The sequence below is a fragment of the Alcanivorax sp. genome (assembly GCF_002726155.1).
Classification (GTDB): Bacteria; Pseudomonadota; Gammaproteobacteria; order Pseudomonadales; family Alcanivoracaceae; genus Alcanivorax.
Genome location: NZ_PBSH01000032.1, coordinates 1 through 57671 on the forward strand (window position 1 = coordinate 1; position 57671 = coordinate 57671).

General features: G+C 59.2%; 35 protein-coding genes and 1 tRNA gene (1 of these 36 running past the window's edge). 16 read left to right on the forward strand and 20 right to left on the reverse strand.

Annotated elements, in window-relative coordinates; genetic code table 11:
- The 5 genes from CL546_RS09920 to fhuF form a co-directional block, all read left to right on the forward strand.
- A partial coding sequence (locus CL546_RS09920) for a condensation domain-containing protein (protein WP_290494572.1) occupies positions 1 to 3253 on the forward strand: 3253 nt, incomplete at its 5' end.
- 100 nt (positions 3254 to 3353) lie between these two features.
- Complete coding sequence (locus CL546_RS09925) at positions 3354 to 5591, forward strand: TonB-dependent siderophore receptor (RefSeq protein ID WP_290494574.1); 2238 nt, start codon at positions 3354 to 3356, stop codon at positions 5589 to 5591.
- Positions 5581 to 6567 (forward strand): GNAT family N-acetyltransferase, encoded by a 987-nt coding sequence (locus tag CL546_RS09930; RefSeq protein WP_290494576.1) that lies wholly within the window; start codon positions 5581 to 5583, stop codon positions 6565 to 6567. Before CL546_RS09925 ends, CL546_RS09930 begins: the two co-directional genes overlap by 11 nt.
- Before the next feature lie 153 nt (positions 6568 to 6720).
- Positions 6721 to 8013: a lysine N(6)-hydroxylase/L-ornithine N(5)-oxygenase family protein gene (locus CL546_RS09935; protein ID WP_290494578.1), complete on the forward strand. Its 1293-nt coding sequence runs from the start codon at positions 6721 to 6723 to the stop codon at positions 8011 to 8013.
- Positions 8013 to 8747 carry a siderophore-iron reductase FhuF gene (fhuF, locus tag CL546_RS09940; RefSeq protein WP_290494580.1) on the forward strand — a complete coding sequence of 245 codons (735 nt, stop codon included), beginning with the start codon at positions 8013 to 8015 and terminating at the stop codon, positions 8745 to 8747. Before CL546_RS09935 ends, fhuF begins: the two co-directional genes overlap by 1 nt.
- Positions 8748 to 8751: 4 nt before the next feature.
- Here the strand turns inward: fhuF and CL546_RS09945 are convergent, their stop codons facing one another.
- Positions 8752 to 9444 carry a 4'-phosphopantetheinyl transferase family protein gene (locus CL546_RS09945; RefSeq protein WP_290494582.1) on the reverse strand — a complete coding sequence of 231 codons (693 nt, stop codon included), beginning with the start codon at positions 9442 to 9444 and terminating at the stop codon, positions 8752 to 8754.
- 169 nt (positions 9445 to 9613) lie between these two features.
- Between CL546_RS09945 and dbpA the strand changes: the two genes are divergently transcribed.
- The gene (gene dbpA / locus CL546_RS09950) at positions 9614 to 10993 is read left to right on the forward strand and encodes an ATP-dependent RNA helicase DbpA (RefSeq protein ID WP_290494584.1); all 1380 of its coding nucleotides are present in this window, start codon (positions 9614 to 9616) and stop codon (positions 10991 to 10993) included.
- Positions 10994 to 11292: 299 nt separating this feature from the next.
- Here the strand turns inward: dbpA and CL546_RS09955 are convergent.
- The 3 genes from CL546_RS09955 to dnaG all read right to left on the reverse strand — a co-directional run bounded on the left by CL546_RS09955 (position 11293) and on the right by dnaG (position 15508).
- Positions 11293 to 11369, reverse strand: a tRNA-Ile gene (locus tag CL546_RS09955).
- A 152-nt stretch (positions 11370 to 11521) separates the two neighbouring features.
- Complete coding sequence (gene rpoD, locus CL546_RS09960) at positions 11522 to 13423, reverse strand: RNA polymerase sigma factor RpoD (RefSeq protein ID WP_290494586.1); 1902 nt, start codon at positions 13421 to 13423, stop codon at positions 11522 to 11524.
- 135 nt (positions 13424 to 13558) lie between these two features.
- Positions 13559 to 15508: a DNA primase gene (gene dnaG, locus CL546_RS09965; protein ID WP_290494588.1), complete on the reverse strand. Its 1950-nt coding sequence runs from the start codon at positions 15506 to 15508 to the stop codon at positions 13559 to 13561.
- A 233-nt stretch (positions 15509 to 15741) separates the two neighbouring features.
- Between dnaG and CL546_RS09970 the strand changes: the two genes are divergently transcribed.
- The 6 genes from CL546_RS09970 to CL546_RS09995 all read left to right on the forward strand — a co-directional run bounded on the left by CL546_RS09970 (position 15742) and on the right by CL546_RS09995 (position 37384).
- Positions 15742 to 31155 carry a T1SS-143 repeat domain-containing protein gene (locus tag CL546_RS09970; protein ID WP_290494590.1) on the forward strand — a complete coding sequence of 5138 codons (15414 nt, stop codon included), beginning with the start codon at positions 15742 to 15744 and terminating at the stop codon, positions 31153 to 31155.
- Positions 31155 to 33374, forward strand: coding sequence for a type I secretion system permease/ATPase (locus tag CL546_RS09975; protein WP_290494592.1), 2220 nt, complete (start codon positions 31155 to 31157; stop codon positions 33372 to 33374). The genes CL546_RS09970 and CL546_RS09975 overlap by 1 nt, the downstream gene beginning before the upstream one ends.
- Entirely contained in the window at positions 33371 to 34672 is a 1302-nt protein-coding gene (locus CL546_RS09980; RefSeq protein WP_290494594.1) for an HlyD family type I secretion periplasmic adaptor subunit, read from the forward strand. Before CL546_RS09975 ends, CL546_RS09980 begins: the two co-directional genes overlap by 4 nt.
- A gap of 39 nt (positions 34673 to 34711) precedes the next feature.
- Positions 34712 to 36013: a TolC family outer membrane protein gene (locus CL546_RS09985; protein WP_290494595.1), complete on the forward strand. Its 1302-nt coding sequence runs from the start codon at positions 34712 to 34714 to the stop codon at positions 36011 to 36013.
- Positions 36013 to 36636 (forward strand): OmpA family protein, encoded by a 624-nt coding sequence (locus CL546_RS09990; RefSeq protein WP_290494596.1) that lies wholly within the window; start codon positions 36013 to 36015, stop codon positions 36634 to 36636. The genes CL546_RS09985 and CL546_RS09990 overlap by 1 nt, the downstream gene beginning before the upstream one ends.
- Positions 36637 to 36847: 211 nt before the next feature.
- Positions 36848 to 37384 (forward strand): hypothetical protein, encoded by a 537-nt coding sequence (locus tag CL546_RS09995; RefSeq protein ID WP_290494598.1) that lies wholly within the window; start codon positions 36848 to 36850, stop codon positions 37382 to 37384.
- A gap of 195 nt (positions 37385 to 37579) precedes the next feature.
- Here CL546_RS09995 and CL546_RS10000 read toward each other — a convergent pair whose 3' ends face one another.
- Positions 37580 to 38026 carry a GatB/YqeY domain-containing protein gene (locus tag CL546_RS10000; RefSeq protein WP_290494599.1) on the reverse strand — a complete coding sequence of 149 codons (447 nt, stop codon included), beginning with the start codon at positions 38024 to 38026 and terminating at the stop codon, positions 37580 to 37582.
- A 14-nt stretch (positions 38027 to 38040) separates the two neighbouring features.
- On the reverse strand, positions 38041 to 38256 hold the full coding sequence (gene rpsU, locus CL546_RS10005; protein WP_007148705.1) for a 30S ribosomal protein S21: 216 nt from the start codon (positions 38254 to 38256) through the stop codon (positions 38041 to 38043).
- Between the two features lie 158 nt (positions 38257 to 38414).
- Between rpsU and tsaD the strand changes: the two genes are divergently transcribed.
- Positions 38415 to 39440: a tRNA (adenosine(37)-N6)-threonylcarbamoyltransferase complex transferase subunit TsaD gene (gene tsaD / locus CL546_RS10010; protein WP_290494608.1), complete on the forward strand. Its 1026-nt coding sequence runs from the start codon at positions 38415 to 38417 to the stop codon at positions 39438 to 39440.
- 233 nt (positions 39441 to 39673) lie between these two features.
- Here tsaD and plsY read toward each other — a convergent pair whose 3' ends face one another.
- Positions 39674 to 40249 carry a glycerol-3-phosphate 1-O-acyltransferase PlsY gene (gene plsY / locus CL546_RS10015; RefSeq protein WP_290494610.1) on the reverse strand — a complete coding sequence of 192 codons (576 nt, stop codon included), beginning with the start codon at positions 40247 to 40249 and terminating at the stop codon, positions 39674 to 39676.
- Positions 40250 to 40479: 230 nt separating this feature from the next.
- Here plsY and folB point away from each other — a divergent pair, with 230 nt between their 5' ends.
- Complete coding sequence (folB, locus tag CL546_RS10020; protein ID WP_290494612.1) at positions 40480 to 40842, forward strand: dihydroneopterin aldolase; 363 nt, start codon at positions 40480 to 40482, stop codon at positions 40840 to 40842.
- Complete coding sequence (gene folK, locus CL546_RS10025; RefSeq protein ID WP_290494614.1) at positions 40835 to 41356, forward strand: 2-amino-4-hydroxy-6-hydroxymethyldihydropteridine diphosphokinase; 522 nt, start codon at positions 40835 to 40837, stop codon at positions 41354 to 41356. Before folB ends, folK begins: the two co-directional genes overlap by 8 nt.
- Before the next feature lie 173 nt (positions 41357 to 41529).
- Here the strand turns inward: folK and CL546_RS10030 are convergent, their stop codons facing one another.
- The 4 genes from CL546_RS10030 to CL546_RS10045 are packed head-to-tail and all read right to left on the reverse strand — an operon-like array spanning position 41530 to position 44885.
- Complete coding sequence (locus CL546_RS10030; protein WP_290494616.1) at positions 41530 to 42456, reverse strand: DUF4124 domain-containing protein; 927 nt, start codon at positions 42454 to 42456, stop codon at positions 41530 to 41532.
- Entirely contained in the window at positions 42444 to 42881 is a 438-nt protein-coding gene (locus tag CL546_RS10035; RefSeq protein ID WP_290494618.1) for a DUF4124 domain-containing protein, read from the reverse strand. Before CL546_RS10035 ends, CL546_RS10030 begins: the two co-directional genes overlap by 13 nt.
- Before the next feature lie 34 nt (positions 42882 to 42915).
- Complete coding sequence (locus CL546_RS10040) at positions 42916 to 43653, reverse strand: pteridine reductase (RefSeq protein WP_290494620.1); 738 nt, start codon at positions 43651 to 43653, stop codon at positions 42916 to 42918.
- Positions 43653 to 44885 (reverse strand): multifunctional CCA addition/repair protein, encoded by a 1233-nt coding sequence (locus CL546_RS10045; RefSeq protein ID WP_290494622.1) that lies wholly within the window; start codon positions 44883 to 44885, stop codon positions 43653 to 43655. Before CL546_RS10045 ends, CL546_RS10040 begins: the two co-directional genes overlap by 1 nt.
- Positions 44886 to 45242: 357 nt before the next feature.
- On the opposite strand from CL546_RS10045, the gene CL546_RS10050 reads away from it, so the two are divergent.
- A complete protein-coding gene (locus CL546_RS10050; protein ID WP_290494624.1) occupies positions 45243 to 46187 on the forward strand; it encodes a DMT family transporter in 945 nt (314 codons plus the stop codon).
- Between the two features lie 17 nt (positions 46188 to 46204).
- Here the strand turns inward: CL546_RS10050 and CL546_RS10055 are convergent, their stop codons facing one another.
- From CL546_RS10055 to CL546_RS10095, 9 genes are all read right to left on the reverse strand, one after another.
- Complete coding sequence (locus CL546_RS10055) at positions 46205 to 47710, reverse strand: SpoVR family protein (RefSeq protein WP_290494626.1); 1506 nt, start codon at positions 47708 to 47710, stop codon at positions 46205 to 46207.
- Positions 47711 to 47712: 2 nt separating this feature from the next.
- Positions 47713 to 48993 carry a YeaH/YhbH family protein gene (locus tag CL546_RS10060; protein WP_290494628.1) on the reverse strand — a complete coding sequence of 427 codons (1281 nt, stop codon included), beginning with the start codon at positions 48991 to 48993 and terminating at the stop codon, positions 47713 to 47715.
- Between the two features lie 181 nt (positions 48994 to 49174).
- A complete protein-coding gene (locus CL546_RS10065; protein WP_290494630.1) occupies positions 49175 to 51097 on the reverse strand; it encodes a PrkA family serine protein kinase in 1923 nt (640 codons plus the stop codon).
- 337 nt (positions 51098 to 51434) lie between these two features.
- Positions 51435 to 52241, reverse strand: a complete 807-nt coding sequence (locus CL546_RS10070) for a symmetrical bis(5'-nucleosyl)-tetraphosphatase (protein WP_290494632.1) — start codon at positions 52239 to 52241, stop codon at positions 51435 to 51437.
- A gap of 96 nt (positions 52242 to 52337) precedes the next feature.
- Complete coding sequence (apaG, locus tag CL546_RS10075) at positions 52338 to 52754, reverse strand: Co2+/Mg2+ efflux protein ApaG (RefSeq protein WP_155132586.1); 417 nt, start codon at positions 52752 to 52754, stop codon at positions 52338 to 52340.
- Entirely contained in the window at positions 52751 to 53563 is an 813-nt protein-coding gene (rsmA, locus tag CL546_RS10080; protein WP_290494635.1) for a 16S rRNA (adenine(1518)-N(6)/adenine(1519)-N(6))-dimethyltransferase RsmA, read from the reverse strand. The genes apaG and rsmA overlap by 4 nt, the downstream gene beginning before the upstream one ends.
- A gap of 69 nt (positions 53564 to 53632) precedes the next feature.
- Positions 53633 to 54628 (reverse strand): 4-hydroxythreonine-4-phosphate dehydrogenase PdxA, encoded by a 996-nt coding sequence (gene pdxA / locus CL546_RS10085; protein ID WP_290494636.1) that lies wholly within the window; start codon positions 54626 to 54628, stop codon positions 53633 to 53635.
- A gap of 56 nt (positions 54629 to 54684) precedes the next feature.
- Positions 54685 to 56013, reverse strand: a complete 1329-nt coding sequence (locus CL546_RS10090; protein ID WP_290494638.1) for a peptidylprolyl isomerase — start codon at positions 56011 to 56013, stop codon at positions 54685 to 54687.
- On the reverse strand, positions 56006 to 57671 hold the 3' portion of the coding sequence (locus CL546_RS10095) for an LPS-assembly protein LptD (protein ID WP_290494640.1). It continues 614 nt past the right edge of the window; 1666 of the gene's 2280 nt are visible here — the last part of the coding sequence; its start codon lies off the right edge, out of view; it ends in the stop codon at positions 56006 to 56008. Before CL546_RS10095 ends, CL546_RS10090 begins: the two co-directional genes overlap by 8 nt.

Sequence of the window (57671 nt, forward strand, 5' to 3'; positions counted from 1 at the left end):
GCGTTCCTGGACCTTGGGCGGCGAAGCCTTTACCCGGGAAACCTTCGAGCGCATGCAGAGCGTGCTAAAGCCTGAACGTATCCTTAATGGTTACGGCCCTACGGAAACCGTGGTCACGCCGATGCTATGGGCCGCCTACGAAGGCGACACCCTGACCAGCGCCTATGCCCCCATCGGTACCGCCGTGGGGCCGCGAAAACTGTATGTGTTGGATCAGGATCTTAACCGGGTGCCGGTTGGCGTCGCGGGGGAGCTGTATATCGGCAACGAAGTGGGCCTGGCCCGTGGCTACCATCAGCGCCCGGATCTGACGGCGGAGCGTTTCTTGCCTGACCCGTTCGGTGAGCCGGGCGAGCGCATGTACCGTACCGGGGACCTGGTGAAGTACCGAGACGATGGGGTGATGGAATACCTGGGCCGGGTGGATCAGCAGGTCAAAATTCGCGGTTTCCGCATTGAGCTGGGCGAAATTGAAAGCCAGCTGCTGGGCCATGAACAGATCCGTGAGGCCGCCGTGGTGGCGCAGCCATCGCCGACGGGGGATCGCTTGGTAGCCTACATCGTCGCACGCCCCTCTGTAGGAGCGGCGCTTGAGCCGCGAACCGAGCGTAGCGAGGCCCCATCGCTGAACGTTACCGCTATCCTCGATGACTTATCCCAATCCTTACCCGACTATATGGTGCCCAGCCAGTTGATCACGTTGGAAGCCATGCCGCTGACCCCGGCAGGAAAAGTCGATCGCAAGGCGTTGCCGGCCCCGCAGTGGCAAACCGCCAGCGAAGGGGATGCGCCACAGACGGACAATGAACAGACGCTGGCGGCGATTTGGCAACAACTTCTGGGGCGTGAAACCGTCAGCCGCGATGATAATTTCTTTGCGTTGGGCGGCGACTCCATTCTTGCCTTGCAGGTGGTCAGCCGTGCCCGCCAGCAAGGTCTGGCGCTAACCCCGAAAGAGCTGTTCGAGCAGCCGGTGTTGAAAGAGCTGGCGGTGCAGGCAGTGAGTGCCCAGGCGTCGGTGATTGCTCAACAGCCCTTGCAGGGCGCGCTACCCCTGTTGCCCATTCAGCAGCATTTCTTCTCCCTGAATCCGCCCAGCCCCAGTCACTGGAATCAGCACCTGTGGCTGGCGCTGGATGCTCCCATGGAACGGCCGGCGCTGGAGGCGACCCTGCAGGCCTTGTATCAACAGCATGACGCCCTGCGATTGCAATTTACCCGTGAGCAGAACGGGTGGGCGCAAACCTGTTTGCCGGCGGATCCACCGAGCCATGAATTATTGTGGTGGCGGCAGACTCCGGATGATGCGGCGGTATCCGCATTGTGTGAACAGACCCAGCAAAGCCTGAACATCGAAGCAGGGGAGCTGTTCCGTGTGCTTTACGTGCAAACGCCGCAGCAGCCGGATCGGTTGCTGCTGGTGATTCATCACCTGGCGGTGGATGGGGTGTCCTGGCGTATTCTGCTGGACGATTTGCTCAGTGCTTATGGGCAGGCACTGGCAGGCCAGGCGATAACCTTGCCGGAACGTACCCACAATCTGGGCGACTGGCATCAGGCATTGCTGCAATGGTTGCAGAAAAACGGCGATGAGCGCTTGCCGTTCTGGCAGGCCCAGCAACCGGACAAGACATCTGCTGCCTTGCCTGCTTACGCCGAAAAGCAAAGTGCTACCTTGTCGCTGGACAAGGAGGATACCCGCCGGCTGCTACAGGATGCGCCAACCAAGCTAGGCGTTAGCGTGCCGGCGCTCTTGCTGACTGCGCTCGCTCGCACCTTGAAGCCCTCATCTGTAGGAGCGGCGCTTGAGCCGCGAACCCGCTCACGAGAAAAGTCTCTGGATGCGATTCGCGGCTCAAGCGCCGCTCCTACAGGAAATTTGCCCCTGGTTATCAATCTGGAAGGGCACGGCCGGGAAACCCGCCTGGCGTCGGGCATGGACCTGAGCCGGACGCTGGGTTGGTTTACCAGCCTGTATCCGGTATCGCTGCCGTTCTCTGACGACCCGCGCCAGAACCTGTTTGCGGTATCGCAGCAATTACAGCAAACCGAACCGGATGGTGGTGTGGGCTATGGCGCGTTGCGTTTTCTTGCTGACAGTGCCCTGAACGACAGCCCGGATGCGCCGGTCACGTTCAACTACCTGGGGCAGTACCACGATGATGCCTTGATTCAGGGCTTTACGCCGTTGCGCGGCGGCGGCACGGCACAAGCAGGCGACAATCCCATGGCGTCTCCCCTGGCGATTAACGGTCAGGTGGTCGGCGGGCAGCTGGAGCTGGTCTGGGATTTTGCGTCCAGTGTGTATGACGAGCAGCAGATTGCCCATTGGTGTGGCCGTTACCGTCAGGCCTTGCAGGCATTGTTGGCTCTGGCGGATGCGCCCCGTGAAGCCTGCGCCGATCCGGCACTGGTGACGCGCCTGAACCGGACCGGGGATCTGCCTGTGCTGTGGTGCCCGCATCCGGTGACGGGACGCACCACCGGCTATCAGGCCCTGGCCGCCAGCCTGGAAGGGCAGTGGCAGGTACGGGGCCTGCAATCGCGCAGTTTCCTGGAGCCTGGCTGGTTTGATCCGTCACTGAATGAAATGGCCGAACGCTATTACCGCACGGTACGTCAGCAGCAGCCGGAAGGGCCGTACTACTTGCTGGGCTGGTCGCTGGGGGGCGCCTTGTCCATGGAACTGGCCCATCGGCTGGAGCAGGCCGGTGAAACCGTGGCCTTTGTGGGGCTGCTGGATACCTATGTGCCGGGCCACGAAGTGGCGGAAGACCAGTGGTCATCGCCGCAGGCGCAGCAGACGTTACGGGAACATCTGGGCATGCTGCTGACCTCGGCGTCGTCCATGGCGCTGGATGATTGCATTGCGCGTCTGCGTGACAGCAAACCGGCGCAGTGGCCGCAGAGATTTACGCAGTGGCTGGCCACACAGCCGATTGACCCGGCGCTGGCCGACAGTGCTGCGCAGTTATTGCATGCCTGGGCGGTGGAGCAACATTTGCGGGATCTGTGTTGGGGCTATCAGCTGCCAGCGTTGCAGGCCCCGGTACACAGTTGGTGGGCCAGTGAGCCGGCGGGCCGTGCCCGGACTCTTGAGAACGGGCTGGGCGAGTGCGTTGAATTCGCCCACAGCGAGGCCGTGGCGGCGGACCATTTGACGATTGTGCGTGAGCCCTCCTTCTTGCAGGGCCTGCCCGCCTTGCTCGGTCGCACAAAAACTCGCGACTCATTGACTGAAATGCCCGGCTGATCATTATTTTTGTGCACTAGTCGTAAGCTTCGTAATCTGTATAATGCAGTTGCGAATCATTCCTATTACTGTAGCTTTTACGATTGTTAGGAGAACGACCATGGGGAATCGGACCGAGAGCGGGCTGATCCGGGGGCTGAAGTGGAGCCGCAATCCGCTGGCGCTGGCGGTAGCCGCGACAATGGCGGCGTCACCTGTCTGGGCAGAAGAGCAGCAGGACGCTGATGAATTGCAGACTATCGAGGTGAATGCCGAGCAGTCAGACGACGTGTACGGCGGCGATGACTTTGGTTATGTGGGCCAGCGAAGCCTGACGGCGACTAAGACGGATACGCCAGTGAAAGAAACGCCCCGTGCGGTTTCGATTGTTACTCGTGAACAAATGGATGACCGAGCCTCTGTCAGCATCGCTGATGCGCTGCAATATACTCCTAGCATCCAGGCCAACTTCTACGGTGAAGATAACAAACAGGACTGGTTTGTTATCCGCGGTTTCAAACAGGCCAATAACGGTTTGTACCGTGATGGAACCCGGGTTTATTCCTACGGTTTCTACAGCTGGCAGCTGGATCCTTTTGCCCAGGAACGTGTAGAAATTATGCGCGGCCCGGCTTCTGTTCTGTATGGGCAGACCCCTCCGGGCGGCGTGATTAACGTCATCAGCAAGCGCCCTCAGGATTATTCCTTTGGTTCCGTGACAGCAGAATACGGCAGCTATGATCGCAAACAGCTGTCGGTGGATGTGGGCGGTGCTCCGTCGGAAGATGTGTCCTGGCGTGTTGTTGCGCTTGGCCGTGAAAACGGCACCCAAGTGGATGATCTGGAAGCCGAGCGCACCATGCTGGCACCGTCCCTGAAGCTGGGCTTGGGTGACCGGACCGAGCTGACTTTGCTGGCGTCCTATCAGAAAGATGATTCCGACCCGTACCTGCAGTTCCTGCCCTCCAGCGGCACGATTTCGCCGAACCCTAATGGCAAGATCGACGATGACGTTGCCATCGGTAATCTGGATTACGAGCAGTTTGAACGTACCCAGGTGTCTTTCGGTTATCAGTTGGATCATGCATTTAATGACTCGACCACTTTCCAACAGAGCGCGCGTTACCAGCAGATCGACATTGATCTGAAGCAGATGTACTCCCTGGGCTATCTCCCGGGCAGTGGTGATTCACAGGTGATTCGTGGTCTCAGTGATGAAGACGGTGATGCTTACGGCATTAACCTGGATAACCGTTTGATTCATACGTGGTCGATCAACAATGTGGAGCATACGTTGTTGGCAGGCATTGATTACCAAAGTTTGCACATCGACGGTAAGAGCTTTGGCAACCCGCTGATGGGTTACGAAGCAGCGCCGGGTGTCTTCGCGCCGGCGACGCTGAATCCGTTTGATCCGCAGTACCGAAATGCAGATGAGTTGACGCCTGTTTCCTGTAATTTCTCCACCTTTGTGTGTACAGAAGTGACCAGCCGTCAGCGAACCACCATTGATGCTTATCAAGTCGGTGGCTACCTGCAAGACCAGATGAAGTTCGATAACAATCTGGTGCTGACTGTGGGCGCCCGTTTTGACCGGGCCAGTAGCGATATCGAAAACAAATCCACCGGCGTTGAGCAGAATATCGACAACGACAAGTGGACAGCCAACGCCGGCCTGGCCTGGTTGCTTAACGACAACCTGACTGCGTATACCAGCTACTCGCAGTTTTTCCAGCCGATTCTGCAACTGGACCAGAATGGCGACGCGGCCAAGCCGCAAGAGGGCGACCAGATCGAAGTGGGTATGAAGTTCCAGCCGGAAGGCATTGATGGTTACCTTAACGCGGCGGCGTTTAAAATTACTCAGGAGAATCTGGCCTCAGGGGCAACTGGTACACCCGCGTTCCAGCAAATCGGTGAAGTGGAAAGTGAAGGGATCGAGCTGGAAGCGGTTGCCAATATCACCCCGAGCTTTAGCCTGCTGGCCAACGCTACCTGGATGGATCCGGAAATCGTTTCCGATAGCACGCCGGCTGAAGAAGGTAATCGTCCGGTGAATATCGCGGATACCCTGTATTCGGCCTGGGCCAAGTACACCTTCCTGGGTGGCCCCTTGAACGGCTTCGCGATTGGTTCCGGTGTACGGTATGTCAGTGATACCTACGGTGATAACACCGAGACCCTGAAAGTGCCGTCCTATACGGTCTGGGATGCCACTGTCAGCTACCGTTACAAGGACTTCAAGTTCCAGGTGGCGGCCAAGAACCTGGAAGACAAGCAGTACGTTGCCACTTGTGACTACTACTGCTGGTACGGCGATCGCCGCAATGTCATTGGTAGCGTGACCTATGCCTGGTAATGGCAATCACCAATCCATTCCGCTGCCCACCGGGCAGCGGCTGGATGTGTTCGAACAGGCGCTGGCCCCGCAGTGGCGGTGCCAGTGGGATGATCAGGATCTGCTAACGGTGGAACTGACCGACGGCATTGCCCGTGTGGTGCAGTGTTGCCAGGAATCGACGCAGCTTCTGCGTGCCGCCTGGGCGTTCTTTGTCTCGCGGCCTGAGATAAAAACTCTGCAGTTTGAGAGCGGCTTTAACGCTGTCTTCATGATTCAGGAAGAGAATCAAACAGCACGGCTGGAACGCGACATGTTCTGGCAGCTGCCCGGTGACTGGCTAATGCAGGGTGATCCCTTGCCGTACCCGGTCACCATGATCATGGATGAATCCGGCCGGCGTCACCCACGACGCCGCGCCAAGCCGGCGGGGGAAGTGTACCGCCGTTTTGATACCGGTATTCAGGCGTGGGTGTCTCTGCGCACGCTGGATATTGAGGAAGACCTGCACCGTTTCATGCGCTGGCAGAACAGCGAGCGTGTAGCCGCCTTCTGGGAACAGAGCGGCACACTGGAGGAGCATCGCAGCTATCTGGAAAGCCAGGCGAAGGATCCGCGAGTACTCAACCTGATCGGTTGCATTGATGACGAGCCGTTCGCGTATTTTGAAGCATACTGGACAAAGGAAGATCGCATCGCTCCCTATTACGATGCACAGGATTTTGACCGCGGGATTCACATGCTGGTGGGCGAAGACCATCACCGTGGCCCGCACAAGGTAAAGGCATGGCTGAATGCGCTCTGCCATTACCTGTTTCTCGATGATTGCCGCACTACGCGGATCGTGTCCGAGCCCCGTTCGGATAACGACAGGATGATTCAACACCTTCAAGCCAGGCGATTTGCCAAGCCAAAGGAGTTTGATTTTCCGCACAAGCGCGCAGCCCTGATGGTGCTGCATCGTGATGCTTTTTTTGAGCGTTGCGAGCTGAGCTGAAAATCACGGTTCGGATTTTTCACGCTGAACCGCCATGGCGCGCTGCCCACCACTATCCGGCAGCAGGTGGCTGGCATGTCGGTAATTCTCGATGTGTCGGTGTATGGATAACCCGGAAGCCGTTCGGCTTCCGCCACATTGAGGACATATCCCATGAGCGTTCATTCTCAGGAATACGATGTCGTTGGTATTGGTTTTGGCCCGGCGAACCTGGCCATTGCCATTGCGCTGGATGAGCAGAAAGACCTGGATGGCCTGCGTTACTGCTTCCTGGAAAAACAACCCCGCTTTGAATGGCACGGCGGCATGTTGCTGGAAGGCACTCGCATGCAGGTGTCATTTCTGAAAGATCTGGCGACCCTGCGCAATCCCGCCAGCCGTTTCACCTTTGTTAATTATTTGCACGACAACAATCGTCTCGATTCGTTTATCAACATGGGCACGTTCTTTCCTACCCGTGTGGAATATAACGATTACATGCGCTGGTCCGCCGATCAGTTTAAAGAGCATGTGCACTATGGCCAGGAAGTGATCTCCATTGAGCCGGTGGAGCAGGGTGGCGAAGTGGAATGGGTGCGTGTGCGTTCGCGCAATGCTGACGGTAGCGAGCAAGAGATTTTTACTCGAAATCTGGTGATCGGCATCGGTGGCTACCCGAAAATTCCGGCGGTGTTCGCAGGCAAGATGGGTGACAACATGGTTCACTCATCGCGCTATAAACATGAATATGAGCGTTTTGGTCGCCACGAAACGCCGCGTATTGCGGTGATTGGTGCAGGCCAGAGCGCCGCTGAAATATATCTGGATCTGATGGACCAGTACCCGGATGGCAAGATGGATTTGGTCAGCCGAAGCCGGGCCCTGCACCCGGCCGACGACAGCGCTTTTGTGAACGAAATCTTCGATCCATCGTTCACGGATACTATCTACGCCCGGCCGGAATCCGAGCGGCAGGATTTTCTCAAGCGTTTCAGTCAGACCAATTATGCGGTAGTAGATTTGGCGGAAATTGAGCAGATCTACGAGCGCCTTTACCTGCAGAAAGTGACCGGCAAGGTGCAGCACCGATTCCTGTCCAACCGCGATATCGTTGGTGTACAGAATGATGGTACCCGGGTGCTGTTGACCCTGCGCAACAAGGACACCGGCGTGGAACAGACCGAAGTCTACGACGGGGTGGTGCTGGCCACCGGTTATAACCGCAATGGGCATGAGCAGTTGCTGTCGCCAATGGCGGACTGGATGTCCGAGAAAGGGGTGGAGCGCTGCTACCGATTGCCCATGGCTGCAGGCTGCCATGCCAATGTGTTCCTGCAGGGATGTTGTGAAGAAACCCATGGCCTCAGCGACACCCTGTTGTCGATCCTGGCGGTGCGCTCCCAGGAAGTGGTGGATGCGTTGATAGAACGGCAGAGCCGGCCGCTCGAAACGGCCTGCGCAAGCTGATGATTCCTGCTCTGGCCCCCTTGTTTCAAGGGGGCTTCTCTTCCTATGGCCACTGGCTACGCTTGGCCGAGCCGAACGATACGGCTATCCCGTTGAGTGATCTGTTTGATGCACAACGGTTACGGCAGTCGTTGTATCAATTTCGTCCTGACTTGAAGGGAGAAGATGAGCGGGCGCTGCTCTCTATCTGGAGTAAATACTATTTCTTGCGGCTGTTGCCGCCGGTGCTTGCGGCCAACCTGATCCTGCAACGTGAATTGCCTTTGTCAGTGGACGTCCTGGCGGTCGAGGTGGATGCGCAGGGGTTGCCGGGTGTCTTTGTGTTGCCGGATGACGGACAACAACTTGTGGCATCCGCGCATCCGCTGTCCCGTTTCGAGGCAATAATACGGGATAACCTGCAGCCAGTTATCACTGCCTGGCGGCAGGCATTGGGGCTGTCACCCCGGGTACTGTGGAGTAATGCCAGCCGTTATATCCACTGGTTCACGGGAGAGTTGAAAGGGGCTGGTTTGCCGGAGATGTTGTGGGCGCCGGGGCTGGCATTACTTGATCAGCCCACCTTTGAAAACGGTGACAAAAACCCCTTGTTCGGGGCCTACCAGGACAGGATGAACGCCAACACCGGTACCGTGATCACCGTGCGTCGTACCTGTTGTATTCGTTTTCGTTTGCCGGAGACGGCGTTGTGTGAAGACTGCCCACGGCTGTGCCGCAAGGGCATGGCAGCATAGCCCGCTAACGGGGCAGGGCAATCCAGCTCAGCACGCCTTGCTGCCGTTCGCGCCAGCGAAAAGGAATGGTGGCGCCAATCTTCCAGTCTGGCGACAAGGTTTTCAGCAGGGTCAGAGAGCGTGTGTCCCGGCGCTCCGCGTCATGGAAATAAAAGCGTTTTCCGGTGATCGGGTAGAGCGCCTTGAACAGGCTTTCCTTGGCGGAAAAAATCAGCGTGATGCGATTGGCGCGCTGAATATCCGATAACCCTTCCAGCTGTTCCCGTTCTTCATGGGTCAGCAACTCCCGGCATAGACGGGCTGCCCGTTCTGCGCTGAGCCATTGCTCTGTGTCCAACCCTACGGTCAGCCAGTGGCGTGCGTCGGCGACCATCACTTCAGCAATGCCCTGGCTATGGGTAATGCTGCCCAGGCTGCCTGCGGGCCATTGTGGTGCCCGGTCGGGTCCCAGGGCCGGGATGCCCTTAATGCCCAGCATTGCCAGCGCTTCGCGGGCACACCATCGACCTGCCAGGTATTCGCTGCGGCGTTTGGCCACCGCCGTACTCAGGGTGGGCGGCAGGGGGATGTCTGCCTGGGCAAAGCTGTCGTCGCAGAGACGCTCAGGGGCATAGTGACAGCCCACGCGCACCAGTCCGGTGGCGAGCTCTTCGCGGTGCAGGTGAGTCAGGCATGCGGGGCGATGGAATAATGACATGATCAACAGATTTCCCGGTTGTCGGTACTATATCAGAGGTGTTAGTCGGAGGCCCCAGTCGCCGCACAATTTGATCCTCACCGCAATGCGACAACTGCTACACTAGGCATGCGCTGGCCGTGCGTTGTCAGTGTTTCCTTGCCACTTCTCTTTGCCACAGGCTGCTCCCGTGACTGATGCTTCTTTTGCTTCCCTGCCGCTGTCTGCGGAACTGCTCGCCAACCTGAGTACCCTGGGTTACGCCACCATGACGCCGGTGCAGGCGCAAAGCCTGCCATTTGTGCTCAAAGGGCATGACGTGATTGCCCAGGCCAGCACCGGCAGTGGCAAGACGGCGGCTTTCGGTCTTGGCCTGCTGCATCCATTGAATCCACGCTATTACGGTTGCCAGGCGTTGGTGTTGTGCCCCACCCGAGAGCTGGCCGATCAAGTGGCCGGGGAAATTCGCCGACTGGCCCGCGGTCCCGGCAATATCAAGGTGCTGACCTTGTGTGGTGGGCAACCCATCGGCCCGCAGATTGGTTCGCTGGAACATGGCGCCCAGATCGTGGTGGGCACGCCGGGACGTGTACTCAAGCATTTGAGCAAGGGTACGCTGAGTCTGGAAGGGCTGAATACCCTGGTGCTGGATGAAGCGGATCGCATGCTTGATATGGGGTTCTACGACAGCATTGCCGAGGTGATCCGGCAGACGCCATCACGTCGCCAGACCCTGTTGTTTTCGGCTACCTATCCGGCAGGGATCAAGCAGCTGGCGGAAACCTTCATGAACAACCCCCAGCATGTAGAAGTGGAAGCGCTCCACGATAATAGCCAGATCGAACAGCGCTACTACGAGGTAGAACCTGCTGAACGGGAAGAGGCGGTGGCCCGTGCTATTGCCTGTTTCCGGCCGGTGTCCTGCGTGGTGTTCTGCGTGACCAAAAAACAATGCCAGGACGTGGTGAACCAGCTTTGCCGGCAGGGGATGTCAGCGATGGTGCTCAACAGTGACCTTGAGCAGCGTGAGCGCGATGAGGTACTGACACTGTTTGCCAATCGCAGCCTGTCGGTGCTGGTGGCCACGGATGTGGCAGCGCGGGGCCTGGATATCGATAACCTGGATATGGTCATCAATGCGGAACTCTCCCATGAGCCGCAGACCCATATTCATCGTGTCGGCCGCACTGGCCGTGCCGGTGAAAAAGGGTTGGCCATCAACCTGGTGGCGCCGCGCGAATCCCGCCGTGCCATGGCCATTGAAGAATTGCAGGGCGCGCCTCTGAACTGGCACCCGGTGAGCAGCCTCAAACCCCGTGAAGGTGACACCTTACAGCCTCCGACAATTACGTTGTGCATCGGCGCTGGCCGCAAGGACAAACTTCGCCCTGGCGATATTCTGGGTGCGCTGACCGGTGATGCGGGTATTGCCGGCAACAAGGTGGGCAAGATTACTGTCACGGATTATCAAGCCTATGTAGCTATTGATCGTGACAGCGCTGACCTGGCGCTGGAGCGATTATTGAAAGGCAAAATCAAAGGCAAAAACCGGCGCGTTAAAAAGCTATAGCTTTCCCCGTGGCCGGAAATTCTTTCCGGCCACACGTCTTCTATTTTCGCGGCTCACCGTTACCCGGAAACACATAACGTCCATAGGGGAGTTAAATCCAGAGTGCAGCTAGAGTGCAGAGGAGGCTTCGGTCGTTGCTATGGGGGGTATCTGCACTGAGCCTGCCAAGCTACCCCCAAAAGTGCCCCCTGTCTTTTTCGGGTAGAGGAGGGTTCTTTCATTGCTATAGGTCTGCCTGACGGGATGGTCTTGAGTGTATAGGGGGTTAAGAGTGAAGACAGATACGGTAGAGAGAAAATTGGTGGGCCCACCAGGACTTGAACCTGGGACCAATCGATTATGAGTCGACTGCTCTAACCAACTGAGCTATAGGCCCGGAAGCGTTGTCCGGCGCTGAATCTTTGACGCCAGACGTGCCGCGCGTGTTATGCGGGCACGGATTATAACGTGTATTTGATTCCGGGAAAGGCTGTTTGTTTTTGTTTTGCTTGCCGGGCTGCGAAGCAGCCCGGTAGCGTCGGGCGTTCTTTACAGGTCGCCGTCCAGGAAGCTGCGCAGGTGTTCGCTGCGGCTCGGGTGGCGCAGTTTGCGCAGCGCCTTGGCTTCTATCTGACGGATACGCTCACGGGTTACGTCGAACTGTTTGCCCACTTCCTCAAGGGTGTGGTCAGTGTTCATGTCGATGCCGAAGCGCATGCGCAGGACTTTGGCTTCACGGGCGGTCAGGTTGGCCAGCACATCACGGGTGGCTTCTTCCAGGCCCAGTGAGGTGGCAGAGTCCACTGGCGATTCCATGTTGCCGTCTTCGATAAAGTCGCCGAGGCTGGAATCTTCATCGTCACCGATGGGGGTTTCCATGGAGATCGGCTCTTTGGCGATCTTCAGTACCTTGCGGACTTTGTCTTCCGGCATTTCCAGACGGACGCCCAGCTCTTCCGGGGTCGGTTCGCGGCCCATTTCCTGCAGCATCTGACGTTGTACCCGGTTGATCTTGTTGATGGTCTCTATCATGTGTACCGGGATACGGATGGTGCGCGCCTGGTCGGCGATGGAACGGGTGATTGCCTGACGAATCCACCAGGTCGCATAGGTGGAGAACTTGTAACCACGGCGGTATTCGAACTTGTCCACGGCTTTCATCAGGCCGATGTTGCCTTCCTGAATCAGGTCGAGGAATTGCAGGCCACGGTTGGTGTATTTCTTGGCGATGGAAATAACCAGACGCAGGTTGGCTTCCACCATTTCTTTCTTGGCGCGACGGGCTTTTGCTTCACCGATGGAAATGCGACGGTTGATTTCCTTGATGTCGCCCACGGGCAGGCCAATGATGTCTTCAATGGTGCCGATCTTACGTTGGGCACGTTGAACATCTTCTTTGACTGCGCCGAGTTTGTCGGCGATGGCTTTGCCTTTTTTGGTTTTCAGCTGGCCATCGATCCAGTCCATGTTGGTTTCGTTGCCAGGGAATACCTTGATGAAATCCTTGCGATCCATGCCGCCGCGGCGAATGGTGGCGGACATGATCTGACGCTCGAATTTACGCACCAGGTCCAGGTTGTCGCGGGCACCGACGAGCATGCCGTCGAAAATGCGCGGCACCAGTTTGAACAGGGTGAAGTGTTCGGCCAGGGCTTCCAGAGCCTTGGCACTGGAGGCGTGATCGCGACCGTTGCGCTTGAGTGAGCGCTCGGCTTTTTCGTGCAGTTTTTTCAGCGTTTCGAAACGCTCTGCCGCCAGGACAGGATCCAGGCCGCCTTCATCTTCTTCTTCATCGTCGTCGCCGTCTTTGTCGTCAGAGCCTTCTTCCTTGGCTTTTTCTTTGGCCTTGGCTTTTTCTTCCGCCGCTTTCTTGGCTTTTTCGGCGAAAGCAGGATCCCGGTTGACGTTGGTTGCCGCAGCGCCATCGTCGTTGGGATCCAGGTAACCGGCAATGATGTCGGTTAGCTTGCGTTCTTCGTTTTCCACGCGAGCGTATTCGTCAATCACCATGTCGACGGCGCCGGGCCAGAAGGCGAGGGCGTGCAGGACTTCACGGGTGCCTTCTTCGATACGCTTGGCAATTTCGATTTCGCCTTCGCGGGTCAGCAGCTCCACGGTACCCATTTCGCGCATGTACATGCGCACCGGGTCGGTGGTGCGGCCGGGTTCGTTTTCTACGGAGGCGAGCACGGCAGCGGCTTCTTCAGCGGCGACTTCGTCGGTGCTGTCGGCGCTTTCATCGATCGTCAACTGATCGGCATCGGCGGCTTTTTCCACCACGGTGATGCCCATGTCGTTGATCATCTGAATGATGTCTTCCACTTGATCGGTGTCGGTAATGGAATCCGGCAAGTGGTCATTCACTTCGGCGTAGGTAAGGTAGCCCTGTTCCTTACCCAGTGCGATCAACTGCTTCAGCTGAGATTGTTGCTGCTGCTTTTGAGTCGTCATGCAATAAAGCCCGTAACGTCGTGCTGGAAGCTTGCGCTGGCCAGCGTGATGGTGGCGTGGGAAAACGGCGTATTATACCGGGATGTGGGGGCTACGGCCAGTCAATGCAACCCCGGGGGTCTGGTACGGACCGGGTTAGTCGAAGGGTTTGCGGGCGTGCTGGCGCGCTTCGGCCAGGGCTTTATGCAGCGCTTGCCAGTGTGCCGGGTCGGGCATGCCGGCCTGTTCCACTTCCAGCAAGGCCGCTTCCAGCCGGGTGACTTCCAGCTGTGACAGGGCATCCAGCCATAGCCGGGTGGCCATTTCTTCGGCCATGGGCGGCTTGAGGCTGGCCTTGAGCAGGCGAGACAGGGTTTCGCCCTGCTCCAGCGCCATCAGGGCGCCCAGCAGCGCGGCGGCGCTGTGGTTCTGTCGGCACAGGCCGGCTACCTGTACCAGCAGGTCGATATGCGGCAGCGGGAGCGTGTCGATGCCCTCGGGCAGGGGGTGTTGGTCAATCAGTGAAGGGTAATCCAGCAGCACCAGCACCAGACGCTCAGCCAGGGTGAGCGGGCCTTTGCGGCCGCTGTTCTGGCGCGGGTTGGGGCGTGTGCGATTGGGGTTGCCGCCGTTGAAGCCGGCATTGCCCTGGTTGCCGTCGTCCGCAAAGCCGAAGTCTTCCGGGTAGGGCATGCCAGGGTCGTCCTCCGCCGGCGGATAGCCTGCATCTTCGTAGCCGTACGCGGTGGCCTCCTGGCTGGGCTCGGAGGGTGCCGGTGGCGTGGCCGGGCGGGGCGCTGCCGGGGCCGGTTTGAGCTGGATCAGCGATTCCTTGTCCAGCCGGGTAAGGCGGCTGAGTTCTTCGGTGAGCAGGGCGCGGTAAACCGGGCCGGCGGGTTTATCCAGGTAGGGCAGGGCGAGCCGGGCCAGCCGGGCGCGGCCGTCCACCGTGTCCAGGTCGAGCCCTTCGGACAGGTGCCGGAACAGGTAAGTGGACAGGGTGTCGGCTTTGTCAGTAAGTGCTCGCAACGCCTCCGGGCCTTGCTGACGTACGAGTGTGTCCGGGTCCTCGCCGTCTGGAAGGAACAGAAAGCGCACTTGCTTGCCGTCATCCAGAGCTGGCAGCAGTGATTCGAGAGCTCGCCAAGCGGCGCGGACGCCGGCCTTGTCGCCATCGAAACAGAGGATCACTTCGTTGACCTGGCGAAACAGTTTGCGGGCGTGATCTTCGGTGGTGGCGGTGCCCAGGGTGGCGACCACGTTGGGCACGCCATGCTGGGTCAGGGCGATCACGTCCATGTAGCCTTCCACCACATAGAGTCGGTCACTGCGGTCGCGGCTCTGACGCCATTCCCACAGGCCGTAGAGCTCCTGGCCCTTGTGGAAGACCGGTGTTTCCGGGCTGTTCAGGTATTTCGGTTTGCCGTCACCCAGCACCCGGCCGCCAAAGCCGATGGTGCGCCCGCGGCTGTCGCGAATGGGGAAGATGATGCGATCGCGGAATTTGTCGTAGGTGCGGCCGGTGTCGTCCTTGCGCACCAGCAAGCCGCCGGTGAGTGCGTGTTCCAGGCTACTTTCGGTGAGCGACAGGCCGTTGATCAAATTGTCATAGCCGGGTGGGGCAAAACCAAGTGCGAACGTTTTTGCAATTTGGCCGCTTAATCCCCGATTTTTAAGGTAGTTCACCGCTTTTTGGCGCTCGGGTGCCTGGCGGAGCTGTTGTGCGTAGAACTTTTCGGCACGGCTGAGCAGATCGTAAAGCGATTGCAGGCGGTCTTTTTTTTGTCGATCTGCGGCGGTTTCCGGGCGGGATTCGGGCACTTCCATGCCGGCCCGGCTAGCCAGTTGCTTGACCGCCTCGGGGAAACTCAGGTGCTCGTATTCCATCAGGAAGCCCACCGCATTGCCGGAGGCGCCGCAGCCGAAGCAATAATAAAATTGCTTGTCTGGGGCTACGGTAAAGGAGGGGGTTTTTTCCTGGTGGAAGGGGCAGCAGGCGCTGTAGTTGCGGCCAGTTTTTTTCAGGGGCACGCGGGAATCAATCAGCTCTACCAGGTCGGTGCGGGCCAACAGATCTTGTGTGAAATTTTCCGGAATGCGTGCCATGGAACTGATTCTGCCAGAACGGTGGGCCATTCAAACAGAAAGGATGTGATGGCGGTAGGGTTCAGGCAGGGAAAATGCAGGGTTCAGGCTTTCGCAATGCCGTCGGGCATTGCGCTACAAAGTGTCCTGTTACTGTGGTACAAGATTGAAAGGCTTCATTCGCAAGGGATGCGTAGTGATGCGGCGGATGTGGCAGTGAAAAGACGATAATACATCGATGCGGGAACAGACCCATGGCAGAGGGAAGTGCGGTGGCGGTGCAGGCATACCTGCAGCTGAACGGGTTGGACTGGAAACTGCTGGAAGATGGTTCGCTGGTGCCACTGGCCCCGGGTGAAAGCCGTCAGCCTGGTGTGCCGGTTCTGGACCCGCCTGAAACCACAGACCAAGCGGATCTGCCCTCTTCTTCCTCCAGCCAGTCGTCCCTTGCCACGTTTTTTTCCAATATCACCCGTGAGGGCCGTGTCGACATCCCCGAGTCCGGCTACACCACCCGTGGGCTGGTTGATGTGGGCGATTCAGACCGCCAGACACCCAATGGGCCGCCGCCGGATTTGTTGCCGAATGATGCGGCTATTGGCATCCGTATCGACGATGGCGGCGACGGCTACATCAACCAATTTGAACAGTCTGCCGTGGACCTGGTGGGGACGTCCTCGGGGATCGCTGACGACACCACGGTCGATGTGGTGGTGATCGACTCCTTGGGCAATACGTTGACGTTCCAGGCGATTGTGCAGAATGACCAGTTTACGGTGGTTGATGCGGATCTCAGTTCGCTGGAAGAAGGGCCACTGGTGGCGGTGGCCACCTACGCCGACCCCTACGGCAATCGTGTGACCGGTGGTGACAATAGCATCAAGGATACCCTGGCCTCCGGCCAGGATATCGATGCCGATACCGGCGCCGATGATGTGGTGAATGCGGTGGAAGCCGTGGGCAACACGCTGTCCGGCAGCTTTGCCAATGTGCAGGCTGGTGCGGATGTGGAGGTGACAGTCAGCGGCGCCGGGAACGGCGATCTGGTTTTTACCACCACGCTGGATGCCAACGGCAACTGGTCCATCCCCGATGTGGATCTGGACGTGTTCGATGATGGCACCCTGACCCTGAGCGCCAGTACCGTTGACCAGGCCGGTAACCCGGCATCCATTACTGATACCGTTGAAATGGACACCCTTGCCACGGTGACGGCTGTCTTCATTGATCCGCAGCAGCCAGACGGAGTGGCGGGTTATCTGAATCAGGTGGAAGGCGACAGCGCCAGCGTTTCAGGAACGGTGACCGGCGTGGAGGATGGCCAGACTGTCACCGTGGTCATCAGCGATGGTAACGGCGGTTCGCTGACGTTTGATGCCCTGGTAAGCGGCGGCATCTGGCAGGTGGATAATCAGGACCTGTCCACCCTGCAGCCCGGGCAGCTGACGCTGGACGCCATCGTGCAGGATCAGGCCGGTAACCGGGCCACTGCCTCTGACACCATTCTTTATGATCCCATTGCCGAGATTCCGGCACCCATTACGTCCAGCGCTGGCCGTATTCTCAACGCGGCGGAAGTGTCGGGTGTGGATTTTTCCGGCACCGTGAACGATGTGGAAAGCGGTCGGGATGTGGCGATTACCATCACTGACAACCAGGGTATGGAGGTAACGGGCACCGTCCAGGTGGATGCCAGCGGTAACTGGTCCCTGGTTGGTGCAGACGTCAGTGGGCTTGCGGATGGTCTTTTGCAATTTTCGGTTACCACCACCGATATCGCCGGCAATGAGGCGACCCGCGACACCCTGTTTTTCAAGGACACGCAAAATAATCTGACCGCCGAGTTTGTGGACCAGCAAACCCCGGATGGTGTGGGCGGTTATTACAACGCCGCGGAAGTGGCCAATCTGGTCACGCTGCAGGGCACCGCGGATGCCATCTTCAACGGGCGCCCGGTCACAGTGACGGTCACCGATAGTGCCGGCAATACCGTAACGGTGCCGGGAGTCACTATTTCCGGTGGCACCTGGCAGGCCACGGGGGTGGACCTGTCCTCTCTGGTGCCAGGCGATATTACTCTCACTGCGGCTACCCAGGATCTCTCCGGCAACCCGGCCTTTGCCGTGGATGATTTCATTTATGATCCCAACGCCGCCATCAATGATGATCTGACCGGTCCGGCACTGGATGACGGCACCTTTAACAAGGCTGAAATCGATGCCGGGGTCACGCTGACCGGCACGGTCACGGATATCGAACCGGGCCGTGAGCTGGCGCTGACCATCGATGATGGGCAGGGCGGGCTTTTTACCGATACGGTGACGATTGCCGCCGATGGAAGCTGGACGTTGAGCAATGCGGACCTGTCCGCGCTGGCGGACGGCACCCTGACTGTCACCCTCACAGGCACAGACATTGCCGGTAACCCGGCCGCCCAAAGTACGGATTTTCTGAAAGACACCCTGGCCAGTGGTGTCACCATTACCGCAGTGACCGGCACGGATGCGGTGGTGAACGCGGTGGAAGCGGTGGACAACACCCTGTCCGGCACCTTTGCCGATGTGCAGGCCGGTGCGACGGTCGAGGTGACGGTGAGCGGGGCCGGCAATCCGGATCTGGTGTTCCAGACCACCCTGGATGCCAGCGGTAACTGGTCCGTGGCCGACGTGGATCTGGATGTGTTCGATGACGGCACCCTGACCCTGACGGCTACCACGGTGGATCAGGCGGGTAACCCGGCGGCCATTACCGATACCGTTGAACTGGATACCCAGGCGGCAATTACCGCGGTGTTTATTGATCCGCAGCAGCCGGATGGAATTGACGGTTACCTGAATGCGGTTGAGGGCGCGGCGGCCAGTTTTTCCGGCACGGTAACCGGGGTGGAAAATGGCCAGCTGGTGACGGTGACCGTGACCGATCAGGCTGGCGTGTCGCTGACCTTCGGGGCGACGGCGAACGGCGGTACCTGGCAGGTTGCCGACCAGGACCTGTCCAGCCTGCAGCCCGGGGAGTTAACCCTGAACGCCAGCGTGGAGGATCAGGCGGGTAATCCGGCGAGTGCGTCCGACACCATTATTTATGACCCCATCGCCGAAATTCCGGCACCGATTACGGCCGATGCCGGTCGCATTTTGAATGCCGCCGAAGTGGGCGCAGTGGACTTTTCCGGCACCGTCAACGACGTGGAAGTGGGCCGTGAATTGAGTATCACCGTGACCGACAAGAACGGCGTACCTGTTTCTGGCACGGCGGTGGTCGACGCCAGTGGCAACTGGGCGTTGAACGATGTGGACGTGTCCGGCCTGGCGGATGGAGTGCTGGATTTTTCGGTGACCACCACGGATATCGCCGGCAACGAAGTGACCCGCGATACCCTTTTCTACAAGGATACCCAGAATAAGCTGACCGCAGAATTTGTGGATCAACAAACACCGGATGGCGTGGGCGGCTATTACAACTCGGCGGAAGTGGCCAATCTGGTTACCCTGCAGGGCACCGCCGATGCGATCCTGAACGGCCGCGATGTGACCGTGACGGTGCGCGACAGCCAGGGCAATGAAGTCTCTGTCGCCGGTGTCACCATTTCCGGTGGCACCTGGCAGGCTACGGATGTGGATCTTTCCTCATTGGTGCCCGGTGACATTTCGCTTATCGCCACCTCGGAAGATGCGTCCGGCAACCCTGCCTTTGCCAGCGATGACTTTATTTACGATCCGGTTGCCGAGATTCCGGCACCGATTACCTCCAACGCCGGCCGTATTCTGAATGCCGCCGAAGTGGGCGCGGTGGATTTTTCCGGCACCGTCAACGACGTGGAAAGCGGCCGGGATGTGTTCATTACCATCAGTGACGGCCAGGGCGGTGAAGTGACCGCCACGGTACAGATTGATGCCAGTGGTAATTGGTCACTGGGCGGCGCGGATGTCAGCGGGCTGGCCGACGGCGTGTTGAATTTTTCGGTGTCCACCACGGATATTGCCGGTAATGAAGCCGTTCGTGATACACAGTTCTTGAAAGATACGGTCAATGACCTGACCGCAGAATTTGTCGATCAGCAAACCCCGGACGGGGTCGGCGGGTATTACAACAAGGTGGAAGCGGACGGTGGCGTCACTCTACGCGGGGACGCCACCAACATTGTCGACGGTGCCGCCATCACCGTGACGGTACGCGATAGCGAAGGCAATGAAGTGTCAGTGCCGGGCGTAACGGCCTCGGGGGGCACCTGGGAGGCCACGAATGTGGACCTGACCTCCCTGGTGCCCGGCGAGATCACACTGACCGCCTCCTCGGTGGACATTTCCGGTAACCCGGCGTTTGCGGCCGATACCTTCATCTACGACCCCAATGCCACTATCAATGATGATGTCACCGGCCCGGCACTGGATGATGACACCTTCAACAAGGTGGAGATTGCGGCGGGCGTTACGCTCACGGGCACGGTCACGGATATCGAACCGGACCGTGACCTGGCGATTAGCATTGATGACGGACAGGGCGGATTGTTTACCGACACGGTGACGATTGCCGCCGATGGCAGTTGGACGTTGAGCAATGCGGAACTGTCCACACTGGCGGACGGAACCCTGACCGTCACCCTCACAGGCACAGACATCGCCGGTAACCCGGCCACCGAAACCACCACTGTTCTCAAAGATACCCTGGCCACCGGCATCAGCATCACCGCTGACACCGGGGCGGATGCCGTGCTCAACAATGACGAAGCTCCGGATACCGTTCTGTCCGGCTCCTTCGCGGATGTGCAGGCCGGGGCCACCGTGGACATTACCGTCAGTGACGGAGTGAACCCGGACCAGAGCTACCAGGCCACCCTGGATGCCAGCGGCAACTGGTCGGTACCCAATGCGGACCTGAGTGGGTTCAATGACGGCGACCTGACTCTCACCGCACAAACCGTGGACCAGGCGGGCAACCCGGCGTCGATAACCGACACGGTGCTCAAGGACACCAGCGCGGACATCACCGCCCTGTACGATGATCCGCAACAGCCGGAGAACATCGCCGGTTATCTGAATGCGGTGGAAGGGCAGAGCGCCAGTTTTGGCGGCACGGTCACCGGTATTGAAGATGGTCAACCGGTCGCGATTACGATTACTGATATTAACAATGCGACGCAGACGTTCAGCGCCACAGTGAGCGGCGGCGCCTGGCAAGTGAATGGCGCAAACCTGTCGTCGCTGGCCCAGGGGGCGTTGTTGCTGAGCGTGGTGGCGGAAGATGCCGCGGGCAACGAGGCCACGGCAACCGACAGTATTGTTTATGATCCGGTGGCGCAGCTGGTGGCGGATATCGCCGCCGATGCAGGCAGCACCGTCAATGCGGCGGAAGTGGGTGATGTCGATTTCAGTGGGTCCGTGGTTGACGTGGAAAGCGGCCGGGACGTGACCATTACGCTGTCCGATAGCGGCGGCAACAGTGTGGACGGCACCGCTACCATCGCGGCTGACGGTACCTGGTTGCTGGCGGATGTGGATCTGACTGGGTTGAACGACGGCCCCATCACCCTGCAAGCAAATACCACGGACGAAGCCGGTAATCCGGCGGTCCAGACCGCGTCGTTTGTGAAAGATACCCAGGCTCAGCTCACCGCCGAATTTGTGGATGAGCAGGTGCCGGATGGAGTGGGCGGTTACTACAACGCCAGCGAATTCCCCACCGTAACCCTGCAAGGCACGGCGCCGCAGGTGGAAGATGGCCAGACGGTAACCGTTACCGTGGAGGACGCCTTCGGCAATGTGGTGAATGTGCCGGGCGTGACGGTAAGCGGTGAGCTCTGGCAGGCACCGGATGTGGACCTGTCCTCCCTGCAGCAGGGCGATATTACCCTGACCGCCACCGTGACGGACCAGGCCGGTAACACCGCCACGGCAACCGATACGTTCATCTACGACCCGGTGGCCGTGATCAACAATGATCTGGCCAGCCCGGCGTTGGATGACGGGGTGCTGAATGCCGCCGAAGTGGCGGCCGGTGTGTCCTTCACTGGCACGGTGACGGATATCGAATCCGGTCGCACGCTGGACGTACTGATCACCGATCAGGGGGGCGGCACATTCACGGACACCGTGACCATTGCCGCGGATGGTAGCTGGTCGCTGGACAATGCGGACCTCAGTGGCCTGTCCGACGGCACCCTGACCATGACGCTGACCGGCACCGATATTGCCGGCAACGAAGCCGAGCAGACCTTTACCTTCGACAAGGACACCCTGGCCACGCTCACCGCCCGCTTTGAAGATGCCCAGGTGTTCGAAGGCTTTACCGGCATCCTCAACGATGCGGAAGACAACGCCACGGTGCTTTCCGGCACCGTGAACAACGTGGAGGTGGGGGATACCGTTTTCCTCACGGTGACCGACGCCAATAACCTCAGCCTGGATTTTCAGGCTACGGTGCAGCCCGGTGGCACCTGGTCCACCACGGAAGACCTGAGTAGCTTGGCGCCCGGCACCCTGACCCTGAATGCCACTACCACGGATGACGCCGGCAACCCGGCCAGTGCCAGCGCCACCATTGAGCACGACCCCAATGCCACGATCACCGTGACCTCGCTGGATCAGGGCGATGTGATCAACGCCCAGGAAGCGCCGGCCACGGTGGTGAATGGCACGGTGGTCGACGTGGAAGCGGGGCGCACCATTCAGGTGGAAATCACCGATGGGGTGAGCACGGTCACCACCACAGCAGTGGTGCAGAGTGATCTGTCCTGGGCAGCGGACCCGGCCGACCTGAGTAGCTTGGCGGATGGTCCTCTCACCATTGATGTGAGTGTGTTTGACCAGGCCGGTAACGAAGCGACGAATAGCTATGCAGCCAGCAAGGATGCCACTGCAGAAATCACCGTCATGTTTGAAGATGACTTCATTAATGATGGCTTCGGTGGCTACCTCAATGCAGACGAAGACGACATTACCACCGTGTCCGGTGTGGTCACCGATGTGGAGGACGGCCAGACCGTTCAGATCACCCTCACCGATAGTATTGGCGCAACCATGACCGGCACCGCCGACGTGGCCGGTGGCGCCTGGTCGCTGGCGGACGTGGATTTGTCTGGCCTGGCCGAAGGCCCGCTGACCGTGGATGTATCGGTACAGGATAGCGCTGGCAACGTGGCCACTGCCTCCGACGATATTATTCACGACACCCTGGCCGCCATCGACGACACCGTGAACGTGTCAGCGGGCATGGTGATCAATGCGGCTGAAGCCACCAGTGTCTCCCTGTCAGGGAACACGACGGATATCGAAGCCGGGCGCCCGTTGGCGGTGGAAGTCTTCGATGGCACCGACACGCTTACTTTCAATACCACCGTGGCCTCGGATGGCAGCTGGACCCTGAGTAATCTGGACCTGTCTTCGCTGGACGATGGCACCCTGACCGTGACCCTGAGTAGCGATGACAGGGCGGGGAACGCGGACACCGCCATCGATACCGTAGACAAGGACACTCAGGCCCAGGTCACCGTCGAGTTTATCGACGATGCAGATCCGACACTGGGTCCCAATGGCGAGATCGTTTACAACGCCGCCGGTGTGGGCAGTGTGAATCTGCAAGGCACCGTGATCGGCGTGGAAGACAATCAAGCGGTGAGCATCGTGCTCACCGACAGCGCCGGTAACCAGGTAACGGTGCCGGATGCCACCGTCAGTGGCGGTGGTTGGAGTGCCGGCCCGGTGGATTTGTCCGGGTTTGTGGACGGGGCCGTGACGGTGGCTGTTAGCACGGCAGACCTGGCCGGTAATCCGGCCACTGCGTCGTCCACGGCTGACATTGATCTGGGTGTGGCCATCGATATCGATACCGGCCCGGATGGCTTGCCGTTGACCCAGTTTCTACTGGGGCAAGTGGACGAGCTGAGCGGTACCACCACGGCGGAAGACGGCCAGGCGGTCACCGTGACGTTGTCAGACGGCACCTTGACGAAAACCTTTACCGGTGCTGTCTCCGGCGGCACCTGGACGGTGCCCATTGATGCGGCTGATCTGAGTCGTCAGGTGCAGTGGACCCTGAACGCCCAGGTACAGGATCTGGCCGGCAACATGGCGGCGGATGCCACGCCGACCCTGGTTGAGCCCCAGGTCATGGTGGTGGCGGAAAATCAGTTGGCAGCGTTCGGCATCAGCCGTGACGAAGGCGATATCCGCATTCAGGATGCTGACGAGGTCAGCCTGTCCAGCAGCCAGGATAAACTGGCAAGCATTCTGTCCGAAGGGCAGGCGGTCACCGTCAACGTGGCTGGCGATGGCCAGAGCCTGACCGTGGTGCGGACTGACGGCACCACGGTGATGACGATTACCCTCACCGGTGAAGGCGATGGTGTCAGTGTTGCCCTCACCGCGCCGGTGGATCAGCGGCCAGGGCTTGACCGTTCCCTGCTGCACGTAAATGTGGATGCCACCCAGAACGATGCGGATGGCACCTCGGAAACCCTGGCGGCAGATGTGTTCATCGTTGTGCACGATTCCCGCCCCTTCACCGTTGACGATACCGGCAGCGTCGTGGAAGGCGAGACCGGCAGCGGCAACCTGTTCGATAACGATCTGGTGCTGGAGCAGCCCTTCACGCTGCAGTCCATCAATGTGGATGGCACCGATTACAGTGTGGCGTTCGGTAGCCCGGCGGTGGTGAGTACCGACAAGGGCACGCTCACCGTTTATCAGAATGGTAGCTGGAGCCTGGATGCCAACCGCAATCTCGACCACCAGCAAGTGCAGGAGCTTCCGTTCACCTACACCGCCAGCGATGCCGACGGCGATACGTCCACCTCGGACGTGGTGATCACCGTTAACGACGGGGCGGCAGGGATTGTTAACAGCGATGACGGGGCGATTAGCGAAGCGGTGATCAACCAGCCCAATCAGCCTGGCACCGTGGTCACCATCGAAGCGGGCTCCGATGATCTGGATGCGGATACCGCGCGTTTCTTCAATGATGCCGGCCAGCAGGAGTCCCTGCTCAATGACCTCGGGCTGACCAGCCTGGGCGAAGCCTTGACCTACCAGGTGGCCGCCGATGGCAGCAGTGTTACCGCCATGGCCGGCGGCGTGGTGGTGTTTGTGGCTACCCTCAATGCCACCGCGCAGGCCAATGGCGACCTTGAGGTCAGCTTGCAGATGGACCTGCGTCGGCCGCTGGATCACCTCGGTAGTGAACAGCTGAACCTGCCGTTTGCGGTGATCGCCACCGATACGGATGGCACTGACGCCCAGCCGGGCCTGTTCCAGCTGGAAATTGACGATGGCCAGAACCCGGCACTGGTCGATACCACTGGCGCCAGTGTTGATGAAGAAGCACTTGCTTCGCAGGTGTCCGTGTCCGCCCAGGGCAACGTGGATGTGGCCGTGGGCAGTGACGGGATAGTGTCACTCGGTTTTGCTGGCGGCTCCTCACAGCCTGAACTGAGCAGTGGCGGTGTTGAACTGCAATACCAGCTCAGCGGCGATGGCCAGACGCTGACCGCGTACACCGATGATGTGAATAACCCGGTGTTTGTGGCCACCCTGCAGGATGCCGTATCGCCGGAGAGCGATAGCCAGATTGGCTATGACTTCACCCTTTACCAGGCACTGGATCAGGTGGATGGCAACGGTAACCGGCTCGACCCTTTGCCGGTGCCGCTGCGCCTGCGCACCCAGGACAGCGATGGCGATGTGGTCACCCTGAATCTGGGGATTGAAGTCAGCGATGCGGGCGATCCCAGCGAAGTGATTGTCGATACCCTGGACGTGACCGAAATACCAGCCAAGGACGGCGAGAACCTCATGGCCAACGACAGTGTCGACGTGGAGATTACCGCGTCTCGAGACCCGGTCGTGGAGGTGGCGTTCCAGACCGGCAACGGCAGCCCGGTGATGGATGCCGGCGGTCAGCCGGTGACCCAGAACGGCGTCGCGCTGCAATGGTATGTGGCCAACGACCAGACCCTGGAAGCCCGTGTAAACGGGCAGACGGTATTGCGTTTTACCTTGCCCGGCGACGTAGAGATTGCACCAGGCACAACGGCTTCTGTGCCGTTGAACCTGGAGATTCTCGGGCCGGTGGATCACCTCAGTGATGACCTGCTCTCGCTGACCGTGCCGGTGGCTGCCATCGATGCGGATGGCAGCACCGCACTGGCTGATGCCACGGTGAATATCAGTGATGGCCATGACCCGGTCACGATACCGTCGGACCCGGGGCAGGTGGATGAAGACGGTCTGGAAAATGGTGCCTCTCCGGAGGGGCAGGCCAGTCTCGGCTTGCAGGCAGGCAGCGATCAGGTGGTGACTACCAGTGTTTCGCTGACGTCGGCGCTAACCAGCGGTGGTCTGGCGGTAACACTGGCTTCCGCCGCCAACGCAGACGGCTGGTGGGTCGCCCAGACCGGCACGGGGGATCCGGTCTTCCAGATTCGGGTCAACACTGATGGCAGCAGCACGCTGCAGTTGCTCGGTCCACTGGATCACCCCCAGGGCGATAACACGCGGGATGCCATTGACGTGGCGTTCCAGGTGGCCGTGACCGATGCCGATGGGGATGTATCCAACAGCGGGCCGCTGATGTTCGAGGTGGCCGATGACATCCCGGAAAATGTGACCGAAGAGCGCACCATTACCGAAGGCGACGACATTACCGGCAATTTGCTCAGTGACCCGAATACTACCGGTGCGGATGGCGGGGCATTAACGCAGGTCACCTACCGGAATGTGGACTACAGCTTCGATACCGATCCCATCACCATTACCCTGACCGATGCTACCGGTGCTCAGTACGGCGTTATGACGCTGCACAGTGATGGCAATTTTACTGTGGATACCGATGAGGTGTTCAACTTCGGGGGCGTTTTCGACACTGACAATATGCAAGCGGTGGTCACGGATGGCGATGGCGATGTGGCTAACCTGAATTTGCTGCTGAACGTGCGCGATGCCGATGGCACTGTGGTGGTTCAGCCGGTGGAGGGCAATGAAGATACCCCGCTGATAGTGGATCTGCGCGCCGATCCGGGTGATCAGGATCAAGGCGACCTTGTTACCTTGATTACCTTTGATATGGCTTCGCTGGAAGGTGGCAGCTTGTTCCTTGATGGCGTGGCGTTGCCTGTGGGGGATGACGGCAACCCTTTCCTGATGGGAGCCAATCTGTTGAGAAATGCGGATGGCGTGGCGGTGCCCAATGGCGAACTGACGTTTGTGCCGGCACTGAATTCATCGCTGCAAACCGAGAATCCGGTATTACAGATGGATGTGCTGGTATCGCTTTCGTCCGGCGCCACGCGGGACTTTTCCGACAGCGCGCCGATCATTGTGCACTCGGTGGCCGATGCGCCATTGTGGGACGCGCCCAGCAGTGATGTCAGCATCAACGAAGACGGCCCGGCTTCTGCTCTCAACCTGAGTGCAGACCTGGTTGATGACGATGGCTCAGAAGTCCTGAGCTATCGAATCGACTCGATCGAGAGCGGGCTTATTCTGGAATTGAACGGTGAGGTGCTGGCCACCGGCGACACCCTGACCCGAGATCAATTCGCCAGCCTGACCGTGCGGGCGCAAGAAGGTGTGGCGGGCAACTACCAGTTTGATGTCACCGCCATTGCCACCGAGAAGGAAAACGGCGATATCGCGCAAACCCCGCACACCGTCAATGTGGCGGTGACCCCGGTGGCAGATATCCCGGATATTCGTTCCACCGGCAGCCTGAGTGAGCTGGAAGATGCACAGATAGATGTGGCCCGGCTGGTGGACGCCTCTCTTAACGATGTGGATGGTTCTGAAACCCTGCAGCTGCAACTGGATGTGCCGGAAGGCTGGTCTGTCATCGGCCAGAACGGTGCGGTGGTGATGAATCCAGACTCCGGCCGTTACCTGGCGGACTGGAGCGATGTGCAGGCGGGCAATGTGCTGTTGATTCCGAAACAGGATATCAGTTCGGTATCGGTGCCTGGCGGCTCGTTCCCGGTACAAATAACGGCGATTGCCACAGAGAGCGAGCAGGATGGCCTGGCCCCAAACCCGGTCACTGCCGAGTCCGATCCGGTCACGGTGAATATCAGTCTCACCGGTGTGGTGGACGACCCGCTTTTCACCCCGGATAACGATGGTGCCTGGGCCTGGAACGGCGACGTGGATAACAGCGTAATTACCGGCACCCTGGATGAAGACGGCCTGCTGTCGCTGAGCTTTATGCTGGGGTCCAGCGATATTGATGGCAGTGAACGTTCCGATCTGGTGATCGGAAATCTGGACGCTGCGATCCAACTGGTGGATATCAATGGCGACCCAGTGTCACTGCAAGTGGTGGGGGAAAACGCAGGCGGGTTAATTTACCAGATATCGGCAGAGCAATTGGCTGACATCTATGTGCGTCCCCAACAGGATTTCAGTGGCGAAGAGCCTGCGTTCAGTATTCGGCAGGTGATTTCCGAGCCGGACGGCGACAGTGCCAGTTTCGCGCACAGTGTGGTGCTGGATAACCTGCCGGTGGTCGACACCCAGGACGGGGAAAATATTGTCACGGTGGGGGTGGAAGATAATCTGGCGACGCTAAACCTGCTGCCATCGTTATTGGATTCCGACGGCAGCGAGACCCTCACTGGGCTGGTGATCCTGGATTCAGGTGAGGGTCAGTTGATGCTTGATGGTCAGGCAATTTCTGTTCCGTCAGGGGGGCTGGATCTGGGGCAGCTGGCTCAGGATGAAGGTATTACGCTCACGGAATTGGCCACCAGCGGGCGGCTGACCTGGCAGCCACCGGAGGATGGCAGTGGCCTGTACAGTGTGCCGATTAGCTATCAGATAACGGATACCGCCAATAATGGTGTCCAGGCGGTCAGCGACTATACCGGCAACTTGCAGGTCGACGTGGCGGCACAGGTGGATGTGGATGCGGAGGATCTGCCCACGCTGACACGCCTTGAAGGTCCGGATACGGTGCTCAGCGGCGATCAGAATGGCCTGGATTTGAGCAGCGCAGTGCAATTCGTGGAAGACGATATTGACGGTTCCGAAACGCTCGATTACATCGTCATCTCCATGCCTGCGGCAGAGGGTTGGTATGTGGAGCATCCCAATGGTGCTGTTCACGATGGCAATGGCAACTGGTTGATTCCGGCCACCGGCCTGTCCAGTGACTCAGTGGTAGAAGACGGCACGCAATTGTTGGCGGGCCTGACCCTTTATTCCGAAACCGCCACCGGAGTGGAAACGATTCTGGTACAGACCCGTGTGCTCGATGGCGACGATGCGGAAATGATCAACACCGAAGTGCAGGTGCAGTTCAGTGCCGGCAATGCTGGCACCGCAACCCAGGTAGATGAACTTCAAAATTCCATTATTGATGGCGCCGAAGGCGAAACCGTTGAAACCAGTGGACACCTGAACGAAACCGCCGCTGGTGACAGCAACGATGCTGTGTCGTTTCGTGTGGATGCCGGTGATCTGCCTCCCGGCGCAGCCATTGCCGGCACGGGTGTACAGGTGCTGCATGCCAGCGATGGCAAGACGGTTATTGAATATGTCTTTACCCAGGCCGCGCTTGGGGATCTGACCATTGTGGGGATCGATGAAGACATTGCCGGTGCGATTTCCATTCCGGTGACCAGCATTTCCACCGACCCGTCCGGGGATACCGTCACCCGCCTGGATAGCCTGGATATCGAACTGGCGCCGGTGGTGGATGACATCAATGATGCCCCTGGCATCAATGGTCTGGAAGATATTGCCACGGCCCTGAATGTGGATCTGAATAGCTTGCTCAACGACCGTTCCACTGATGGCAGTGAGGGGCTGGAAAGTATTCAGAGCGTGCGTTTCCTGGCGTTGCCGGAAGGCAGCTTTGTGGACCCGGATAATCTTCTGGTCGACAACAACGATGGCACCTTTACGCTCAGCGATCCTTCGCGCATCAGTGATATTTATTTCCTGCCGCCCCAGCATCTTTCCGGCACGTTTGGCATTGATATGGAACTGGAGGTGCTGGATCAAGTGAGTGACCCGCTCACGGTGGTCAGCAACACGGATACGCAAACCGTGCCGGCCAGTATCGGTATCGATGTGGCGCCGATAACCGACCCGGGCACAGTGACAGCCGTGGACGTGACGGGTGCGGAAGATGCCGATATCGCCCTGGGCGATCTGCAAGCTGAGCTGGTGGACCAGGACGGTTCCGAAACGCTTACTGTGGTGCTCAAGGGGGTACCCACAGATGCAGTGATTCTGGTGGATGGCGTACCCGTGGCCAACAACGGCCCGGACGGCGGCAGCCTGTTTGGCGAACCCACCTTCCAGTGGAGCTTGTCCCAGGCGGATCTGGCCAATGCGGTGATTCGTCCCCCGGCGAATTTCAGTGGCGATATTCCATTGACCCTTGAAGCGGTCACCATTGAAACCGGCACTGATGACGTGCGCACCGTGTCCCAGGACTTCACCGTGTTTGTGAATCCGGTGGGCGACGGCGTGGAATTCAACGGCGCTGATGTGTCTGCCAGTGGTCAGGAAGGTGACGATGTGACCATTGCCGTGAATGCGAAAACCCTGGAGCCGGATTACGTTATCGATGGCCACCCCCGTGATGGCAATGAAGGGATGGTGCTGACCGTGCAAGTGGCAGACACCTCTCAGGCCACAGCGTTACTGGGCCTGGAAGGTATTCGTGTCGGTGATCGCACAGTGTCATTCCAGCAGGTGGGCGGCGTTACCGTTGCGGTCATGGCATTGTCGGCGTCAGAGCTCGCCGACGGCCATCTACTGGAATCCTTCGAGTTGCTCACGGGGGCGCTGGCCTTTGGCAATCTGGACCTGAATATCCGCATCGCCAGCACCGATCAGGCTGTGGTAAATGGGGAAACGGTCAATGCTATCAGCCCGCCGCAACTTCAACAGGTGAGTGTGCAGCTTACCGCCTTGCCGGATGCGCCGGATGTGGATCTGGGCTTCGATAATTTTTATGTGGAAGCGGGTACCGGTGATGTGCCGCTGTCGATTGATATGCAAGCGTTGAATCCTGCGCCGGGTGAAGAGGCTACGCTGATTGTTGAGGGTGTTCCCGACACTATGCAGCTCAGCGCCGGCACCCAGGTGGATGGTCATTGGGAGGTGCCAGCAGATCAGGTGCCGGGGCTGGCGCTGGTTAATCCCGGTTCGGTCGGCGATTTCACGCTGACGGTATATGGCCGTGGCGAGCTGGATGGCGAAACAGCAGAGGGTAGCCAGCAGACACTGGACGTGAGTGTGCACGGCGGTGGCGCCACGGTGGTTACCGGAACGCAGCAGAGCGATTGGCTGGCCGGTGGCGGCGGTGACGATACGCTGACCGGCGGCGCGGGGGCGGACAGCTTTGTGTTCCGTCAGGCCGATTTACTCGGTGCTACCAGCGATACCGCGGACACCATTACGGATTTTTCCGTGGAAGAAAATGACCGCCTTGATTTGAGCGACTTGTTGGCGGGTACGCCGGCAACAAACGGTGAAGAGCTGGATGCAGTTATCGACATTCAGGATAACGGCACCAGTGTGGTGTTCACTATCTCCCCGGACGGCCAGGCAGTGTCCCAGATCGTTACCCTGGATAACACTTCGGAAACCGAGTTGTTTGGTGGTGATGTGAGTGGTCTCACCGAGGCGGAAATGCTTCAACAATTGCTGGATAACCAGGTGCTGATTACCTGATGACTGCAAAACCGAAAGACATCCCCGGCGTTACGCCGTCACCGCTGGCCCCCTGGCAGCAGACGATTGCCGCGCTGGCCAGGGAACTCGCCTGCCCTCTGCCGGATCTGCCTTGCGAGGATTTTGTCTCTGTCAGGGCTGAGACGGGTGAGACCTCGCTGAACGCGCCCGCGCTGGCCGCGTTGTTGGCGGAGCGTGGTGTGCAGCTCACGGAAACCGATGCGCCGCGCTGTGAAAAAGCAGCCACCCATAGCGGTATTTTTCTGGTCGTGGATAACGCCGGTCAGCCCCATGTGTTGGTGGGGTTCACCGCTGAGACGGGCCTGTTGCCGCCGCAGGGTGATGAGGGGCAGTCGGCTACGCTGCCGCGTGAGCAGATCGCGCAATTATGGAGCGTGCAGGTGCTCGATCCGGCCGACCGCCGGGCTGAAGAGCTGCATGCGGGCAAGGGACGGCACTGGTTGTGGGGGCTTCTCACAGGGCAGCGGCGCTGGTACCGGGACCTGTTGTTGGCTTCGGTGCTGGTGAATGTGCTGGGGTTGGTGGTGCCGCTGTTTACCATGAATGTCTACGACCGGGTGGTGCCTAACCAGGCCATTGAAACCCTGTGGGTGTTGGTGACAGTGGTGCTCATTGTGCTGCTGTTCGATTGGTTGCTGCGCGGTGCCCGGGCCCGGATTACCGATTACGCCGGGCGGGAAATCGATATCACCGTGTCCCAGCGCCTGTTCGAGAAGCTGTTGGGCATGGAGCTGCGTAACCGGCCGCAGTCCGCGGCGGTGTTTGCCAAACAGGTGCAGGAATTCGATTCGGTGCGGGATTTTCTGACCAGCGCGACCATGGTGGCACTGGTGGATCTGCCATTCAGTATTCTGTTTATCGCACTGATCGCCTGGCTGGGTGGGCCGCTGTTTCTGGTGCCATTGGGCGCCATGTCGCTGCTGACGGCCTATGCCTGGGTACTGCGCAAACGGGTCGCCATCGCCATTGAAAATGGCGCGCGGTTCAGCTCCCAGCGCCAGGCCATGTTGATGGAAACCCTGCAGAACCTGCCGGATATCAAACAAACCAACATGCAAGCGAGCCACAAGCGCCGTTGGCGCAACCTGGTGGCCTCGCTGGCGGACAACAGTATTGATTCCCGGGAAGCGATCAATGCGCTTTCCCATGCCATCAGCTCGACCCAGGGCCTGGTTACCGTTTTGTTGATCGTGTTCGGGGTGTATCGCATCGCCGCTGGCGACTTGAGCATGGGCGGCTTGATTGCCGTGGTGATGTTGTCTGGCCGTATGGGCGGCACAGTCAACCAGGTGTCCATGCTGTTGCTGCGTGGTCAGCACATGAAAACGGCGCTGTCGGCACTGGATACCATCATGGCGTTGCCGCAGGAGCGACAACTGGCCACCGAGTTTGGCGCCCAGCGGTTCGACGGCAATATGCGCCTGCAGAATGTGACCTTTCATTGGCCAGAAGCGCAATCACCTGCGTTGCGGGAGGTGGATCTACAAATCCGGCCGGGAGAGCGGGTGGCACTGTGTGGCGCGTCCGGTAGCGGCAAATCCACCTTGCTGTCGTTGCTGGCGGGGCAGATGGAACCGGATAGTGGCCGGGTCCTGTTTTCCGGGGTGGAGCGTAATCTGTGGCCCATGCCGCGTTTGCGTGAATCGATTGCCTGCTGTGGACAGGCGCCGGGATTGTTCTGGGGTAGCCTGCTGGAAAATATCGTTGCAGGGCAGTCCCAGCTGGATGAACAGACCTTGTTGCGAACCCTGCGCGACAGTGGTGTGGAAAGCTTTCTGGATCGTATTGAAAACGGTCTGCAGTGTCAGGTCGGTGAATTTGGCCAGCACTTGTCCGGCGGTCAGCGCCAGGCGGTCGCGTTGGCGCGCACGTTGCTCAAACCGGCACGGGTTTACCTGCTGGACGAACCCACCAGCGCCATGGATCAGGCCCTGGAGCAGCAGGTCGTGAAAGGGCTGGCGCGGTTGCCTTCAGATGTCACCGTGGTGATTGCCAGTCACCGTCCAGCGCTATTAAGTCTGTGTGACCGGGTCATCATGCTTGATCAGGGTCAGATAAAGGCTGATGGCGCTGCGCGAACTCGCGCAGGCAAGGAGGCGTCTACCAGGGCTTCGCGAGTTACCTTGCGAAAAGGAAGCGAAAGCCGCGACGACAAACCTGATGGGGCACCAAAAGATAACGGGGAGGACCGCCAATGAGCGAGCTTAGCCCCACTGAACGTTTGCGCAAGGCCTGGCGGGCACGACAGGTGACCTGGTTGGCCTGCGGGTTGATTGGCTGTGTGCTGGTGTGGGCCGTGTTTGCCCAGCTGGATCAGGTTGTGGTTGCCCAGGGGCAGATGATTCCAGCTCGCACAGTGCAGAAAATTCAGTCTCTGGAAGGCGGTATTCTGAAAAAGCTGTTGGTGGAAGAAGGGCAGATGGTGGAGGCAGGCGAACCGTTGCTGGAGCTGGATGACACTCGCTTCCGGGCCAGCTTTGAAGAAGCCAGTCAGAGTATTCGGGGGCTAACGGCTGCCCAGGCGCGGTTGCAGGCGGAACTGGCCAGTGTCGCCATTGATAATGGCGGGGTGCTGGTCAGCCCTGTGCCCATGGCTGAACCCGACCAGCCGTCATCGGCCTGGGAGTCGGAGCGGGCGGCATTGGCTGGTCGCCTGGCTTCGCTTCAGGGGCAGTTGTTTCAGGCCGATCGACGGGTGGAGCAACAACGCCAGATTCTGCAGGAAGCGCAACGTAATCTGCGCACTCAGCAACAAAGCCTGGCGCTGCAACGCCAGGATCTGGATGCGCTGGAATCTGCGGTTAACGACGGCGTCTTGCCGATCTCAGAATTTCGCCAGGCGCAACGGGATCAAGTCGCCCTGAAGGGTGAGGTCGACCGGGCGTCCCTGCAGATTGCCCAATACGGGGCTGCGTTACAGCAGGCCACGGCAGAGCGGCGCAACATCGCAGCGAAATTCCGTGCCGATTCCCGTGCCGAGTTGATCGAAGTGGAAACCCGCCTGGCCCAGGCCCAGGAGAAACAGCCCGCCCTGCAGGATCAATTGACGCGTACCACCATGGTGGCCCCCCTGCGAGGCATCGTGAAGAACATCGCGTTTCGTTCCCTGGGCGGCGTGATTCGCCCGGGTGAAGCGATCATGGAAATTGTGCCGGTGGAAGATGCATTGATCGCTGAGGCGCGGGTCAGCCCGAAAGACATTGCCTGGGTGAAAGCCGGGCTGGACACCCAGGTGAAATTCTCCGCTTATGATTTTACCAGCCATGGAGGGATGCCCGGGCAGGTGGAGTATGTCAGTGCGGATGTGTTGCGTGACGAAGAGGATAATCCCTATTACCGGGTCAAGGTGGCGCTGCAGGGATTGAGTCAGCCTGATCAGCCGATCATGCCGGGGATGCAGGTCACCATCGATATCATGACGGGAAAACGGACGGTGATGAGCTATTGGCTCAAGCCGCTGTTGCGGGCCAGACAGACTGCCATGCGGGAGCCTTAGAAGATGGAAAAAACGTTGTTGCCTTCAAGGAGTGGAAGAATGAGAACGGTTTGGCTTGCTGTGTCACTTTTATGCGTACCGTTGTCGGTCAGCGCGCTGTCGCTGGAACAGGCGGTGGCCGAGGCTATCGACACTCACCCCAGAATTCAGGAACGGTTCGCCCGTTACCAGTCCGTGGACAGGGATCAGCGTGCGGCCACGGCGGATTATCTGCCCCAGCTTTCCATTCGCGGGCAAGTGGGCGAGGAGTGGACCAATTACCGGACCGGTCAGGAAATTGATGAGCAACTGACCCAGGATGAAATTGGTGTGCGTTTGTCGCAGCTGATTTTTGACGGCTTTCGCACCAGTGCCAACATGAAGCGCCTGGACCGGGAAGCGGAAGCCGAGCGGCTGGGGCTGATCAGTGAAGCAGAAAACCTGGCGTTGGATGTGGCCAGTGTGTATCTGGAAACCCTCAAGGCCAAGGACATTGCCGAGCTCACATTCAACAACGTTCAGGACCACGAAAATATTCTGGAATTCATTACCAGCCGCACCGAGCGGGGGTTGGCCAGTGAATCGGATATTGCCCAGGTGGCGGCACGTCTGGCCAATGCGCGTAGCTCGCTATTGGCTGCGACCAATAATCTGGAAGATCAGCGTACCCAGCTACGTTCCCTGGTGGGGCACGATGTCGATACGCTGGTGAAGCCGGTACCGGACGAAAGTGTCATTCCTGCTACCCCCAAGCTGGCGCTGCAGCGGGCGTTTGATAACCACCCTGAGCTGGATGCAGCGAAGGCGGACATTCAGGCAGCCGAGCAGGAAGTGGTGGTGAACAAGGCCGGTTACTGGCCGCGCTTTTCCATTGAAGCCGATGCGGTGCAAGGCCATGACATTGGCGGTTTTGAAGGGCGTGATGAAGATGCCCGCCTGTTGCTGGTGATGGAATATGATCTCTATGCCGGTGGCCGGGATACGGCTCGTTCCGCGTCGTCGCAGTGGCGCTTGCACGAAGCCAAGGCGGTGCGCTCAGGCACGCTTCGTCAGGTAAAGGATGAAGTGGAACTGGCCTGGCGGGCCCGTGATGTGCTGGCCAGCCAGAAGGACGTGCTGCGTACCTCCGTGGATGCTGCGACTGCCGCAGAGGAAGGCTATATCCGCCAATATGAGCTGGGGCGTCGCACCCTGTTGGATGTATTGAACGCAAAAGTGGAGCTGTTTCTGGCCCGCAAGAATTACCTGGCTGCCAATTACGATCAGCTGATTTCATCCTACCGACTGATGAACGCCACCGGGCAGCTGGGTTATGCGTTGCGCGTTGCGTATCCAGAAGGTTTTGTGAAAGGGGAAGAGTGATGAGCATGCGCGGAATAATGGTATTGAGTGTCGTGCTGGTGCTGGCGGGTTGCCGTTCCTCTGTTCCGGAAACGCTGACTCTGGAGCGTTCCCAACCCTTCAAGCTGGCCGATGCGGATGGTGATGGTGTGGTGGATGCCCGTGATCAGTGCGCCAATTCTCCAGTGGGTGTCACCGCCGATGGGCAAGGCTGCACGGAATGGGAATGGAAAGGGTATCAGCAGTTGTACTTTGTCTTTTTTGATTTCGACAAGGCGTTGATTCGCGAGGATCAGAAAGCGGTGATGGATGATATTGCCCATGATGTGCTGAGCTCGCCAGACAGCCAGGTGGCGATTGTCGGGGACACCAGCCCGGAAGGGACCATCCAGTATAACCAGCGGCTGGGTGAACGCCGGGCTGAAGCCATTTCCGGCGAACTGCTGCAGCGGGGGGTTCACGGTGAACAGCTCAAGGATTATATCTTTACGGATGAGCTGGTTCGTCATCGTCTTTTCAAGCGTCAACGCAGAACCATTGTGCAGGTGACCCGGCCGCCTCAGTACGAGTCGGTGAAGCAATGGAATATCTATCACGCGGAGCAATTGCAGGATGAAGCGGCAACCCGCAAGGCGGTGAAGTGATGAAGGCTGTGAAGAGAGGAATCCACATGACTGGGATGTTTAAACATATGCTGTTGCTGGCCAGTCTGTCTGTGGCAGCAGTGGCGGCACCTCGTCGGCGCCCAGCGAGCCGGCGACGGACCTGCGCATTGCTACCTATCAGGGGCTGTATGATCTCTACCAGGATGATATCAGTGACTTTACCGTGGTATTGGTGGAGCAGCCGTCGGGTATGTTCATTAACCGCAAATCCAACGGCATTCTTACCTTGTCCAGCCTGGATGATCTGGGCATGGGCTTCTTGACCGACAAAACCAAAGCGCGTCCTTTCTCGCTGACGTTGGGGGTCTGGCTGCCGGATGTGGCACTGGATAACGAGGACGACGAGAACCAGCAGAAAGATCCAGGCAAGACCTATCTGGATGAAGAAACGGTACTGCGTCAGGCTTACTCGGGTCAGATCAGCGGTGCTCAGCTGGTGCGGCTGTATTTGCTGGCCGAACACCGCCAGGAGCTGGGAGAAAAGCGACTCCTGCAGGGTTTCATTGCCTATCCGCCGGAAGAGGGTGAGGCCGGTAAAGACGATCAGGAGGAGTCAGACGAAGGCGCTATCGTTCGGCTGGCCGATGCCACCACTGAGCAGAATCGGGCCTCGGACATTCGTGAGTTCGACAGCGGCTTGCTGGTGCTACCGTCCCCGCAGGTGATGCGGGCCAATGCGGTTACCGTTGGCGTGGCGGAGCCGGTTTTTGCTGGCGGTTACCGCTAGGCGACGCTGGTAGCAAGCGTGTCGGCTTACGGCCTTCGGCCTAAGCCGACCTACAGTGCCCAGGCGTGCTCGCCTGAGTTACGCGTATCGGTAGACGTACAGGGGCGATCGTCGTCAAATAACGTATGGAAAAAGCGATACAAATATCGGAGAAAGACAGGGAGGGGGGAGCCGGAATCTGCCCTGGCAGATTGCTCAGCCTAGCTTGGCGCGGACCTTGCCGCTGGCGGCGCCCATATCGGCACGACCTTGCAATTTCGGCTTGAGAATACCCATCACCTTGCCCATATCCTGCATACCGGACGCGCCGGTTTGCGCCATGGCGTCATCGATAAGGGAGTCGATTTCGGCATCGCTGAGCTGGGTGGGGAGGAATTCCTGCAGTACCACGATTTCCGCTTCTTCGGTTTCCGCCAGTTCCGGGCGGTCCGCGTCGCGGTATTGTGCGGCTGAATCCTTGCGCTGCTTGATCAGCTTGTCGAGCAACGCCAGTACACGGGCATCATCGGGCTCGATGCGCTCGTCCACTTCAATTTGCTTGATCGCTGCCAGCGCCATACGAAAAACGCCAAGACGTGCCTTTTCTTTGGCACGCATGGCGTCTTTCATGGCTGCAGTGAGCTGCTCTTTGAGCGCACTCATCAGACGTCTATACCTTAGTACAAACGTTTGCGTGCGAGTTGCTCACGCTGCAGTTTTTTAAGGTGACGCTTGACGGCTGCGGCACGCTTGCGCTTACGCTCTTGTGTGGGCTTCTCGTACTGCTCGCGACGACGCACTTCAGAGAGAATACCCGCTTTTTCACAGCCACGCTTGAAACGGCGCAGGGCCACATCAAACGGTTCGCCTTCTTTCACCTTCACCTGAGGCATGAAGAATCACCTTCCTAGAAATTAGAGTTTATGGGTTCGCCGCGGGCTCAGGTGGTCCCGGGGTGCGGCGAGGCGGGGATTCTACCTGAGTGGGGAATAAATGCAAATCCGGGCGTCTGGCGCTATCATGGCGCCGCAATTTCACAGGGTTGAGCACCATGCGCGTATTGGGTATTGAATCGAGCTGCGACGAGACCGGCGTGGCCATCTATGACACCGAGCAGGGCCTGCTGGGTCAGGCGCTCTATAGTCAGGTGGAGATGCATGCCCGTTATGGCGGGGTGGTGCCGGAGCTGGCCAGCCGTGACCATGTTCAGCGGGTGCTGCCGCTGGTGCGTGAAGTGATGGATGCCGCCGATACGGGGGCGGAGCAGCTTGATGGTATTGCCTATACTGCCGGCCCGGGGCTGGCAGGCGCCTTGCTGGTGGGGGCTGGGGTTGCCCGTTCGCTGGCGTTCGGCTGGGATTTGCCCGCTGTGGCCGTGCATCATATGGAAGGGCACCTGCTGGCGCCGTTGCTGGAACCCAATGCGCCGGCGTTTCCGTTTGTGGCCCTGCTGGTCAGTGGCGGGCATACCCTGTTGCTGGATGCCCAGGGGTTGGGAGATTACGCCATTCTGGGCGAATCAGTGGATGATGCTGCCGGTGAAGCGTTCGACAAGGCCGCCAAGATGATGGGGCTGGGTTATCCGGGTGGGCCACGCATTGCTGCGCTGGCCCAGCAGGGCACAGCGGGGCGATTCCGCTTTCCCCGCCCGATGACGGATCGTCCGGGGCTGGATATGAGCTTTTCCGGGCTGAAGACCTTCACCCTCAATACCATCAATGATTTGGGTGGAAAAGACGTCTTGAGCGAGCAGGATCGGGCCGATATTGCCCGTGCGTTTGAAGAGGCGGCGGTGGATACCCTGGTAATCAAATGCCGCCGTGCGGTGGAGCAGACCGGGCACAAACGGTTAGTCATGGCCGGAGGCGTCAGTGCCAACCAGTCGTTGCGCGTCAAGTTGGCCGAGCAGATGAAGAAGCGTGGTGTGGACGTCTACTACCCGGCTCCCCAGTACTGTACCGATAATGGCGCCATGATCGCCTTTGCCGGTGCCTTGCGATTGCAGGCCGGTGAGCGGGCCGCCTTGCCCATCAAGATCCGCCCGCGCTGGCCGCTGACGGAGTTGGCCTCTCTCTAAGCGGCCAGCCGCCTTTCTGTAGGAGCACCTCTTGAGGTGCGAACCACGCGTCAGCGTGGAAATCGCCCGCAGGGCGATCAGGACTGCCAGGCATCGCGTGAGTAATCTGGTGGCACCTGCTGCAAGTCCTGCTTCCTCGCTCAGCCTCGGATTCGTCACTCAAGAGGAACTCCTACAGCGGCTTTGTTGATATCAAGAATCGCGCCGCCAGCGACGCCCCTACGGCTGAGGGCTCAATCTTTCTTTCGGAACCCCAGTTCTTCCCCGCGCAGGATTTTCTGCAGATTGCTGCGGTGCCGGGCGATCATCACCAGAGACAGAGCCAGCATGGGCCAGAAAGCCTGGGGCAGCCAGGCAAAGATACACGCCGGTGCTACTACAAAAGCGCTGAGTGAGGCGATGGAAGAAATGCGGTTGAGGGCAAAGACCAGCAGCCAGGTGCCACCGGCAAGCAGCCCGCTGGGCCAGTGCAGGGCGAACAACAGCCCGAAAGCCGTGGCCACGCCCTTACCACCCTGAAAATGGAAGAACACCGGGTACAGGTGGCCCAGAAAGGCGGAGGTGCCCACCAGGGCGGCGACAAAGGGGCCCATGTCGAGAGAGCGGGCCAATATCACCGGAATGACCCCTTTAAGTACGTCACCGAGCAGGGTGAGCGCGGCCGCCGGTTTGCCGCCAATGCGCAATACATTGGTGGCCCCGGGGTTGTTGGAGCCCTCGGTGCGAGGGTCCGGGTAGCCGAACAATCGACACACCAGAATGGCACTGGAAATAGAGCCCATCAGATAGCCGGCTATGCACAATGGCACTAGCCAAAACCAGACGTCCTGTAATGTCCCTGCTTGCACCGGCTATAATCTCCCTTCAATCGCTGAGGCAGCGAAATTTGCGCCCTGTAATACATGGGGTGACATTGTACACAGCAGGGCGTTATTGCCTGCGATGCAAGCGTAACATCTGATTACCTGAAATGGGATTCATCCGCCAGAGGCCTTGTGTCAGCGTAGGTGCCGGTGAATGCCACGCCAAGAGATCGAGTATGGATATTGTTTATATCAATGATTTGAAAGTGGATACCGTGATCGGCATTTTTGACTGGGAGCGCCGTATTCGCCAGACCGTCAGTCTGGATCTGGAGATGGCGGCGGACATTCGCAGAGGGGCAGCATCGGATCACATCGACGATGCCCTGGACTACAAGGCTATCGGCAAGCGGTTGATTGCCTTTATCGAAAGCAGCGAGTTTCAGCTGGTTGAGACGCTGGCCGAGAACGTGGCGCAGCTGGTGCTCAACGAATTTCAGGTGCCGTGGTTGAAGCTGCGGCTCAGCAAACCGGGCGCCCTGCGTGGTGCGCGGGATGTGGGTGTGATCATTGAGCGGGGTGAACGTCCCGATGGGTGAAGCGCTGGAAGGTGACGCGTCTCAGGCTCAGGTATTCCTTAGCCTGGGCTCCAATATAGACCGTGAGCACAATATCCGCTCTGGGCTGAAAGCGCTGGCCCGGCTATTTTCACCGCTGGCAATCAGTCCGGTGTATGAAAGTGAAGCGGTGGGTTTTGACGGCGATGCTTTTTATAACCTGGTGGTAGGGCTGAAGACGACCCTGAGTGTCGGGGGCCTGGCGGCTTGCCTGAAGGACATCGAAAAAGACCATGGCCGGGTACGTGGCGAGAAGAAGTTTTCCAGCCGAACCCTGGATATCGATATTCTTACCTACGACGACTGTGTGGGGGAAGTGGATGGGGTGCAGCTGCCCCGCGATGAAATTCTCAAACACGCTTTTGTGTTGAAACCCCTGGTGGACCTGGCCCCGGATGCGTTGCATCCCGAAACAAAAACGTCTTACCGCTCGCTACTGGAAGCGGCCAATTTCAGTGGGCAAAAATTGTGGGTGGTGCCGTTCGAGGATAAATAACGGCGCGGTTCGTCGGTCCCGGCTATGGGCCTCGGAACGCAGCATGTCGGATTACGCCTTTAGGCTAATTCGACCTACTGGAGACGAACCGTTTCGCGGGCAGCGCAGCCACCGTTCGGCACCCAGTATCGCCCGCGTTGCAGCGTGTGGCGTGAAGCGTGCCGCGTCTCTTTTTAATACCAGTGCGGTGCCATATCGCTTTGGGCCCAACGAAAGAAATCGTATTCCAGCCGTGAAATGCCACCCGGGTAGAGGTGCTCGATACGCTGAAGCGTTGGGCGCTGGTGGGTTTTCTCCAGGTCCTGAAGCATTTGTCGCAGGGTGGCGCGGCCCACGGGTTTGGACATGAGAAAAGCGGTAGTGGCCCAGGCAACCGTATAGGGAATGGCGTTTAGCTGGTGGGCCATTTTTCGCCATTGCGCATCGTCCAGGGACAGATACTGCCGCAGAGTGATCAGCCGTTGCTGTTCAATCCAGGTCTGAACCCGCTCCTGCGCATCCGGCAGCGCACTGATTTTCAGGCGACCGTCCGGTTGTGTTTCCAGGGTCTGGAAATACTGTGCCAGGCCTTCTTGCAACCAGACCGGGGCCGAGGGTGATAACTGGTAGAGCAGAACGTGGCTGGATTCATGCAGGATGGTCTGGGCAACTTGCCGTTCATCATCGGCCCATCGCCACACTGCCACTTCATTGGTGGCAGGAATAAAGACGCCGGCATAGTGGCGGCTGCTGGAGCCTATGCGGTCAACCATCCATTGCTGGAAGTCGTCCTGTTTTTCAATCAGGTATAAATTGACTTCCGCGGTGCCATGCAGGTCCAGGCCGAAATCCCGGCGGTAGCGCTGGTAAATGTTGCGGATGTTATCCAGCGTTTGTTGTTGCAGGTCGCCGGAGAGGGTGAAGTCCTGACGTTTAATGTGGATTTCGAGTTCTTTGAGTTGTGGGCTGATGTCCGGGGTGATGGTTTGGGTTTGTACGTCTTCCGGTGGCCGGTCACCAAAGTGCAATTTACCGTTGGCGTCACGCCACTGGAAAATTTCTGCCCGGGCGATGCCGCCGAGCAGGAGACTGAGGGTGAGAGCAAGCGCTAGAAGTCGCAATGTTCGTCAATCCATTTACGGGTTTTTTTCTGGTCAGCGGCAACTTCGTCTGCCGTTGCGCCGCGCCGTGAGCCGTCTTCTTCAATGTATTCGAAAGGGCCTTTGAGCATTTTCAGGCGGTCTTGTGCTTCCGCGCAGGGTTTGGCAAAACGTTCCTGGTGTTGTCTTCGGGCGGCTTCTTCGGCCTGGGCTTTTTCCCGGGCCTGGGTACGCTGGCTTTCCAGCAGACGCTGGGTGCGGGCATGAATATCGCGTGCATCCTCCTGACCAATTTTGGGGGGAGCTTTCACGTCGAGAGTGTCATGTTGCTCTTTTGGCGCCTTGTCCCCGAATTGCCAATTTCCGTTGGCGTCTTTCCAGCGATAGATTTCTGCACTGGCCGACATGACCGTCAGCGACAGAATTATTCCCCCGATTAATCTCATTATTCCCCCGAGTATCCGTCTCGTGTTGTGTGGTTTAGCTTCCCTGCAAGGCCAGTGAACGTCCCCCGTCCACGGCCAGTATCTGACCTGTTATAAATGGCGCGGCTGTGGCCAACCAGTAAACCGTGTTGGCGATGTCATCCGGTTCACCGCTGCGCTTGAGCGCGGTGGCATCCTGAATCGCCTGCTGGTTCATTTGCCCCGCCTCCGGCCACAGGATTGGCCCCGGGGATACGCCGTTCACGCGAATCTCCGGCCCCAGCTCCCGAGCCAGGCTTTTTGTCATCATCGCAAGTCCTGCCTTGGCCATGCAATAGAGGGTGTGGGTTTGCAGCGGTTTTTCCGCGTAGACATCGACTATGTTGATAATGCAGCCGTGTTGTTGGCGCAGGGCCGGCGTCAGTTGCTGGCTGAGAATAAAGGGGGCGCGCAGGTTGCTGTGAATCAATTTGTCCCAGTCGGCGTCGTCGGCCTGATCAATGGGCGTGGGGTAGAAACTGGAGGCATTATTTACCAGCAGGTCCAGTTGGCCAAAGCAGGTCAGGGCGTCGTTGGCTAGTTGGCGAACCGCAGCGGGCTGATCCAGATCAGCTTGCAACAGTGCGGCACTATCCGGTCGTAGCTGATTTAACTCTGCGGCCAGGCTTTCGGCTTCCTGCTGACTGCCACGGTAATGGATGATGACCCGCATGCCGTGGTGGTGCAGGGTACGAACGATCTGGGCGCCGATACGGCGGGCGCTGCCGGTAACCAGGGCGACGGGGGTTGTCATCAGGGATTGAGCTCCTGTTGTTTGAAAGTGGTGATGGCCTGGATGCGTGCTTTTTCGATGGCGTCGCCCAGGGCGGGCCCTTCAAGACCCTCAGCGCGCAAGGCGGCCACGTCCACAGACTGGAGCGCCTGGGCCGCACCGCGCAGGTAGTTTGCCTGGGGGTAGGCACGGTCTTCGAAACCGGTGCGGCCGCGGGCATCGGCTTCGCAGGCGCCCAGAAAATCTTCCAACCGTTCGGGCCGGCGGATCACATCCAGTGCCTTGAACAGTTTCCACACGGTTTGCGGTTTCAGCTCCAGAGCGCGGTGGCAGTGGGTGTGGTATTCGGCCACCAGCGCGGCGGTGTCGGCGGCGTCCCGGGGGACGCGCAGCCGTTTCGACAAGGCGCGTGACAGTCGCGCGCTGCGAATTTCATGGGCGATATGCCGGGGCCACTCTGCCTGTGGGGTCTTGGCTTTGCCTAGATCGTGGCACAGCACAGCGTAGCGGGCCGTCAACGGCAGCTTGAGTGTTGCGGCCATTTCCAGGCATAGCCATTGATGCACCAGGGTATCCACTTCCGGGTGGTGGGCTTGCGGTTGGGGGACGCCATCCAGTGCGGCCAATTCGGGGAATAGTTTTTCCAGTGCGCCGCAGGCATGCAGCACCTGGAAAAAGACCTGGGGGGCCGGTTCCATGAGTGCCCGGCTGGTTTCTTTCCAGACCCGCTCAGGCACCAGGTAATCCAGTTCGCCGCTGTCACTAAGCTGGCGCATCAGTGCCAGGGTGTCGTCCGCGACGCGGAAACCAAGCCAGTGATAACGGGCAGCGAATCGTGCCACACGCAATACTCGCAGCGGGTCTTCGGCAAAAGCCGGGGAGACATGTCGTAGCAGGCGAGCTTTCAGGTCGACTTTGCCGCTGAAAGGGTCGACCACCTCGCCACCTTCTGAACGCGCCATGGCATTGATGGTCAGGTCGCGGCGAATCAGGTCCTCTTCCAGGGAAACGTCGCTGGCGGCATGGAAGGTAAAGCCGCCATAGCCGTGGCCGGATTTTCGTTCGGTACGGGCCAGGGCGTATTCTTCCTGGGTGTCGGGGTGCAGGAATACCGGGAAATCCTTGCCCACGGGACGGAATCCGTTGGCTTGCATTTCTTCCGGCGTGGCGCCAACCACGACCCAGTCCTTTTCCGTCACGGGGAGGCCGAGCAGGGAATCCCGCACCGCACCGCCCACCAGATACACTTTCATCTTGTTTACCTGTGAGTTCTTGAGCAGAATGGTCGCATGCTTTCTATCGTACTGAAACTGAACTCTTTGATGCTGGTCGTCGACCGCTGTGCACGCAAATGGCGTGCGCAGGGACGACGGCTATGTGACTGAAAGTTTCAGTTATCAAAAAAGGCCGCAGCGTCCCCGACCTGCGGCCTTTTTTTATGGGGCCGCTTCACGCAACAGGCTCCATGCAACAACGCGAATCAACGCAAGCCGGAGTCCTGAGGCACTGCCCGCGCACAAATGTTTGAGCGCGGGCAGTGAGGTGGCAAATCAAAAGGCAACGATGAGCGCGTTGATGCGTGTTGCGTGTAGCTTGAAGCGGAGAAAATCATGCCAACCCTGGCAGCGTATTTGATCGTGGTGGCGGTGTGGGCAACCACGCCGTTGGGGATTAAATGGAGTGGTGAGGCCATGGCGCCGCTGGCGGCAGCCGGTGTGCGCATGGGCATCGCCGCGCTGCTGGGGCTGGGCTGGTTGTGGATGAAACGTCAGCCGTTGCCGTTGCATCGCCGGGCGCGGCTTAGCTATCTGGCGTCCCTGCCCGGTATTTTTGGTGCCATGGGATGCAGTTATATGGCAGCAGCGCACCTGCCTTCCGGGCTGATCTCGGTGATCTTTGGCCTGGCGCCGTTGCTCTCGGGGCTGATGCTGCAAGGTTTGCCGGGTGGGACGCGCCTCAATCGCTGGCACTGGAGTGCCTGCCTGATCGGCCTGGCCGGATTGGCACTGGTCTTTGATGACAGCCTGCACGTGCTGGTCGCCGGGCAAGGCATGGGGGAGCGGGGTGTCGGCTTACTGTGGATGCTCAGCGCGGTGACCCTGTTTGCCGGCAGTGGCATCGCCGTGCAACGTGTGGCCGCCGGGCTGCAGCCCATGCAGCAGACCGTGGGCGGCTTGCTGTTGTCATTACCCTGCTATGCCGTCGGCATGGTGATTACCGGGCAGACGTTGAGTTTTAGCGGTGACTATCGGGGCCTGTCCGCCATCCTGTATCTGGCGGTGTTCGGCTCGCTGTTGGGTTTTTACTGCTACTACCAGGTACTGGCGCGCTTGCCTGCGGCCACCGTGGCGCTGGTGACGCTGATAACACCGGTGCTGGCGCTCTCGCTGGGTAGCCTGTTCAACGGCGAAAGCCTTGGAGCTCTGGTGCTGGCGGGCGCCGCATTGATTGTGCTCGCGTTGTCGCTTTTCTTGCTGGGGGATCACAAGGTACGCCGCCAGCTGAAGCAAATGGCAGAGTCTGAAGCAGCCGCTACCCTGGATCCGGTGCCATGATGTCGGTCGTGTCCGGATCAGGAAATAACGGTGGGCGGTGGCATGCTGAATTCGTTCAGTACGCTGCCGTGCTCAACACTCTCCAGGCGGACCTCAAACTTCCACAAGCGGTGCAGATGGCGTAGTACCTCCCGGGCACTGTTTTCATCCAGTGGCCGGCCGCTGTTGCGTTGGTGGCGCAAGGTCAGCGTGCGATCACCGTGCACATTGGCGTTGACCACCTGGATGTTGGGTTCCTGAATGCTCAGGTTGTATTGCTCAGCCAGCGCGTCACGGACTTTTCGGTAGCCCTGTTCGTTATGAATGGCGCCCACTTCCACGTAGTCGTTACGGTCATCGTCGGCGATCTGGAAAAACTTGAAATAACGGATCAGGCGTGGCGATAGGAACTGCTGAATAAAGCTTTCATCCTTGAAGCTTTCCATGGCGAATTTCACCGTACTCAACCAATCCGAGCCGGCAATTTCCGGGAACCATTCTCGGTCTTCGTCGTCCGGGGTTTCGCAGATGCGGCGGATGTCCTGGAACATGTTGAAGCCTAGAGCGTAGGGATTCATACCGCTGTAAAAGGGCGCAGTGAACGGTGGCTGGTAAATCACCTGGCTATGGTTCTGGAGAAATTCGAGCATGAAGCCATCCGTGACTTTTCCCTGATCATAAAGATCGTTCAGCAGGGTGTAATGCCACAGGCAGGCCCAGCCTTCGTTCATTACCTTGGTCTGGCGCTGGGGGTAAAAGTACTGGGCCATCTTTCGCACGATACGGATGATTTCCCGCTGCCAGGGAGCCAGTAAGGGGGCGTTTTTTTCGAGGAAGTAGAGCAGGTTTTCCTGGGGCTCAGCCGGAAAGTTTGGGGCCTCCTCGCGTAATTGAACGGCAGGCTGTAACTGCGGAAAAGTGCGCCAGAGTTCTGAAATCTGTTTCTGCAGTGACGCTTCCCGTTCCCGTTGCCGGCGTTTTTCCTCCACGGCGGAAATGGGCGAAGGGCGCTTGTAGCGGTCCACCCCGTAGTTCATCAGCGCATGGCAGGAGTCCAGGGTTTCCTCCACGGCCTTGACGCCATGGCGTTGCTCACAGTCCGCAATATAGTTTCGGGCGAACACCAGGTAATCAATGATGGACGAGGCATCCGTCCAGGTTTTGAAAAGATAGTTGTTCTTGAAGAATGAATTATGGCCATAGCTGGCATGGGCGATGACCAGCGCTTGCATGGTGATGTTATTTTCCTCCATCAGGTAGGCGATGCAGGGATCGGAGTTGATCACGATTTCATAGGCCAGGCCCATATGTCCGCGCCGGTAGCGCCCCTCGACTTCCACGAATTGTTTGCCGAATGACCAGTGGTTGTAGCCTACCGGCATGCCCACAGAAGAATAAGCGTCCATCATTTGTTCGGACGAAATGACCTCGATCTGGTTGGGGTAGGTGTCGAGGCCGTATTTGTTATGGGCCAGGTCCGCAATGGCTTCGTCGTAGCGGGCCAGTAATTCAAAATCCCAGTCAGAGCCCTCTGAAAGAAACATGCTCAGGTCTCCATGCGTTTTTTGAACAGCTCGCGAAATACCGGATAAATCTCCCCGGGCTCATCAATCTGGGCCATGGAAAAGGCAGAAGAGTGCCGCTGCATAATGTTCTGGTAGTGGTCCCAGAGCGCCTGGTGAGCCCGTGGCATGACCTCTACGTAGGAAAAGTACTGCAGCTTGGGAAGCAGCTCGTCTTCGATCAGTTTGGCGCAGGCGGGTGAGTCATCGTTCCAGTTGTCACCGTCCGAGGCCTGGGCGGCATACAGGTTCCATTCGTCAACCGGGTAGCGTTCCTCGATGATGTCGCGGGTCAGCTTCAGCGCGCTGGATACGATGGTGCCGCCGGTTTCCCGGGAGTAGAAAAATTCTTCTTCATTAACTTCCTTGGCACTGGTGTGATGGCGGATAAAGACCACCTCGATATGTTCGTAGTTACGCTCAAGGAACAGGTAAAGAAGCAGAAAGAAGCGTTTGGCTAGGTCTTTCATGTCCTGATTCATGGAGCCGGACACATCCATGATGCAGAACATAACCGCCCGGCTGACCGGTACCGGGACTTTGACGTGGTGGTTGTAGCGCAGGTCCACCGTGTCCAGAAAAGGGATACGTTCGACCCGGCGTTCCAGTCGGGCGATCTGCTCATCCAGCTCGTGCAAACGTGCTTGCCGTTGTGGCGACTGATCCTGTTCCAGCAGCGCATCTCGCTCGGCTTTCAGGGTGCGTATTTTCTTGCGCGTGGCGGCGGTGAGGGCGCGGCGGCGCATGGAGGCCTGGCGCATGGAGCGGACGATATTGATTTTGGCGGGCATGCCCTGGCTGACGATGCCGCCGTGCCGATGTTGAAAGATATGAGCCCCTTCCAGGTGACGCTTGAGAAGATTGGGCAGCTCCAGGTCTTCAAACAGGAAGTTCAGGAATTCCTGTTTGTCGATTTCGAAGGCGAACTCGTCATTGCCTTCGCCCTGGTCACTGGCCTGGCCATCGCCGGGTCCGCCTCCGCCGCCACCGTCCGGGCGGCGAATACGGTCTCCCTGATGAAATTCCTGGTTGCCCGGGTGGACGATGCTGCGTTGCCCGCCGGGGCCGTGATGGAAAATGGGTTCAGAGAGGTCCTTGCGGGGAATGCTTATCCGCTCGCCTTGCTCCATGTCCTTGATGGAGCGGCGGCTGACCGCATCGTTGACGGCATCGCGAATGTGCGAACGATAGCGGCGCAGGAAGCGCTGCCGGTTAACGGTGCTTTTGCGTTTATCGTTCAGGCGACGGTCAATGATGTAGCTCATGGGCTTCCTCCGGAAGCGGCATCACGCAACACGCTTCACGCAACAACGCGGGGGCGGCTCGGCAGATGGCTTCAGGCGTTGTCGCCGCGTTTCGATTCGGGCGCGGTGATAACCGTAAAGTATCGAGAATCTTTATGTCGTGTTGTTGCGTGTTACGTGAAGCATGCTGCGTCTCCTGTTGCTATTGCGCCTTTCTCACCCGCAGGTACCACTCGGATAGCAGCCTTACCTGCTTCTCCGTGTAGCCCCGGGATACCATGCGCTGCACGAAGTTGTTGTGTTTGCGCTGGTCGTCCTCGCTGCCTTTGGCGTTGAAGGAAATGACGGGCAGCAGGTCCTCGGTGTTGGAGAACATTTTTTTCTCGATCACGTCGCGCAGTTTCTGGTAACTGAGCCAGCTGGGGTTCTTGCCGTGGTTGTTGGCGCGGGCGCGAAGGACGAAGTTGACCACTTCGTTGCGGAAGTCTTTGGGGTTGGAAATGCCGGCGGGTTTTTCGATTTTTTCCAGGTCTTCATTGAGCGCCTGACGGTCGAAAATCTCACCGGTATCCGGGTCGCGGAACTCCTGATCCTGAATCCAGAAATCCGCATAGATAACGTAGCGGTCGAAAATGTTCTGGCCGTATTCCGAGTAAGATTCGAGGTAGGCGGTCTGAATTTCTTTACCAATGAATTCTACGTAGCGGGGCACCAGGTATTCCTTGATGAAGCGGCGGTACTGTTCCGATTTTTCCTGGGGGAACTGTTCCTGTTCAATGCGCTGCTCCAGAACATGAATCAGGTGCACCGGGTTGGCCGCTACCTCCGAGTGGTCATAGTTGAATACCTTGGAGAGAATCTTGAAAGCAAAGCGGGTGGAGAGCCCGGCCATGCCTTCATCCACGCCGGCCATGTCGCGGTACTCCTGCATGGATTTGGCGTGGGGGTCTACATCTTTCAGATTCTCGCCGTCGTAAACGCGCATCTTTGAATAAATGCTGGAGTTTTCCGGTTCTTTCAGCCGAGTGAGCGTGGAAAACTGGGCCAGCATGTGCAGAGTGTCTGGGGCACAGTGGGCATCGCGCAGGCTGGAGTTGCGCAGCAACTTGTCGTAGATCAGCATCTCTTCGGTGACGCGCAGGCAGTAAGGTACCTTGACGATATAGACCCGGTCGATAAAGGCTTCATTGTTTTTATTGTTGCGGAAGGTATGCCACTCGGCTTCGTTGGAGTGCGCCAGCACCATGCCATCGAAAGGGATGGCGCCCATGTGTTCGGTGCCGTTGTAGTTTCCTTCCTGGGTGGCGGTGAGCAATGGGTGCAGAACCTTGATCGGTGCCTTGAACATTTCCACGAATTCGAGCAGACCCTGGTTGGCCCGGCACAGGCCCCCGGAAAAGGCGTAGGCGTCCGGATCATCCTGGGAGAAGTCTTCCAGCTTGCGGATGTCCACCTTCCCCACCAGGGCGGAAATATCCTGGTTGTTTTCATCGCCGGGTTCGGTTTTGGCCACCGCGACCTGGTCGAGAATGGAGGGGTAGCGTTTTACCACGCGAAACTGGCTCAGGTCGCCGCCGAATTCATGCAAACGCTTGACCGCCCAGGGCGACATGATGGTGCGGATATAACGGCGGGGAATGCCGTATTCCTCTTCGAGGATGGGGCCGTCTTCTTCCGGGTTGAACAGGGTCAGAGGGGAGTCGTTTACCGGCGAGCCTTTGAGGGCATAGAAGGGCACTTTCTGCATCAGCGCCTTGAGCTTTTCGGCCAGGGATGATTTGCCGCCACCCACTGGCCCAAGCAGGTAAAGAATCTGTTTCTTTTCTTCCAGGCCCTGGGCGGCGTGCCGGTAGTAGCTGACGATGTTTTCGATGACTTCTTCGAGCCCGTAAAACTCGTCGAAGGCGGGGTAGCGGCGGATAATCTTGTTGGAGAAGATGCGTGACAGGCGTGGGTCCTGGGCGGTATCGACCATTTCCGGTTCGCCGATGGCCATCAGCATGCGCTCAGCGGCAGTGGCGTAAGCGCTGGGGTCGTCCTTGCACAGTTCCAGGTACTCTTCCAGCGACATTTCTTCTTGCTGGGTCGCATCAAACCGGGCCTGGTAGTGGCTGATTATACTCATGCCTGCTTCCTCCTGGCGGAACGCACATTGTCACAACAAAACTACATGCAGGGTTTTCCTTTATCGATAAAAGTCAGTCGGCTATGGCGTTAAGAAAGGGTGAAACGGGCTGCGCGTCATCGCCGGCTGAGCGCATGTCTTGGCTTTAGCATGGAACCAAACGGCGGAACAAGTCAAAGAAAAGCGGGCAACTTTTTTTAAAAAAATGACGAGGTCTCGGTAACGTTGATCCGGCGTATTGCCGGGTCGCCGGGGCAGGTTTCCCCGCAGGTATAAGGTTGCCCGCAGATGGCAGACAGATGGTAGAGAGAAACGATCTATGGTGTTTAACGACGGATTAGCAGTCGCACTGGATGCGTACCTGATCGTCCAGGCGCAATGCTGTCAAAGTGCCACCCCAGACGCAGCCGGTATCCAGTGCGTCGACTTTGTCGACTCCGCTGTGACCTTCCAGGGCGGCCCAGTGGCCGAACAGGATGCGGGTGTCGGTGAGCACCCGCCGGGGGTGCTGGAACCAGGGCATGAACCCGGCGGGAGGCTGGTCAGGCTCGCCTTTGCTGGTCAGGTCCAGTTCGCCGGCCTGATCCACGAAACGCATACGGGTGAAATGGTTGGTGATCACGCGCCAGCGGTCTGTGCCGGAGAGTTGTTCGTTCCAGCCGGCGGGGGTGTTGCCGTACATATGGGTAAAGAAGGCGTCGGCGGAGTCGCTGCGTAGCACTGTTTCCACTTCCGCCGCCCGCTGGCCGGCCTGCTCCAGTGTCCACAGTGGCGGGATGCCGGCGTGGGTCATTACTGCGTTGTGTTCCGGCAGGGGAATCAGCAGGGGTTGGTGTTGCAACCAACCCAGCAGTTCAGCGCGATCCGGGGCGTTGAGGATCCCACTGAGGGTGTCCTTGCGCTTGCTGCGGGTGGTGCCGTTGGCCACCGCCAGCAGATGCAGGTCGTGGTTGCCCAGTACGGTATGCACGTTGTCACGCAGGGCGTGGACGCGACGCAGGGTGCCCAGGGAATCCGGCCCCCGATTGACCAGATCCCCGGCCAGAAACAGGCGGTCACGGTCGGCGTTGAAGCTTATTTTCTCCAACAGACAGTCAAACGCCTCCAAGCAGCCTTGCAGGTCACCAATGGCGTAGTCAGTCACAAGGCGCCTCCGGCGCCCGCTTGCATGCAGCACGCCACACGCGGCACGCTCAAAGGCGCAGTTTGCGTGTTGCGTGCGGCGTGATGTGTGCCGGCGTTAATGCAATGCATGCGGTACCGCAAGGGTGAAGGCGGGGATTTGTGCGTCAAAGTGGATGCCATCTTCGCCAATCATCTGGTAACTGCCACGCATGCTGCCCACTTCGGTTTCCAGTATGGCACCGCTGGTGTAGCGGAAGGTCTGGCCGGGGGCGATATGGGGCTGTTCGCCGATGACGCCTTCCCCGTGGACTTCCTGTACGCGCTCTTCGCCATCGGTGATCACCCAGTGACGGGTCAGCAGGCGGGCGCTGACGGCGCCCTGATTGTGGATGCTGATGTGGTAGGCAAAGACCCAGCGTTCGCTTTCTGCGTCGCTCTGGTCTGGCAGGAATTCGGTTTCCACGGATACCCGGATGTCGTGGCGGGAGTCGCCGTTGGCGGTATCGCTGTTGCCTTGTTCGGTGACGCTCATGGCGTGCTTTCTCCCTTGTCTTCGTCGGCGTTCGGGCGGCTGATGTTGGCCAGTGCCACATAATCGGCCACGGACAGCTGGTCCGGTCGCAGGCCGGCATCAATGCCAAGCGCTTCGAATTGCTCGGCGCTAACCCAGGATTTTAACCCATTACGGATGGCCTTGCGCCGCTGTGTGAACGCCTGGGCCACCAGTTTGCGCAGGTGGTCTTCGTCATCCGCTGGATGTGGCGGGCTGGCGTGGGGGATCAGCCGGACCACGGCGGAGTCCACCCGGGGAGGAGGGCTGAACGCCCCCGGAGGCACAAAGAACAGGTAATCCGCCTGGCAGTGGTACTGCACCATGATGGACAGCCGTCCCCAGTCGCGGGTGCCGGGGCTGGCGGTGAGCCGTTCCACCACTTCTTTCTGCAGCATGAAAGTCATGTCACTGATGGCGTCGGCCTGGGCCAGCAGGTGAAAGATCAGCGGGGTGGAGATGTTGTAAGGCAGGTTGCCGATCACCCGAAGGGGCTTGTCCGCAGGTTTCAGGGTGCGGAAATCAAAGCGCAGGGCGTCACTTTCATGAATGGTCAGCCGGTCGGGGGTGTTTTCCTGGCGCAGCAGGGCGATCAGGTCCCGGTCCAGCTCCACCACATGTAAATGGGGGATTTCTTCCAGCAAGGGATAGGTCAGGGCGCCCCGGCCCGGCCCGATTTCCACCAGGGTGTCGCCCGCTTGCAGGCCCAGGGTGCGAATCATGCGGTCGACCAGATTGCGGTCGTGCAGGAAGTGCTGGCCAAAGCGTTTACGGGTGCGGTGTTCTGTCATAGCGGGTCTCAGGTCGGGGCCGGGTGGTGTGTCTTAGCTGTGTTTTGTCAATGTGCAATCAGAGCAGCGTCAGGCATCACATTGCGCTGAGGCCAACGCCAATGCCTGGCGCGTGGCGGCGATCAGGCTGCTGGCGCTGGCGGTGCCGCTGCCTGCCAGGTCGAAGGCGGTGCCATGGTCCACGGAGGTGCGAATGAACGGCAGCCCCAGGGTGATATTGATGGCTTCGCCGAAACCGGCGTATTTGAGCACCGGCAGGCCCTGGTCATGATACATGGCCAGCACCGCATCGTGCTGCTCCAGCAGGTGCGGCTGAAAGGCGGTGTCGGCGGGCAGGGGGCCGGTGAGCGCCATGCCCTGGGTACGCAGTTGCTCCAGAGTGGGGATGATCACATCCAGCTCTTCGCGCCCCAGATGCCCGCCTTCGCCGGCATGGGGGTTGAGCCCCAGTACCATGATGCGCGGCTCGGCAATTCGGTATTTGCCGATCAGGTCGTCACGGAGAATGCTCAGGGTGCGGATCAGGCTGGCCGGGGTAATCGCCGCCGGAACCTGGCTCAGGGGCAGGTGAGTGGTGGCCAGGGCCACCCGCAAATCCTGCGTCCGGGCCGGGGCGGTGAGCATCATCACCACCTGCGCTACCTCCGCCTGTTCGGCGAGAAACTCGGTGTGCCCGGTGAAGGCGGGATCCGCGCCTTCACAAATCACATTCTTGGCCACCGGGGCGGTGACCATGGCCGAGAAGGTGCCGTTAAGGCAGCCCTGGGCGGCACGGGTGAGCATGGCGAGTGTGCCGGTGGCGGTGGCCGGATTCGGTTTGCCGGCGGTGACGTTGGCGCCGGCGGGTGTATGCCAGACCGGCAGGCAGTCTGTGGGGCGTGGCTGGCCGGGTTGCCAGTCGCCCAGCGGCACCGTCAGGCCCAGTTGTTGTGCCCGTTCGGTCAGCACCTGGCGATCGCCGATAACCACCAGTGGGGCGTCGGCAAAAGCGTCCGGCAGGGTCAGGACCAGATCCGGCCCGATCCCTGCCGGGTCACCATAGGTGATGGCGATAGGGGCAGGCATGGTTTATTGCCCACTGCCGGGCAGGCATGTTGCGTGCTGCGTGTTGCCTGCAAGCGTCATAGCCTGATATCCACATAGGATTCGCTGCGCTTTTCCTGCACCCAGGTTTCCAGCTCTTCTTCAAAGCGGCGTTTCTGCAGGGCCTGGGTGGCCTGCATGCGGCGGAATTCGGCGCTCATGTCGGCATCGCGCACGTCGTCTACACGCAGGAAATGCCAGCCAAACTGACTTTCGAACACCGGTGACAGCTCACCCTCGGGGGTGTTGAGCATCATGTCTTCAAATTCCGGGACCATTTCGCCTTTGTTGACCCAGCCCAGTTCGCCGCCGCTGCGGGCGCTGCCCGGGTCGTCGGAGAATTCGGCGGCGGTGTCGCTGAACTGTCGCTTGCCGGCGGCGATTTCGTCGTGGAGCCGTATCGCCTGCTTGTGGGCTTGCTCGGCGCTGGTCAGGGCGTCGGTTTTGATCAGCACATGGCGAACCTGGTACTGGGTAACGACTTTTTCGGAACCGCCCTTGCGGTCGATCATTTTCAGGATATGGAAGCCGGCGCCGGAGCGCAGTGGTTCGGAAATCTCGCCTTTCTTCAGACCGATGGCGTTTTCAGCAAACAGGGTGGGCCACTGGGCAGCGGGGCGCATGCCCAGGTCGCCGCCTTCCAGGGCTTTGGGGCCGTCGGACTCAGCCACCGCCAGCTGCTGGAAATCGCCGCCGTCATTGAGCTTTTTGACAATGCCTTCAGCTTTGGCGCGGGCCTGGGTGATATCTTCCGGGCTGGCTTCTGCGGGAACGCGCACCAGGATGTGGCCCAGATGGAAGTCTTCCTGGAACATCTGTTTGCCCAGCTCGGAGTTCAGGAAGCGGTCCACTTCCCGGTCGGTGACCTGAATACGGGAGGCCACGCTGCGCTGCTGCAGGCGCGAGATCACCATGTCTTCGCGAATCTGCTCGCGGAACTGGGGCCAGTCGTAGCCGTCTTCGCGCAGGGCGGCGGAGAAGTCTTCCAGGCTCATGCCATTCTGACGGGCGATGCCGGCCAGGGCCTGATTGAGGCTGGCGTCGTCAACCTTGATGCCGCCCCGTTCGGCCAGCTGCAGCTGCAGACGTTCCAGTACCATGCGGTCGAGCACCTGCTCGCGCATCACGGCGGGGGGGGGCAGTTGCTGGCCTTTTTCCTGGAACTGCAGGGCAATGGTGTTGATTCGCTCATCCAGCTCGCTGGCCATGATGGCGCCATCGTTAACCACCGCCACAATGCGGTCGAGCATCTGCACTTTGGCCTGGCTCCAGGCCGGCACCATCAGCACGGCCATGGCGAACAGGCCAAGCAAGGTGTGTTTTGCATGCAGCGTGCGGCGTGCAGCCTGCAGCGTTACCTTAATCATATTCTCTCCTGTATCCCGGAATGCTGCGCTCCAGTAGGGAATCTATCTGGCCGCCAAAACCACCCAGGCCGATCATCTGGATCTGGAACGAGACGGTGCTATCCGCCTCAAGGTTGCCGTCACCGTTGTCATCTACCAGTTCGCGCTGGCTCAATAGGCGCAATTTCCAGCAGCAATTGCGGTATTCGGCACCGGCCATGGTTTCCAGCGAGCGTTGGTTGTCCAGGTCGTATGCCCAACGTCCGATCAGTCGCCAGTGCCGGTGAACCGGCAGAATAGCGCTGACTTCGGAGGCGCGGATGTCGTCTGCCGGGCGGTCGTGATAGCCCAGGTTGACCACGCGGCGCTCCCGATCGTTATAGCCGATCTGGAAGTTGGAACGTTCGCGTTTGTTTTCTTCGGTATCCCACTGGGCCTCTGAGTAGAGGTACCAATCGCGTGCAAAGTTCCAGCGGGCATCGCCGATAACCGGTGTCTGGTCGTCGGTGGGGTCTTCCACGGCCCGTTCGGTGATCACTTTGCGGTCGTCAAAATAGAAACCCTGCGCCACCCGCAGGCGCAGCTGTTCGCGGCCGGTGCCATCATGCAGGAAGCGGCTGGTCAGGCCCACCGCCAATTTTTCTTCATCGCCGATACGGTCGTAACCAATAAAGCGATTTTCCCGGAACAGCGAGTTATAGGAGAAGGTCAGCTCGCCGGAATCGAAGTTGGGGAGCTCGCTCTGATCTTCATAGGCCACCTTGTTCAGGAACAGGCGCGGTTCCAGGGTCTGGGTGAAGCTGGCGCCGAACCAGTTTCCGGGGCGCTCGAAGAACAGGCCGGAATCCAGGCTGGCCCCCCAGGTGGTTATGTCCGGGTTGTCCTCGTCGTTGGCGTCCACGTTATCGAGCTTGTACTGGGTGTGGTAGAGCCGGGTGCGCGGCTCTACATAGCCCCAGGGCTTTTGCAGCCGCATGGACAGGGCCGGGGCCATGTGGCCACGCAGGCCGGTGGCTTTGCCGCTGTCGTCGGAGTCGCTGCGGTCGAAAGCGGTGACGTCGGACAGCCACAACCCTTTCACCGGGCCGTAGAGTGTCGGATCGCCGGTCAATTGCAGCTGGGGCAGACGCCGGTAGGGCAGGTCGGCGTCGTCCAGAGTCGGGTCGATGGTCTGCCAGGATTGCAGCCGGCCGAGTACCTGCCAGGTACGCCCGTAATAGCGGGCTTCTGCCAGCCGTGGCAGGTGGGTCTGGGAGCTGATTTCCAGCCCGGTATCCAGATCCTTGAAGTAGAAATCGTCGGAGACGTAGGTGAAGTCGGTTTTCAGATTCCAGCGGTTGATGTTGCCATTATGGCTCCAGCGGCCCACCTGGCGGTTTTCGTCATCGAATTTACGATCGTTGAACAGCACACCATAGCTGACGCTGCCTTCACCCCAGCGGGACAGGTAGCGGAATTCGCTGTCCACGCCGCTGCCCCGGCCGTCGATATAACGGGGAGCGATGGTGGCGTCGAATTGCGGGTGCAGGTTCAGGTAAATGGGCTGGGAAATGTCCAGTCCACCACTGTCACCCACGGACAGCGTCGGGAACAGCAGGCCGGTCTTGCGCCGGTCATCAATGGGGAAAGTCATCCAGGGCAGCCAGAAGATTGGCATGCTTTTGACTTTAAGCACCACG

Excerpts from the sequence above, each read along its gene's own strand:
- rpoD (WP_290494586.1), bottom strand. The coding sequence starts at position 13,423 with ATGACGACTCAAAAGCAGCAGCAACAATCTCAGCTGAAGCAGTTGATC.
- pdxA (WP_290494636.1), bottom strand. The coding sequence starts at position 54,628 with ATGCCTGCCCCTATCGCCATCACCTATGGTGACCCGGCAGGGATCGGG.
- CL546_RS10090 (WP_290494638.1), bottom strand. The coding sequence starts at position 56,013 with ATGATTAAGGTAACGCTGCAGGCTGCACGCCGCACGCTGCATGCAAAA.
- CL546_RS10060 (WP_290494628.1), bottom strand. The coding sequence starts at position 48,993 with ATGAGCTACATCATTGACCGTCGCCTGAACGATAAACGCAAAAGCACC.
- CL546_RS09970 (WP_290494590.1), top strand. The coding sequence starts at position 15,742 with ATGGCAGAGGGAAGTGCGGTGGCGGTGCAGGCATACCTGCAGCTGAAC.
- CL546_RS09990 (WP_290494596.1), top strand. The coding sequence starts at position 36,013 with ATGAGCATGCGCGGAATAATGGTATTGAGTGTCGTGCTGGTGCTGGCG.
- CL546_RS09975 (WP_290494592.1), top strand. The coding sequence starts at position 31,155 with ATGACTGCAAAACCGAAAGACATCCCCGGCGTTACGCCGTCACCGCTG.
- CL546_RS09935 (WP_290494578.1), top strand. The coding sequence starts at position 6,721 with ATGAGCGTTCATTCTCAGGAATACGATGTCGTTGGTATTGGTTTTGGC.
- apaG (WP_155132586.1), bottom strand. The coding sequence starts at position 52,754 with ATGAGCGTCACCGAACAAGGCAACAGCGATACCGCCAACGGCGACTCC.
- CL546_RS09945 (WP_290494582.1), bottom strand. The coding sequence starts at position 9,444 with ATGTCATTATTCCATCGCCCCGCATGCCTGACTCACCTGCACCGCGAA.
- rpsU (WP_007148705.1), bottom strand. The coding sequence starts at position 38,256 with ATGCCTCAGGTGAAGGTGAAAGAAGGCGAACCGTTTGATGTGGCCCTG.
- CL546_RS10035 (WP_290494618.1), bottom strand. The coding sequence starts at position 42,881 with ATGAGATTAATCGGGGGAATAATTCTGTCGCTGACGGTCATGTCGGCC.
- CL546_RS09985 (WP_290494595.1), top strand. The coding sequence starts at position 34,712 with ATGAGAACGGTTTGGCTTGCTGTGTCACTTTTATGCGTACCGTTGTCG.
- tsaD (WP_290494608.1), top strand. The coding sequence starts at position 38,415 with ATGCGCGTATTGGGTATTGAATCGAGCTGCGACGAGACCGGCGTGGCC.
- CL546_RS10065 (WP_290494630.1), bottom strand. The coding sequence starts at position 51,097 with ATGAGTATAATCAGCCACTACCAGGCCCGGTTTGATGCGACCCAGCAA.
- fhuF (WP_290494580.1), top strand. The coding sequence starts at position 8,013 with ATGATTCCTGCTCTGGCCCCCTTGTTTCAAGGGGGCTTCTCTTCCTAT.
- folK (WP_290494614.1), top strand. The coding sequence starts at position 40,835 with ATGGGTGAAGCGCTGGAAGGTGACGCGTCTCAGGCTCAGGTATTCCTT.
- CL546_RS09930 (WP_290494576.1), top strand. The coding sequence starts at position 5,581 with ATGCCTGGTAATGGCAATCACCAATCCATTCCGCTGCCCACCGGGCAG.
- CL546_RS10055 (WP_290494626.1), bottom strand. The coding sequence starts at position 47,710 with ATGTTTCTTTCAGAGGGCTCTGACTGGGATTTTGAATTACTGGCCCGC.
- CL546_RS10045 (WP_290494622.1), bottom strand. The coding sequence starts at position 44,885 with ATGAAAGTGTATCTGGTGGGCGGTGCGGTGCGGGATTCCCTGCTCGGC.
- folB (WP_290494612.1), top strand. The coding sequence starts at position 40,480 with ATGGATATTGTTTATATCAATGATTTGAAAGTGGATACCGTGATCGGC.
- CL546_RS09995 (WP_290494598.1), top strand. The coding sequence starts at position 36,848 with ATGTTCATTAACCGCAAATCCAACGGCATTCTTACCTTGTCCAGCCTG.
- CL546_RS10000 (WP_290494599.1), bottom strand. The coding sequence starts at position 38,026 with ATGAGTGCGCTCAAAGAGCAGCTCACTGCAGCCATGAAAGACGCCATG.
- dnaG (WP_290494588.1), bottom strand. The coding sequence starts at position 15,508 with ATGGCACGCATTCCGGAAAATTTCACACAAGATCTGTTGGCCCGCACC.
- CL546_RS09925 (WP_290494574.1), top strand. The coding sequence starts at position 3,354 with ATGGGGAATCGGACCGAGAGCGGGCTGATCCGGGGGCTGAAGTGGAGC.
- CL546_RS10040 (WP_290494620.1), bottom strand. The coding sequence starts at position 43,653 with ATGACAACCCCCGTCGCCCTGGTTACCGGCAGCGCCCGCCGTATCGGC.
- rsmA (WP_290494635.1), bottom strand. The coding sequence starts at position 53,563 with ATGACAGAACACCGCACCCGTAAACGCTTTGGCCAGCACTTCCTGCAC.
- CL546_RS10050 (WP_290494624.1), top strand. The coding sequence starts at position 45,243 with ATGCCAACCCTGGCAGCGTATTTGATCGTGGTGGCGGTGTGGGCAACC.
- CL546_RS09980 (WP_290494594.1), top strand. The coding sequence starts at position 33,371 with ATGAGCGAGCTTAGCCCCACTGAACGTTTGCGCAAGGCCTGGCGGGCA.